The organism is Cylindrospermum stagnale PCC 7417 (assembly GCF_000317535.1).
In the GTDB taxonomy this organism is placed as follows: domain Bacteria; phylum Cyanobacteriota; class Cyanobacteriia; order Cyanobacteriales; family Nostocaceae; genus Cylindrospermum; species Cylindrospermum stagnale.
In genome coordinates this window covers 2696886-2754556 of record NC_019757.1, presented here as the reverse complement: position 1 = coordinate 2754556, position 57671 = coordinate 2696886, and the positions used below count along the sequence as shown (strand labels likewise).

Annotated in this window: 58 protein-coding genes and 2 pseudogenes (1 of these 60 only partly in view); 25 read left to right on the top strand and 35 right to left on the bottom strand. The window is 42.1% G+C overall.

Annotated features, from left to right (window positions below; all coding sequences use genetic code 11):
* The first annotated feature begins 535 nt into the window (after positions 1-535).
* The gene (locus CYLST_RS11185) at positions 536-967 is read left to right on the top strand and encodes a hypothetical protein (protein ID WP_015207835.1); all 432 of its coding nucleotides are present in this window, start codon (positions 536-538) and stop codon (positions 965-967) included.
* A gap of 45 nt (positions 968-1012) precedes the next feature.
* On the opposite strand, the pseudogene tnpA reads toward CYLST_RS11185, so the two are convergent.
* A pseudogene (gene tnpA, locus CYLST_RS11180) lies at positions 1013-1414 on the bottom strand (IS200/IS605 family transposase).
* Positions 1415-1555: 141 nt separating this feature from the next.
* Here tnpA and CYLST_RS36535 point away from each other — a divergent pair.
* Positions 1556-1891 (top strand): hypothetical protein, encoded by a 336-nt coding sequence (locus CYLST_RS36535; RefSeq protein WP_041233063.1) that lies wholly within the window; start codon positions 1556-1558, stop codon positions 1889-1891.
* A gap of 72 nt (positions 1892-1963) precedes the next feature.
* Here the strand turns inward: CYLST_RS36535 and CYLST_RS11170 are convergent, their stop codons facing one another.
* The gene (locus CYLST_RS11170) at positions 1964-3487 is read right to left on the bottom strand and encodes an FAD-dependent oxidoreductase (protein WP_041233583.1); all 1524 of its coding nucleotides are present in this window, start codon (positions 3485-3487) and stop codon (positions 1964-1966) included.
* 707 nt (positions 3488-4194) lie between these two features.
* Between CYLST_RS11170 and CYLST_RS11165 the strand changes: the two genes are divergently transcribed.
* The gene (locus CYLST_RS11165) at positions 4195-8559 is read left to right on the top strand and encodes a PAS domain S-box protein (RefSeq protein WP_015207833.1); all 4365 of its coding nucleotides are present in this window, start codon (positions 4195-4197) and stop codon (positions 8557-8559) included.
* Between the two features lie 13 nt (positions 8560-8572).
* Here the strand turns inward: CYLST_RS11165 and CYLST_RS11160 are convergent, their stop codons facing one another.
* From CYLST_RS11160 to CYLST_RS11140, 5 genes are all read right to left on the bottom strand, one after another.
* Positions 8573-8851 (bottom strand): hypothetical protein, encoded by a 279-nt coding sequence (locus CYLST_RS11160; RefSeq protein WP_015207832.1) that lies wholly within the window; start codon positions 8849-8851, stop codon positions 8573-8575.
* 14 nt (positions 8852-8865) lie between these two features.
* Positions 8866-9330 (bottom strand): VOC family protein, encoded by a 465-nt coding sequence (locus CYLST_RS11155; protein WP_015207831.1) that lies wholly within the window; start codon positions 9328-9330, stop codon positions 8866-8868.
* 224 nt (positions 9331-9554) lie between these two features.
* A complete protein-coding gene (locus tag CYLST_RS11150) occupies positions 9555-10574 on the bottom strand; it encodes an aldo/keto reductase (RefSeq protein ID WP_015207830.1) in 1020 nt (339 codons plus the stop codon).
* A gap of 32 nt (positions 10575-10606) precedes the next feature.
* The gene (gene petJ / locus CYLST_RS11145) at positions 10607-10942 is read right to left on the bottom strand and encodes a cytochrome c6 PetJ (RefSeq protein WP_015207829.1); all 336 of its coding nucleotides are present in this window, start codon (positions 10940-10942) and stop codon (positions 10607-10609) included.
* A 55-nt stretch (positions 10943-10997) separates the two neighbouring features.
* The gene (locus CYLST_RS11140) at positions 10998-11222 is read right to left on the bottom strand and encodes a hypothetical protein (protein ID WP_015207828.1); all 225 of its coding nucleotides are present in this window, start codon (positions 11220-11222) and stop codon (positions 10998-11000) included.
* A gap of 250 nt (positions 11223-11472) precedes the next feature.
* On the opposite strand from CYLST_RS11140, the gene CYLST_RS11135 reads away from it, so the two are divergent.
* Positions 11473-12273: a hypothetical protein gene (locus CYLST_RS11135; RefSeq protein ID WP_015207827.1), complete on the top strand. Its 801-nt coding sequence runs from the start codon at positions 11473-11475 to the stop codon at positions 12271-12273.
* Between the two features lie 253 nt (positions 12274-12526).
* Here the strand turns inward: CYLST_RS11135 and CYLST_RS11130 are convergent, their stop codons facing one another.
* Entirely contained in the window at positions 12527-12706 is a 180-nt protein-coding gene (locus CYLST_RS11130) for a YqaE/Pmp3 family membrane protein (protein WP_015207826.1), read from the bottom strand.
* Positions 12707-12833: 127 nt separating this feature from the next.
* Entirely contained in the window at positions 12834-13235 is a 402-nt protein-coding gene (locus CYLST_RS33310; RefSeq protein WP_015207825.1) for a phage holin family protein, read from the bottom strand.
* A gap of 468 nt (positions 13236-13703) precedes the next feature.
* Here CYLST_RS33310 and CYLST_RS11120 point away from each other — a divergent pair, with 468 nt between their 5' ends.
* The gene (locus CYLST_RS11120; RefSeq protein ID WP_015207824.1) at positions 13704-14429 is read left to right on the top strand and encodes a hypothetical protein; all 726 of its coding nucleotides are present in this window, start codon (positions 13704-13706) and stop codon (positions 14427-14429) included.
* Between the two features lie 364 nt (positions 14430-14793).
* Here the strand turns inward: CYLST_RS11120 and CYLST_RS11115 are convergent, their stop codons facing one another.
* Positions 14794-15123, bottom strand: a complete 330-nt coding sequence (locus tag CYLST_RS11115) for a 2Fe-2S iron-sulfur cluster-binding protein (protein WP_015207823.1) — start codon at positions 15121-15123, stop codon at positions 14794-14796.
* 180 nt (positions 15124-15303) lie between these two features.
* On the bottom strand, positions 15304-17463 hold the full coding sequence (locus tag CYLST_RS11110) for a Tex family protein (protein WP_015207822.1): 2160 nt from the start codon (positions 17461-17463) through the stop codon (positions 15304-15306).
* 242 nt (positions 17464-17705) lie between these two features.
* Here CYLST_RS11110 and CYLST_RS11105 point away from each other — a divergent pair, with 242 nt between their 5' ends.
* From CYLST_RS11105 to CYLST_RS11080, 7 genes and pseudogenes are all read left to right on the top strand, one after another.
* Positions 17706-17915 (top strand): hypothetical protein, encoded by a 210-nt coding sequence (locus CYLST_RS11105; RefSeq protein ID WP_015207821.1) that lies wholly within the window; start codon positions 17706-17708, stop codon positions 17913-17915.
* 174 nt (positions 17916-18089) lie between these two features.
* Entirely contained in the window at positions 18090-18653 is a 564-nt protein-coding gene (locus CYLST_RS35510; RefSeq protein WP_216595237.1) for an AAA family ATPase, read from the top strand.
* Between the two features lie 212 nt (positions 18654-18865).
* Positions 18866-19282, top strand: a pseudogene (locus tag CYLST_RS35505) (AAA family ATPase); the annotation flags it as partial.
* Entirely contained in the window at positions 19282-19479 is a 198-nt protein-coding gene (locus CYLST_RS11095; protein ID WP_015207820.1) for a hypothetical protein, read from the top strand. The pseudogene CYLST_RS35505 and the gene CYLST_RS11095, both read left to right, overlap by 1 nt.
* Before the next feature lie 58 nt (positions 19480-19537).
* Entirely contained in the window at positions 19538-21010 is a 1473-nt protein-coding gene (locus CYLST_RS11090) for a TldD/PmbA family protein (RefSeq protein ID WP_015207819.1), read from the top strand.
* A 27-nt stretch (positions 21011-21037) separates the two neighbouring features.
* Positions 21038-21217, top strand: coding sequence for a four helix bundle protein (locus tag CYLST_RS35850; protein WP_245587489.1), 180 nt, complete (start codon positions 21038-21040; stop codon positions 21215-21217).
* Between the two features lie 244 nt (positions 21218-21461).
* On the top strand, positions 21462-22802 hold the full coding sequence (locus CYLST_RS11080; RefSeq protein WP_015207818.1) for a TldD/PmbA family protein: 1341 nt from the start codon (positions 21462-21464) through the stop codon (positions 22800-22802).
* A gap of 55 nt (positions 22803-22857) precedes the next feature.
* Here CYLST_RS11080 and CYLST_RS11075 read toward each other — a convergent pair whose 3' ends face one another.
* From CYLST_RS11075 to CYLST_RS11040, 8 genes are all read right to left on the bottom strand, one after another.
* Entirely contained in the window at positions 22858-23298 is a 441-nt protein-coding gene (locus tag CYLST_RS11075; protein WP_015207817.1) for a pentapeptide repeat-containing protein, read from the bottom strand.
* 398 nt (positions 23299-23696) lie between these two features.
* Positions 23697-24689 (bottom strand): pentapeptide repeat-containing protein, encoded by a 993-nt coding sequence (locus CYLST_RS11070; RefSeq protein WP_015207816.1) that lies wholly within the window; start codon positions 24687-24689, stop codon positions 23697-23699.
* An 83-nt stretch (positions 24690-24772) separates the two neighbouring features.
* A complete protein-coding gene (locus tag CYLST_RS11065; RefSeq protein WP_041233582.1) occupies positions 24773-25639 on the bottom strand; it encodes a hypothetical protein in 867 nt (288 codons plus the stop codon).
* A 333-nt stretch (positions 25640-25972) separates the two neighbouring features.
* Entirely contained in the window at positions 25973-26980 is a 1008-nt protein-coding gene (locus CYLST_RS11060) for an aspartate carbamoyltransferase catalytic subunit (protein WP_015207814.1), read from the bottom strand.
* A 198-nt stretch (positions 26981-27178) separates the two neighbouring features.
* Positions 27179-27499, bottom strand: a complete 321-nt coding sequence (gene trxA / locus CYLST_RS11055; RefSeq protein WP_015207813.1) for a thioredoxin — start codon at positions 27497-27499, stop codon at positions 27179-27181.
* A gap of 342 nt (positions 27500-27841) precedes the next feature.
* Positions 27842-29191 (bottom strand): magnesium transporter, encoded by a 1350-nt coding sequence (gene mgtE, locus CYLST_RS11050; protein ID WP_015207812.1) that lies wholly within the window; start codon positions 29189-29191, stop codon positions 27842-27844.
* Between the two features lie 565 nt (positions 29192-29756).
* Positions 29757-30116, bottom strand: coding sequence for a hypothetical protein (locus CYLST_RS11045; protein ID WP_015207811.1), 360 nt, complete (start codon positions 30114-30116; stop codon positions 29757-29759).
* 101 nt (positions 30117-30217) lie between these two features.
* Positions 30218-30748, bottom strand: a complete 531-nt coding sequence (locus CYLST_RS11040) for a helix-turn-helix domain-containing protein (RefSeq protein WP_015207810.1) — start codon at positions 30746-30748, stop codon at positions 30218-30220.
* Between the two features lie 142 nt (positions 30749-30890).
* Between CYLST_RS11040 and CYLST_RS11035 the strand changes: the two genes are divergently transcribed.
* Complete coding sequence (locus CYLST_RS11035) at positions 30891-31184, top strand: hypothetical protein (RefSeq protein ID WP_015207809.1); 294 nt, start codon at positions 30891-30893, stop codon at positions 31182-31184.
* A 278-nt stretch (positions 31185-31462) separates the two neighbouring features.
* Here CYLST_RS11035 and CYLST_RS11030 read toward each other — a convergent pair whose 3' ends face one another.
* Entirely contained in the window at positions 31463-31951 is a 489-nt protein-coding gene (locus tag CYLST_RS11030; RefSeq protein ID WP_015207808.1) for a hypothetical protein, read from the bottom strand.
* Between the two features lie 164 nt (positions 31952-32115).
* On the opposite strand from CYLST_RS11030, the gene CYLST_RS11025 reads away from it, so the two are divergent.
* Positions 32116-34038, top strand: coding sequence for a protein kinase domain-containing protein (locus CYLST_RS11025; RefSeq protein ID WP_015207807.1), 1923 nt, complete (start codon positions 32116-32118; stop codon positions 34036-34038).
* Between the two features lie 165 nt (positions 34039-34203).
* Here the strand turns inward: CYLST_RS11025 and CYLST_RS11020 are convergent, their stop codons facing one another.
* The 4 genes from CYLST_RS11020 to ndhL form a co-directional block, all read right to left on the bottom strand.
* Positions 34204-34860 carry a hypothetical protein gene (locus CYLST_RS11020; protein WP_015207806.1) on the bottom strand — a complete coding sequence of 219 codons (657 nt, stop codon included), beginning with the start codon at positions 34858-34860 and terminating at the stop codon, positions 34204-34206.
* A gap of 237 nt (positions 34861-35097) precedes the next feature.
* Complete coding sequence (trpA, locus tag CYLST_RS11015) at positions 35098-35904, bottom strand: tryptophan synthase subunit alpha (RefSeq protein ID WP_015207805.1); 807 nt, start codon at positions 35902-35904, stop codon at positions 35098-35100.
* A 64-nt stretch (positions 35905-35968) separates the two neighbouring features.
* Positions 35969-36280, bottom strand: a complete 312-nt coding sequence (locus CYLST_RS11010; RefSeq protein WP_015207804.1) for a DUF3007 family protein — start codon at positions 36278-36280, stop codon at positions 35969-35971.
* Positions 36281-36305: 25 nt separating this feature from the next.
* Complete coding sequence (gene ndhL / locus CYLST_RS11005) at positions 36306-36530, bottom strand: NAD(P)H-quinone oxidoreductase subunit L (protein WP_085960594.1); 225 nt, start codon at positions 36528-36530, stop codon at positions 36306-36308.
* 1004 nt (positions 36531-37534) lie between these two features.
* On the opposite strand from ndhL, the gene CYLST_RS11000 reads away from it, so the two are divergent.
* Positions 37535-38857, top strand: a complete 1323-nt coding sequence (locus CYLST_RS11000) for a hypothetical protein (protein ID WP_015207802.1) — start codon at positions 37535-37537, stop codon at positions 38855-38857.
* Between the two features lie 34 nt (positions 38858-38891).
* Here CYLST_RS11000 and CYLST_RS10995 read toward each other — a convergent pair whose 3' ends face one another.
* Positions 38892-39815: a lysylphosphatidylglycerol synthase transmembrane domain-containing protein gene (locus CYLST_RS10995; protein ID WP_015207801.1), complete on the bottom strand. Its 924-nt coding sequence runs from the start codon at positions 39813-39815 to the stop codon at positions 38892-38894.
* 552 nt (positions 39816-40367) lie between these two features.
* Here CYLST_RS10995 and CYLST_RS10990 point away from each other — a divergent pair.
* Positions 40368-40934, top strand: a complete 567-nt coding sequence (locus CYLST_RS10990) for a DUF6658 family protein (RefSeq protein ID WP_015207800.1) — start codon at positions 40368-40370, stop codon at positions 40932-40934.
* Positions 40935-41008: 74 nt separating this feature from the next.
* Positions 41009-41614, top strand: coding sequence for a DUF6658 family protein (locus CYLST_RS10985; protein WP_015207799.1), 606 nt, complete (start codon positions 41009-41011; stop codon positions 41612-41614).
* Between the two features lie 60 nt (positions 41615-41674).
* On the opposite strand, the gene larC is transcribed toward CYLST_RS10985, so the two are convergent.
* Positions 41675-42955, bottom strand: coding sequence for a nickel pincer cofactor biosynthesis protein LarC (gene larC / locus CYLST_RS10980; protein ID WP_015207798.1), 1281 nt, complete (start codon positions 42953-42955; stop codon positions 41675-41677).
* Between the two features lie 124 nt (positions 42956-43079).
* On the opposite strand from larC, the gene CYLST_RS10975 reads away from it, so the two are divergent.
* Positions 43080-43721: an L-threonylcarbamoyladenylate synthase gene (locus CYLST_RS10975; protein ID WP_015207797.1), complete on the top strand. Its 642-nt coding sequence runs from the start codon at positions 43080-43082 to the stop codon at positions 43719-43721.
* A 41-nt stretch (positions 43722-43762) separates the two neighbouring features.
* On the opposite strand, the gene CYLST_RS34395 is transcribed toward CYLST_RS10975, so the two are convergent.
* A complete protein-coding gene (locus CYLST_RS34395; RefSeq protein ID WP_157162566.1) occupies positions 43763-44002 on the bottom strand; it encodes a hypothetical protein in 240 nt (79 codons plus the stop codon).
* Between the two features lie 74 nt (positions 44003-44076).
* Here CYLST_RS34395 and CYLST_RS10970 point away from each other — a divergent pair, with 74 nt between their 5' ends.
* Both CYLST_RS10970 and CYLST_RS10965 read left to right on the top strand, forming a co-directional pair.
* Positions 44077-45297 carry a HetZ-related protein gene (locus CYLST_RS10970; protein ID WP_015207796.1) on the top strand — a complete coding sequence of 407 codons (1221 nt, stop codon included), beginning with the start codon at positions 44077-44079 and terminating at the stop codon, positions 45295-45297.
* Positions 45298-45661: 364 nt separating this feature from the next.
* Entirely contained in the window at positions 45662-46138 is a 477-nt protein-coding gene (locus tag CYLST_RS10965; protein ID WP_015207795.1) for a PD-(D/E)XK nuclease superfamily protein, read from the top strand.
* On the opposite strand, the gene CYLST_RS10960 is transcribed toward CYLST_RS10965, so the two are convergent.
* Complete coding sequence (locus tag CYLST_RS10960; protein ID WP_015207794.1) at positions 46135-46968, bottom strand: DNA adenine methylase; 834 nt, start codon at positions 46966-46968, stop codon at positions 46135-46137. The two genes, CYLST_RS10965 and CYLST_RS10960, sit on opposite strands and share 4 nt — an antisense overlap.
* A gap of 157 nt (positions 46969-47125) precedes the next feature.
* Between CYLST_RS10960 and CYLST_RS10955 the strand changes: the two genes are divergently transcribed.
* The 3 genes from CYLST_RS10955 (at position 47126) to CYLST_RS10945 (ending at position 48731) form a co-directional block, all read left to right on the top strand.
* Complete coding sequence (locus tag CYLST_RS10955; RefSeq protein ID WP_015207793.1) at positions 47126-47332, top strand: DUF751 family protein; 207 nt, start codon at positions 47126-47128, stop codon at positions 47330-47332.
* A gap of 126 nt (positions 47333-47458) precedes the next feature.
* Positions 47459-47857 (top strand): 30S ribosome-binding factor RbfA, encoded by a 399-nt coding sequence (rbfA, locus tag CYLST_RS10950; RefSeq protein WP_015207792.1) that lies wholly within the window; start codon positions 47459-47461, stop codon positions 47855-47857.
* Between the two features lie 637 nt (positions 47858-48494).
* On the top strand, positions 48495-48731 hold the full coding sequence (locus CYLST_RS10945; protein WP_015207791.1) for a DUF4327 family protein: 237 nt from the start codon (positions 48495-48497) through the stop codon (positions 48729-48731).
* 342 nt (positions 48732-49073) lie between these two features.
* On the opposite strand, the gene CYLST_RS10940 is transcribed toward CYLST_RS10945, so the two are convergent.
* Positions 49074-49427 carry a hypothetical protein gene (locus CYLST_RS10940; protein ID WP_041233061.1) on the bottom strand — a complete coding sequence of 118 codons (354 nt, stop codon included), beginning with the start codon at positions 49425-49427 and terminating at the stop codon, positions 49074-49076.
* A 449-nt stretch (positions 49428-49876) separates the two neighbouring features.
* On the opposite strand from CYLST_RS10940, the gene cdf31 reads away from it, so the two are divergent.
* Positions 49877-50782, top strand: a complete 906-nt coding sequence (cdf31, locus tag CYLST_RS10935; protein WP_015207789.1) for a CDF family zinc efflux transporter Cdf31 — start codon at positions 49877-49879, stop codon at positions 50780-50782.
* Positions 50783-50834: 52 nt separating this feature from the next.
* Here cdf31 and CYLST_RS10930 read toward each other — a convergent pair whose 3' ends face one another.
* From CYLST_RS10930 to CYLST_RS10905, 6 genes are all read right to left on the bottom strand, one after another.
* Entirely contained in the window at positions 50835-51239 is a 405-nt protein-coding gene (locus tag CYLST_RS10930; RefSeq protein WP_041233581.1) for a response regulator, read from the bottom strand.
* A 493-nt stretch (positions 51240-51732) separates the two neighbouring features.
* A complete protein-coding gene (gene guaA, locus CYLST_RS10925) occupies positions 51733-53355 on the bottom strand; it encodes a glutamine-hydrolyzing GMP synthase (protein ID WP_015207787.1) in 1623 nt (540 codons plus the stop codon).
* Between the two features lie 227 nt (positions 53356-53582).
* A complete protein-coding gene (cbiD, locus tag CYLST_RS10920; protein ID WP_015207786.1) occupies positions 53583-54698 on the bottom strand; it encodes a cobalt-precorrin-5B (C(1))-methyltransferase CbiD in 1116 nt (371 codons plus the stop codon).
* Positions 54699-54794: 96 nt separating this feature from the next.
* Positions 54795-55091: a DUF7734 family protein gene (locus tag CYLST_RS10915; RefSeq protein WP_015207785.1), complete on the bottom strand. Its 297-nt coding sequence runs from the start codon at positions 55089-55091 to the stop codon at positions 54795-54797.
* Positions 55092-55113: 22 nt separating this feature from the next.
* A complete protein-coding gene (locus tag CYLST_RS10910) occupies positions 55114-55707 on the bottom strand; it encodes a DUF3177 family protein (RefSeq protein WP_015207784.1) in 594 nt (197 codons plus the stop codon).
* 396 nt (positions 55708-56103) lie between these two features.
* Positions 56104-56349 carry a Calvin cycle protein CP12 gene (locus CYLST_RS10905; protein ID WP_015207783.1) on the bottom strand — a complete coding sequence of 82 codons (246 nt, stop codon included), beginning with the start codon at positions 56347-56349 and terminating at the stop codon, positions 56104-56106.
* Positions 56350-57077: 728 nt separating this feature from the next.
* On the opposite strand from CYLST_RS10905, the gene CYLST_RS10900 reads away from it, so the two are divergent.
* A protein-coding gene (locus CYLST_RS10900) for an FIST signal transduction protein (RefSeq protein WP_015207782.1) crosses the window boundary here: on the top strand, positions 57078-57671 show its 5' end (the start). It continues 639 nt past the right edge of the window; 594 of the gene's 1233 nt are visible here — the first part of the coding sequence; its start codon is at positions 57078-57080; its stop codon lies off the right edge, out of view.

Below are 57671 nucleotides of genomic sequence, written 5' to 3'. Positions count from 1 at the left end.
TCCTGTGGGGTTTGATCTGACTCTCTATTAATTTGTAGTATAAATATAGATAATTAAACAGCGTAGCAAGTTGCCATGAACCATTCTGCCTAACTTTCTGGAACAAGCAAGAAGTAGCAATTTTTCTTAGAGGAAAGGCGATCCGGTCACTGCGACTGTGATCGCCTTTGTTCTTGACAGGTCAAATCGCACCCAGCACAAATGCACAGCGTTCGAGAAGGTTGATTGCTTCAGATGTGGCGTTTACCCTTTTTACAGTGCGTAAGTTCTATGTATGTTTAGATGCTTTCACACTTGTTACTTAGGTAATACTATGTATTTTTCAAGATAATTCAGTATTATTTACAATTTACCATCATGTATTCATCAAATTATACTTAAAATTAATTGCGCTAACAACTAAATTCAAAACAGCTACGGTGTAGCAATAGTTTAAAGCCTGCTTTTGGCTAAGAAAAGCGAAAGTGCGAGCTTTCAACCTCTAGTTTACGTAAAGAGTTATTTAGTTTAAAACAACATCTAAATAGGAGCAATCATGGATCCCAGAAGTATAAAACCGACTGGTAAGTTTTTGCCTGAAGTGACTAAAGAGAGAGCGGCTCTTGGCAGTAACATTTTTTACCTTAAACTGAGTGTAAATGGGGATGACATAGGATGGCTAGGTGCAGATACTGACGAGTGGTGTGTTGTCTCAGATAGGCCGATAGGTATAACCCCCTATTTCCACATTCATGACGGCCGGACATATTATCATAATCAAGCCGGGTGGTGGCTGTCTGTACGTAGAGGTTCTGTTGGTTTCTATAAAAACTGGAACGACGCAACCTCTTGGCGGATAGAAGGTAAGGCCTTCATCTCTGAACATAACGGTCAGGCATTATCGATATATGTTCTGAATGAAATGTATCAGTATATATATGCCTGGGATGAATATATAAGATTAGATGTAGAATGGCAAGAACAATAGGCTATCCCGTACTTTTGATGATAAGTGCCGTGGTGTGGGTCTATATTATCCGTGGTGTGGGTCTTCAATATAACGCCTAACTGCTTCGCTGCTAACATTCCCATCTGTACTCACAAAATAACTACTTGTCTAAATTGACGGTAGTTTTTTTAGTTGCGGAAACTCTTTACGCAACTAATAGCTAGAACGACCTTTAAATGCCTTAATTACAAGGTGTGCGGTATCCGTTGGTTTAACGCTAACAAATAAGTGTATATGGTCTGGGGCTACTTCTAAAGCTAAAATATCCCATTCTTTGTCTATAGCCAGTTCTGCAAAAATCTGGCGGGTTCTTGTGGCTATCTCACCTGTTAAAACTTTCTTTCTGCGCTTCGGTATCCACACAAAATGATAGTTAACTAAGAATTTGACGTGGTTGTGGGTTTTGTAGTCTTCTTGTGTCAGCATAAATTTCTGTTGTTTTCTCCCTAGCTACATTTCAAACCAAAAGCACCAGATTACCTCAAAGGTTCAAAGCTTTTTCAAGTCCCTTATCCAAACTCTGGGGGACAAAAACCAACTTTTGTTGATGGTCAACTTAGATTTTCTTTGGGGCTGACAGTTAAAAGATGGTTTGGCGTTTCCGAATTTTTCCTGCCAATGCCATCAAATATTGATTACTCCAAGGTTAAAGAGTTTACTATTCTTCCTAAAAATGGGGCTTTTTATCTTGAGATGTCTTACGAGACAGAACAACAAAGACACGACAGAGATATTAATGCGGCGAAAAATCTTAAAAATGAAGGCTTGCGTGTATTGGCGTTGGGGACCAGCGTTATTGCTCCTGAAGGCTATGTAAGACCAAAACAGTATGGGCGTAGGTCTACTACTGTGGCGGCTGTGGTTGTTGAAGGGAGAAGCCCACACTCTACCCGCTTCGGGTGAGTGTGTGGTAGTTCACAAGGTACCGCCAACCCGGCTTAAAAAAGGGGAGGCGCAATTTTCCTAATTCATTGACTACTTATCTGCTGGTTCAAGAGGGTTAATCGCTGGGCCGTTGAGTACCTTTCCTTGGGTATCAAACCGCGAACCATGACAGGGGCAATCCCAGGTTTTTTCGGAAGAATTCCAGGCGACGATGCATTTGAGGTGGGTACAGACTGCGGAATGCTGATGTAGGGTGTTGTTTTCGTCTCGGTAGGCGGCGACTTTTGTCAAACCACGCCGGACTATGGCACCTGTACCGGGGGCGATCTTTTCGACGGAATCCACTTCTCCTGGTGTTAGCCAATCTAAGTACTGGAGGGCAACGTTGAGATTTTCAGAGATGAATTCACTGGCTGCATTGGCACTAACTTTGATTCTTGATGGGTCGTAGAGTTGTGCCCAGGGGTTTTTTCGTCCCAAAATCGTATCAGTTAAGATCATACCTGCGATCGTGCCGTGGGTCATTCCCAAGCCTGTATCTCCGGTGATGATATAGACATTTTCTGTGTCTTTACCGATGTAGGCTATACCATCATCAGCATTCATTACCTGTCCCGACCAGCGATATAAAATCTCTTCTGCCATTGGGAAACGTTCTCGCGTCCATGTCTCAAGTCTGGCATACCGGGCATCAGCATCGTTAGCTTGTCCGGTTTTGTGGTCTTCACCGCCCACAATTAGGACATCATATTGATTGTCAATGTTTTGCGATCGCACATAATGGTAAGGGTCGAGGGTATCCCAATAAAGTGCTTGAGGAATGGAATCGTGAGGTATTTTTGCACCAATAGCAAAAGTCATGTATGGGGCTTGCTTTAAGTGCATAGTCGCCAAGTTACTAATGGGGGAGTTGGTGGCGACAACTACAGCATTAGCGGTGACGAGATGACCGTTACTTGTCTCGACGCGGGGAGGCGTACCAGGGGCAATTTTTTCTACGTGGGTGTTTGTGTAAATTTTACCGCCCTGGCGTTGAATTGCTTCAGCTAATCCCCGGAGATACTTGAGCGGGTCAAATTGCCCTTGTTGGGGAAAACGCAAACACAATCCTGTGTCAAAGTCTTTTAGGGGTGATCTATTCGCCAGTTCGACTTCGGTTAGTCCAGCCCGGTGCGCTGCTGCTAGTTCTCGCTTGATTTCATCTGTAGATTTCAGGTCTGGGGGAAAAAGATAGCCGGAAAGTCGCTTGAAGTCACAGTCAATTTGTTCGGTTTTAGCGATCGCTTCAATTGTCTCAATCGCTGTTTTATGACTTTGAGCAATCAGTTTTGCACCGGTTTCTCCATGCATTTCCTCCAGTTCGTAATAGCGATAACTCAAGACATTTGAGAGGTGTGCTGTTGTCCGCGCTGTTTGTCCCCCACCAATTGCCCCATCGTCCAGCACCACCACTGACTTACCTGCACGGCTTAACATATAGGCGGTTGACATCCCCGCCATCCCCGCGCCGACGATGCACACATCTGCCTGGATGTTTTCGGTGAGAACTGGTTGATCGGGCACTTGTGCCGTTGTCATCCAAAGAGAAATCGTTTTTCCTGAGTCGTTTTGCATATTCATATTTTTGTAGCGTCCCAAGCCTAAATTTTTTTTGGCGATCGCAAGAGCCGCTTTTTTTCCCTACTAAATTCTCTCTAGCAGGTTCTGCGAATCTATATGGCAACTGATTTCTGTGCTATCTTAAACCGGATTTATTCAGTAATATATCTGCATGGCGATAGAACTCAAAAATCTACTTAAATAGAGATGAGATTGGCGGATTTTTGCAGAACTCCAAAAAATAAATTAGCCAATTTCTGCATTCAACACAACTTCTTCCCTCCTTGTCTTCCTTATCCCTCTGTGATGGGATGTTTTTTTATTTGGAAGTTCCTTGTTGCTGCTAGACGAGACTGGAAGCACGACTGTCTCAGGGGTAATTAGGGAAAAAGTCTCTTATTTATCTTCTCAATTACCAATCACCAATCACCAATTACCAATTACCGTGTATTTACGGTTATTCAACTCTTGCTTAAATTCGAGCAGGCGCCGGGGAAATGATCATAACCAATACAGTCGGTAATTCAGAAATCTGCACAAAGATAGATTTTTTCGCCGCCAGAATTCCATACTCCATATCCCGCTTTTTGAAAATATGCACTTAGGTAGATGTAAACTCAGCCAAAGATAAGGTATTCTTAGATACTATTATCTAAGTAATATCCCGTTCCCATACTGAGGATTACAGTAATTGCAGTATAAATACGGAAGTATGAACCTCAATGTTAAATGTCAACCGCTTGTGGCTGCAAGACCTAGATAAATACCCTAGAAATTTATGGGTAGCGCGAGTTACTAGCACGATAGCTATCTTGGTCGGCAGCTTGGTACTAGTTAGCTGGTGTTTCGATATCGCAGTTCTCAAGAGTGGCTTCCCTGGCAGTGCCGCAACAATGAAGGTGAATACAGCACTCTGCTTGTTACTGTCTGGGATCTCACTGTGGCTATTGCAGAGAGGATTGAAACAGAACAGGAATTCTCCTGATCCGGGCGTCGCTGGTTCCCGGTTTCCTTCTGTTCGCTACTTGAGACTTTCGAGGCTGTGTGCGATCGCTGTGACGATGATTAGCGGACTCACAATTATTGAATATGCCTTTGGCTGGAATATCGGTATTGACGAAATGCTGTTCCGTGATTCGCCGATTGTGGAGACAACATCACAGCCGGGGCGAATGGGGTTGAACACAGCCATAAACTTTACCCTGATTGGCGTAGCTCTGTATGTGTTGGGTGAAAAAAAAAGCCGGATTAGCTATTGGTATGCTCAGTTTTTGGTGCTGATAGCCGCTTTTATTTCCTTACAGGCGCTGATTGGCTATGCCTACAAAGTGAAAACTATCTACGGGATACACCACTACATCACATCAATGGCGTTACACACAGTGCTTTCTTTTTTAGTGCTGTGTATTGGTGTTCTGTGGGTGCGTCCAGACCAGGGATTGATGCGGGTGGTAATGAGCGATACCTACGGGGGCTTGCTGGCTCGTCGTTTGTTGCTTCCAGTCATTGGAGTGCCTTTTGTCATTGGGTGGTTAATACTTAAAGGTCAACAAGCTTCCATGTACGATGCGGCGTTTGCAATCTCACTGTTTGCCATTGTCATAATTGTGTTTTTTGTCTTTTTGGTTTGGCAATGTGCAACGGTGATTGAACGCCTCAGCCGCCAACGCGATCGCGCCCAAGAAGCATTGAGAATAAATGAAGAGAAACTGCGTAGCTTAGTCGATGCTAACATCATCGGCATTGTATTCGCCGACGTGGATGGCGGAGTCAAGCAGGCAAACGACGAATTTCTGGGAATGATCGGTTACACGCGGCAGGAGATGCTAGCAGGTAAGATCCGCTTGAACGAGATTACGCCCCCGGAGTTTCAACCTTTAGAAGAGAAAGGCATCACCCAAGCAAAGGCGAACGGTGTTTGTGTACCTTATGAGAAAGAATTTATTCACAAAGATGGTTATAGCGTCCCGGTTTTAGTTGGTTACACACTGGTGGGAGAAAAGCGTCAGGAGGCTGTTGGTTTCATTCTCAACTTGAGCGATCGCCAGCGAGCAGCAGCAGAGCAACAAAAATTTGTGTCGCTGATCGAAAATAGCGCTGACTTTATTGGGATCGCTTCCCTTGAGGGTCGATCTCTCTATCTCAACGACGCGGGGCAAAAGCTAGTTGGGGTGACGAGTTTGGCAGATATAAAGCAAATAATGGTATCAGATTACATATTGCCTGATGACAAAGCCTATTTTCAAGAACATATTGTACCCGCTGTCATCGCTCAAGGAAATTGGCAGGGAGAATTCCGTTTTCGGAACTTTCAGACGGGTGAACCGATACCAGTCAATTTCCACGCCTTCACGATCAAAGATAAAAAGACAGGTCAACCAACTGCTTTGGCAACTGTGACTCGCAACATCAGCGCTCAAAAGCAGGCAGAGGAAAAAATACTCAAACTCAATCAAGACCTACAGCGCCGTGTGGATGAGTTACAAACTTTGCTGGAAGTGATTCCCATCGGCATTGGCATTGCGGAAGATCCTGAGTGCCAAACTATCAAGGTTAACCCATCTTTTGCCAAGCAGTTGCAAATCTTGCCAGAGACCAATGCCTCCCTTAGCGCTCCTGAAGAACAAAAGCCGACGAACTTTAAAGTTTACCACGAGGGTAGGGAACTGTTGCCAGAAGAACTGCCCATGCAGTACTCTGCCGCTCATGGTGTGGAAGTTATAGATTTTGATGTGGAAGTTGTCCATGAAGATGGCAGAATTGTCAATTTATTGGAGTCTGTCGCCCCCCTGTTTGACGAGGAGGGTCAAACCAGAGGTTGCATCGGTGCTTTTTTGGATATTACAGTCCGCAAACAAGTAGAGTTAGTTCTCCGAAATCATCAAAAATGGCTGGAAGATGTACTCAACCTGATGCCGATGCCGCTACTATTTATCGAACCAGGAACGGCGCGGGTAACGTTTGCCAATCGAGCCGCTGATGAATTTGCTGGAGGTGAATTTCCCAAAGGTAAATTATGCGACAACTTCGATGGGCTACTCCAAGGCATTCCTCACGAAATGATGCCTGGAGTGCGGGTTGCTCGTGGGGAAAGGCTGGATGGGTTGGAGATGGACTGGCATACCTGCGTCGGTATTCGCTCTGTACTTCTATTTGCTGATACTCTGCCAGCGATGCATGGTTATCCGGCAACTTGTGTGTTGGTGTTCCAAGATGTTACCAATCTCAAGCGGGTAGAAAAAGCGCTGACCTTGGGCAACAACAGGCTCCAGTTACTTTTTGACACGGTTAATAATCTCCTCTCAAGCCAGCAACCAGTGGCATTGATTGATAGTGTCTTCCAAAAACTTGCAGAGCAGATTGGTTTGGATGTTTATTTTAACTATTTGATTGAGGATAACGCTCACCGAATGCAGCTAGCTTCTTACAGCGGCATTTCACGGGAACTAGCAACAGAAATTGAGTGGCTGGAGTTTGGTCAAGCGGTGTGTGGGACTGTAGCTCAGGAGCAGCGGCCAATGGCTGTAGAGAACGTGCAGCAATCAACTGACCCAAAAGTAGAATTAATTCGCTCTCTCGGGATTACGGCTTATTATTGTTATCCGTTGATTGCCCAAGGGCGGGTTTTAGGGACTCTTTCTTTTGGCAGCCGCTCTCTGTGTCAGTTTAGCGAAAATCAAAAAGGGATGATGCAGGCAGTTTGCGACCAAATTGCGATCGCCATCGAACGCGCTAGTTTAATTGCTTCGTTGCAGCAGCAAACTGAGCAGCTGCGTCAAGCTAACCGGATGAAGGATGAGTTTTTGGCGATTTTATCCCATGAATTGCGATCGCCTCTCAACGCCATTCTCGGCTGGGCTCAATTGCTGCGTACACGCAAGTTTGGCGAAACTCAAACGGCTAAAGGGCTGGAGACGATCGAGCGCAATGCGAGGATGCAAACTCAGCTAATTGAAGACCTGCTGGATATCTCGCGGATGATTAGAGGCCAACTGCGGCTAAATGTCCGGACTTGTGATTTGGTGCCGATAATTGAATCAGCAATTGAGACTGTTAACCTAGCCGCTCAAGCCAAGGAAATCGATTTGCGATTGCTCGTCTCGAAGCCGCAGACGCCACAGAATCCAGACTTGGCGGGGGCAAATAGCGAATTGGCGTCGCCACAATCCCAAATCTGTGTATCTTCAAATGGTGTTTTCCTTAGAGAAGCCGAGGATGCAAATTCCCAATTCTTACTTACCGCTGATGCCGAGCGCTTGCAGCAGATCATCTGGAACCTGCTATCCAATGCGATCAAATTTACACCCCTTGGTGGCAAAGTAGAAATCAGGCTTTCACAAATCACTGCTCATAGTCGAGAGCTAATGGGTAATAGAAATAAACAACTACTTCCCAACTACGTTCAGATCGAAGTGATTGACGCAGGCATTGGGATCAGCCGTGAATTTCTGCCTTACGTTTTCGATCGCTTTCGGCAAGCTGATAGTTCCATCACTAGGGCACATGGGGGATTGGGATTAGGATTAGCGATCGTCCGTCATTTAGTAGAATTGCATGGTGGTACAGTCCAGGTAGACAGTCTGGGAGAGGGACAAGGAGCGACTTTTACAGTCAAGCTGCCATTGCTATTACCCACCAGACAAGCGATTTGGAAATCAGAAAGCCGGAAAAAAGCCGATTTCGCCCCTAGAGATGAGTGTACTTCCCTCGTCGGCGTGCGCGTGCTAGTTGTAGACGACGAAGCCGATAGCCGTGAATTTATCACTACGGTACTTGAACATTGTCAAGCAGACGTTCAGGTAGTGGCGTCAGTCCAAGAGGCATTGCAAGTAATTTCCCAGTGGAAGCCAGATGTTTTAGTCAGCGACATTGGTATGCCTGAGGAAGATGGCTACTCTCTCATCCGCAAATTGCGATCGCTATCTCCAGAACAAGGTGGCAAAATTCCCGCCGCCGCCTTAACAGCCTATGCTAGACCAGAAGACCGAATGCGGGCTATACAAGCAGGTTATCAGTTACATTTACCAAAACCCATTGAGCCGGCTGAGTTAGCCGCAGTAGTTGCCAGCCTCGTTAGTCGCAGCTGAAAAAATCCCAAAATTACAACTTTGCCGGCATCAGGCTAGCACGTTTGGCGCTGCTATCCCAAACTATCCAGCTAAGAGAATCATCTAAATCAACAGCACTATTTGCCACTTTAAAATAGAACTTATCCCCACCTTTAATTTCAATCGCAAAATCAGCATTTTGGGCATAAACGACTTTAAAACCCTTATCTCGCAAGCAATACATCGCCCAAGCTTTCAATGATTGCCTATATGGTTCATGGGGAATTGGCGGGTTGGTAATTACATCTTCGATCACTTTAAATATTTGCATTGGTTTCGTTAATTTTATGGGTTAGCAGGATCACAACGAATTTCCACCATCAAGCCATCAGGATCGTAGAAATACACACCTCTACCAGTAGGACGGGTAACTGGCCCATGTGCGATGACAATTTTATTCTCCCTAATAACGGCGACAGCTTGCTCAAATAACTGCGGATCAATATCAAAAGCTAAATGATAAGCTCTAGTAAAACTCTTCTCTGGATTTGGATCTGGTGGTAGCAATTCCGGCGTCCAAAATAAGTCCAAAATCATACCATCCGGAGTGATAAAATTTGCTACTTTCCCAGCGGCTACAAGTTCAATTAGGGTTGCAGGTACTTCTTCGCCAACGAGTTCATGCAACCCCAAAATAGTACCGTAAAAATACCGCGAAGCTTGCATATCATGGACATTTAAGGCAATGTGATGCACCCGACAAAGACTTCCAGGCGCAATGGTAATAGTGGGTTTATTGTCAGAAATCATGATTTAAATCACATATGTAATGCTAATAACTAGCCGACTTTGGCAGGCTTTGTTCTGGTAGTTCCGCGATTTTAATCGTTAGAGGATGTTTTAAAAGTATCAAAATTGATCGAGATCCCCCCAACCCCCCTTGGAAAGTCCCCCTTTTTAAGGGGGATTTAGGGGGATCTACGAGTGTTATATTTATCACCAAAGACGTTGAAAACATCCTCTTAGGGAATTTCTCATTTTCGATATTCGTCGCCACAGTCACCAATTACCTGATATAAATCCCGTGATTGACGAGATACAGCATCTATCAAATTTACATCTTCAGCATCTAAACTGAAACTAAATACCTTAGCATTATCTTCTAAATGTTCAGATAAACCAAGTCTTGCACCGACAATTACACCCCCCACACTAGGCTTTTCTAAAACGTAACGCACTGCCACATTAGAAATACTTACACCATGCTTATCAGCGATTTTTTTTAGGGTAGAAAGTAACTCTTGAAATAACTGCCACCCCCCCCAGTTATCAACCATATTTTTATATTTTTTCAAGCTGACAGTGCCTAAATCAAATGCTCGTAGTTCGGTTTTACCCAGATACTTTTCTGATAACAAACCACCGCAAACTGAGCCATAAGTAAAAAGTTTTATATCATGTTGTTGACAAAACTGGATCATGTTCACTTCTGGACGGCGATCAACCAGCGAAAACTGTACTTGATTAGAAACAATTTTGATACCTGCTTCAGTGATAATTTTTAAATGTTCCGTATCAAAATTAGTCAAAGCCAAATGCTTAATTTTGCCCTCAGTTTGCAATTCTGCCATATATCTGAGAGCATCAAGGTAGTTTGGATCTCGATATTCCCACCAGTGGAACTGCATCAAATCTAAAGATTCTACATCCATCCGTCTCAGGGAAATATTGATATTTTCCTCGACCAACTTTTTCGTCATTTTTCCAGGACGAGGAACCCATTTGGTAAAAGCTTGAATATTAGCTAAAGCCTCTTTACCACGGGTAGCAATAAATTGACGGCGAAACTCACCAATCAAGTCTTCGGCTGGTCCATAATGGTCTGCTAAATCCCAAGTAGTAAAACCTGCATCCACATATTTGAACATTGCGTGAATAGCAGCCGTAGGGTTAATGCGTCCGTGTGCGCCAGACACTTGCCACATCCCATTTAAAATCCGGCAAATATTTAAATCTGGGGTGAATTGGAGACGACTTTCTGCTGTTAATACCATTTTTGATTTTTGATTTTTAGGTTTTGAATTATTTAACGCCAACCTGTTTCCGCTTGTTCAAGCACATAAGCAGCAACATCTGCAATTTCCTGACTGCTCAAACGGTCTTTATAAGCCGACATATTACTTTTACCATTAGTGACAATCGCTGAAATTGCCTCTAGAGAATCCATCCCATACTTTTTCAGAGCATTCTTTTTCAGGTTTTTACCCCGCCGAATGATGTTACCACCGTTGATATGACACCCAGCACAATGAACACCAAATATTTGTGCGCCATTAGTTGTGTCTAGCGCCTTAGCAGACAAAGTAAAAGTACCTGTCCACAACAAAAACGTGACTAATACCAATATTAAAAGATTTTTCACTCAGCGCCTCCTAAATTTGACTGGGATGTTTGCCAAAATAAATGCCAAAATAAATCTACAGGGATTCAAAGTCTGATGTAAATCCGGCAAACTTTGCACAATCTTCCTGAAAAGTTTCAGCGTCGCTGACATCCTCAATTTTATATGCCATAATTCGCGTCTCGTCCGGCATTTTTTTAGAAGCAATCAATTCAACTTGGTACTTTTGCACCATCGTCTTAAACTCAGCACCGTAGCGCTTCCAAGCTTCCCCAGAACAAGTGATATTTACCCGCCACATATCATAACTCCCAACTATTAACAGTAGATTATCATCCCACAAATAGGTAACACAGTACAAATCACCTGATGGAAGTTAAAATTTATCTTTCTTATCTTGGCGTACTTGGCGCCTTGGCGGTTAATTTAAAAAAATCACGAGAGTTGTCTATCTAAAGGAAGTGGCAAGCCAAATAATACTACGCCATAATACAGATGTGGCATCATGATTAGAAGTTTTATCCGAATTAGTTAAATCCAAAGAGTTGAACATGGCTAACAATATCAAAGACAAAATTCAAGCTGACCTACAACAAGCTAAAGCTACTGGTCAGTTAAGAACTGAGCATATTCGCGAAATTGTTAAATCCGCAGTCACTCAGGTAGCAGCTGAATTTAAAGAAGGTTCTAGCGAACTGCGTAACCTAGTAAAAGATGCAGTTTCTGCGGTGATTGAAAACCTTCAAGAAAAAGGTGGCGAGATCAAAGAAGAAGTGACAGCTTCCATTGAAGGAGCGCTGGAAGGTGTTAATAGTAAAAGACACGAAGCTATTGTAAAAACTCAGGGAGAACTGAAGAGATTACAGTCGCAATTAGATGGTGAAGAACAACGACTCCAGCAAGAAGTTGATGGAATGTTAGCAGAGATTGAAGAAACGGGTAAAGACAAAACTGCTAATACTAAAACTGCAATAGACTCGGCGATTAATGCCATTAAAGACAGTGAAGAAGTAGCTCTGTTAAAGAAACGCTACGCACAACTACAAGCACAGCTAGCCATTGTTAAAGCTAACTTAGCCGCACGCTATGGTGGACGCTCTGGAGAAGTCAAAGATTATCTAGACGAGGCACAAAACTGGTATAATCAAGCACGTCCCCAAGCAGAAGCCTTGGCTACACAGGTAGAAGAAAAGCGATCGCATCTCGAAGACAAACTAGGTGCTGCTGGTACAGCTTTAGCCAAAAAAGAGCGCCAGTTAAAGCAAACCTTGAGAGAATTGCTCTTAACAACGGCTGATTTATTCAAAGACAAAGAGCCTGCTGATAAAGAGAAAGAAACTGCTAATAAATAGCCTACGGTTAAAGCAATACGATTCGGTGAGATTTTTCTCCCTTTACCCATCCTAAAATAAGGTGGTAAAAAAAATTTATACCCTCCCTAAAAAAAGGGGGGTATCTTTTGGACTGTTATAGAGCTAGGGTTGTAATTAATCATCCGGTTTTTATTGATAATTAATCTTGAATCTCACGTGAAGGCTTAAACTATAGCTCTCAAAATCAGTAATGGGTAATATATTGATCTACGATAATTACCCATTACCAAAATTAGTAACTACCAACCTGCTCTTCATGCTTGGTGATTACCCAAAGTGCATGAATACTACCGGGAAGCCAACCTAGCAAAGTGAGCAAGACATTAATTACCAAAGTTGGACCAACACCAACTGTCAGAAAAACTCCTAATGGAGGTATCAACAAACCAAGAACTAAGCGGAGTATTTTCATGATTTTGCGGTAAATTTGGGATTTTGTGTAATGAGATTTTCCGGGAGAAATAACCGAATTGTTTCAATTGGGAGATTTCATTTGCTGTAGAGACGCGATTTTGTTGGCGTTTCTACTCCACTGATACTTATCTAGAAGGTAACTCACCTTGGTTGTTGATATTTCCGCTGCTGTTTAAAGCAGGGTGTCTTTCGGCCAAGTATTTGTTAATGAAGGTGTTAGCAAAAGATAAAATCACTGGACCGGCAAGAAAAGCGATTATTCCCCGAACTGCAAACCCAGGAACGAGAACTGATGCTAACCAGAAACAGAAACCGTTGACGACGAGCGAGAACGCTCCTAATGAGACAAAGTTAAGCGGTAGAGAAAGTGCAGAAAGCACTGGTCTAACTGAGCCGTTAATTAGTCCAATTACTAACGCAGCAATCAAAGCTGCGGGAAAGTTAGCAATATCAACGCCTGGAACGACTATATCAACAATTAGCAGGCTCAAAGCTGTAGCAATCGCGGTTAAAAAAGTTACCCACATTGTTCTTACCTTAGTACCAGAAATCGATAGAGTGAAAGTGCTTCTACTATCTTTAACTAAATGCTAGGTTAAAACCTCTCTTGCTAGATAGATTTTGACTATACAATTTGGCTGATACTTCATAAAATTGAGTAAAATATCCTAAAAATCAGCATTTTTTAGTAGTTAAATTACAAGAAAGCTTGTAGTCAGGACTTTAGTCCTAAAAATCCTTGAGTCGTTCGCGTATCGTGACCTAGGAAGCAATAAATTGCTCACTACAAACAAAACTTTCATTTGATATTTATTTATTCAGTAATTATAGCGTTTTTTTTGCACAATTCCCAAACTTTGGAGTGCATTCTTGACATATTTATACTGATGTAGTATTATCGTATTACAAAATTAAGGAGGTAAGTTCAATGATGTTCGCTAATTCATTAACCAACACCACTTCATATACACCAATGCATTTAGACATTTTCAGGTATGAGCGAACATCGTTTGAGCGAAATTGTGATTGAACGTCCCCGAACCGGGATGAGAATTAGTTCCACCAGTTTAAATGGCTTTAAGAAAAATCTTCACAAACTGACTGTAGAAGCGAGTGAAGATGGATTATTAAGTCCATACATCATCAAAGTTAGAAACGGTTCTAAGCGTCTTTCTGATCATCTCGCACCACTGCGTCGGTTTCTAAAATCAAAAGTTGGAGAACCGTGGAATCAGGTTTATAGCGAACTATGCCAACGTTTAGATCCTAGCACAATGGCAGGTCGGCACGTTATCGGTCATCTATGGCATTATGTTGAACAGCATGTAGAACTAATCGATGATATTCCTTATCGCAAACCCTATCTAGGTTATCGATCTCGTCAGTTGATTAGCTATCGAGATCAGTTCTATATTCATCCTGAAACTGGAATTCTCTGTTTAGCGAAAAGTGTACCTCGAAAGCAGAAGACTTCACCCCCAACTGATGTAGTAATGATTGATAAATATCATCAATACTGCAAAATAAACGAAATTTGGTATCTCGTCACCTTTGAGGATTTTCCCCCACCACCTACTAAGGATGTTACTGATATTATCAGAGGCTTGATTGACCGAGATAGCGCAATGTGTGTGGGAGGTCGGAGAATTTACGCTGTCAGCAAACAACAGTGCAATAAAAAGCAAATTCGATTCATTTTGAATCAACTTGTCCAACGATAAAATTTTTCACCTCGTGCAAATTGCCTGAGGTGAATTCATTTCAACCATGAATAATTGCAAAATCCGAAAACTTATAGATTTAGGACTTACGCACCGTACAAATTTACCCACTTTTTAGGCTGTTTTGATGCCTCTCTTTACTCATCCTACCTGTAGTGTGCGTTCCCTAACGCACAATCTATAGGACTTTCAATGAATAAAACAGATGGACATCTCTAATACCGTTTTTTTATGAAAATGCGCTTTCTTCCTGACTGTAGAGACGTTCCATGGAACGTCTCTACGGGATTTATTTGATGCAACCTCACATAAAATTGGTATAACACATTTTTTTGTCAATGCGTAAATCCTAAGATTATAAAAATCACCCTTCAGGTTTACAGTAAAGGGATGATTTATACAAAACCTGCTCTTGATGAGTTTCTAAAGTGCAATCAGACAAAGGGTAAGTCACACAGGTAACAACATAGCCTGCTTGTATTTCCTGGGGACGGAGAAATTTTTGTTCACTTTGATCAACTTCACCGCTGATGAGTTTAGCGACACAAGCAGAACATTCTCCTTGTTTACACCCAGACGGTATCCGGAAACCAGATGCTTCTGCTATGTCGAGAATATATTGATCATCTGGTACTAGAAGCGTAAGATCTAATCCTAGGGACTGATTGATGAGTCGAACTTGATAAACTGTCATCTGCTATTTCTCAGTTAAATTATGATCTACTTGAAAATATTAGACATAGCTGTGAAAATTAAATATGCATTATATATAACCCTTGTAGGGACGTTGCATGCAACGTCCCTACATTCTTTGCCAAAATAGGTCTAATGTGCAGCTTGTAGTTAGCACGAACTAGGAACTTTAATTTAAAAGTTATTGCTTAACTGCTTTCATCGACAAACTAATCCGCTTCAATTTCTCGTTGATTTCTAGCACCCGCACTTTCACAACTTGTCCTACTTTAACTATTTTCTTCGGATCATCCACAAATCTATCAGCAAGTTGGGAGATATGCACCAAACCATCTTGATGTACGCCGATATCGACAAAAGCACCAAAGTTAGCGACATTGCTAATCATTCCTTCTAGTTCCATTCCCACTTGCAAATCTCTAATTTCTTTAATTCCTTCTTTGAAGGTGGCATACTTAAATTCAGCACGGGGATCTCTTCCTGGTTTTTCCAATTCGCTGAGGATGTCCCGCAGCGTGGGTTCACCGACAGTATCAGTAACGTATTTCTTCAGGTTGGTTTTATTGAGTTTTTCGGCAATTTGCGTTACCTGATTTAAGGTTACACTCAAATCAGCGGCGATCGCTTCCACCACCGAGTAACTTTCTGGATGCACCGCTGTATTATCTAAGGGATTTTCACCACCGCGTATCCGCAAAAACCCCGCCGCTTGTTCAAACGCCTTTGGCCCCAACTTCGCCACCTTCAACAGTTGACGGCGATTTTTAAAGGCTCCATGCTGATTGCGATAGGCGACAATATTGTTAGCTACTGTTGGCGTAATTCCCGAAACAAAGGTGAGAAGTTCCTTTGAGGCGGTGTTTAAATCGACGCCGACATAGTTAACGCAGCTTTCTACAGTTTCGTCCAACTTCTTTTTCAGCAACTTCTGATCAACATCGTGCTGGTATTGTCCCACACCAATCGATTTGGGGTCAATTTTCACCAGTTCCGCTAAAGGATCTTGTAAACGTCTACCAATACTAATGGCGCCGCGCACGGTAATATCTAAATCAGGAAACTCTTCTAGTGCAACTTTACTCGCAGAATATATCGATGCACCAGACTCATTTACCATTACCTTAATCGGTTTTCGGTCGATTATTTGCAGCACTTCTAAAACAAATTCATCTGTCTCGCGGGAAGCTGTACCGTTACCAATAGCAATTAACTCAACTTGGTATTTTTCAATTAAATTTTTGAGGGTTTGTCCAGCTTTCTGACGTTGTTCAGCAGCTTGATGAGGAAACACCGCTTGATATTCTAAGAATTTACCCGTTTGATCTAATACTGCAACTTTGCAACCAGTTCTAAAACCGGGATCTATTGCTAGGGTTGGTTTCATTCCCGCCGGTGCAGATAGCAGCAACTCTCGCAGATTTGTTTCAAATGTTTTGATTGACTCAATATCTGCGTAGGTTTTCTTTTGGGAAATTACTTCTCCAATTAGGGAAGTTTTCATCAAACGGTTAAATGCATCCTTCAGCATTGCTTGATAAAAATCGCGAATTGTCCGGACTTTGGTTTTAATTTCTTGCGCTTCCAAATAAGAAAGTACTACATCTTCATCAAAAGCAATTTCAAAATTTAATACTTTTTCCGTTTCTCCCCGACACAACGCTAGCATATTGTGCGGTGCGATATTTTTCACCCGAATCTGATAGTTACGGTACATCTCAAATTTGGTTGTACCTTCGGGATGATCATCTTTAATTCGGGAGACAAAAACCCCTTCTTCTAGGAGATAGTCACGCAAATATGCACGTGATTCAGCTTTTTCAGCCGCTTCTTCCGCTAAGATATCACTTGCACCTTTCAACGCCTCTTCTGCTGTTTTTACGCCTTGAGTTTCGGAAATATACTTCGCTGCTTCTTCTTCTAGTGAGGCTGTTGCAGCATTTTTCACATTTAGCGATTTGATAAATGCTGCTAGGGGTTCTAATCCTTTCTCTCTAGCGATAGTGGCGCGGGTGCGGCGTTTTTGGCGATAGGGTAGGTATAAATCCTCAAGCTCAGTTTTTTGTAAACAGGCGGTGATTTTGGCTTTGAGTTCATCGCTGAGTTTACCTTGTTCTGCGATCGCATTTAAAATCACCGATTTGCGTTCTTCCAGTTCCGTTAAGTAACTATACCTATCAGCTAAATCGCGCAGTTGCACCTCATTCATCTCATCGGTGCGCTCTTTGCGGTAACGTGCAATAAAGGGAATCGTCGCACCCTCCGCTAAAAGTTCCAGCGCGTTTTGCACCTGATGGGGTTTGATATCTAGTTCAGTTGCTAGTAGTTGAGGAATGTTCAGCATCGAGTATATACGTTAAAAATGCTACGTCTAAAAGTTATATGCTAGATCATTACTGCCAGCATGAGCATAGATTGTTAAGCTAATTTACCAGATGCTTGCCTAATGCGAGGATATTTCCACCTCCACTTCAAATTAAGTATTGTAACTAAAACCTACTTAGGTGTAGAATTAACCCCAGTTCCCAAAACAGTTTCGCGCTACATATCTCGAAACGTGAGGCTTTTAGTTCAGAGGTTAGTAAAATGCCTTCATTTTTTTTAATTCCCCTGTTTACTTGTTTAGTAACTGGCTACTTTTTCAAGAAAAGCAACGATGAAATTGCCTACATCGCAGGTGTATTTGCAGCTATCAGCTTCATTATCAGCTTAGTCTTAGCGCCTTGGCAGATTCAGTTTGCGTTGTTAATTTTCATTCTCGCCAGTACTAACAAATTACTCCGCAAAACTCAGTAAAAATCATCTTTAAGTTAGAGGAAAAAACACCAATTCATGTTTCCTCTAGCTTAGGTGATTTGAGTAAAATTATACCAAAGATTTTGGCTTCAGCATCGCGCAGATTAACCAAACTCTTTAATATTTATTGTAAACTTCATTTAGGCATCTACCTTTTTGAAGGAAAATATTATTATGCCTAACAAACTAAATCATTTGCACATCAAAAATTTCCGCTCCCTTGCGGATGTTTTCATTAAAACAGACACGCTCAATATTCTCTTTGGCCCTAATGGAGCCGGAAAATCAACATTTTTAGATACAATCTGGTTTATTAGAGATTGTGCAATCAGAGGTGTTGATTTAGCTTCTTCATTTAGAGATCATGGAATTGGTATACTTTGGGATGGAGCAAGTGAAACAGACAATATATTAATTGAAATAGAAGATGAATCCACTAAATATGAAGTAACATTTGGCTTTTCTTCCGGTAGAATTAAATCTTTTGTTGGCGAGAAACTAACTAATAAGATCAATAATAATTTACTAATCAATAGAACAATAGGTAGTGACAAAGCTACATTTTATCGTCTTGGCATAGCTAAAGACGAATCTATTATCAATCTCAGAGAACCAGAAAAACTGGCGCTTACCAGTTATGTAGGCTTTGGAACAGGTGATCCAACAGCATTAGAGTTAGACAAATTCCTGCGTTTGGCGCGTTTTTATCATTTAAGGGGATGTCCTTATTCAGGCTGAGACGATACGGCTCAGAATCAGAACCTGGAGATATATTACAAGATGGATGTGAAAATTTATGGTCAGTTTTGCGGAATCTACATGATAGACAAGCCGTTGATGAGAGATATAAAACAATTATAAATTTTATGCGCTAAAGTTTTCCCGCTTTCGATGGGTTATATTTTGAGCAAACTGGACGTAACACAGTCTACGCAAATTTTTTAGATAAAAGACGCCGTAAACCAATCCAAGCTTCAGGAGTATCTGATGGACATCTTCAAATGCTCATTAATCTCACAGCTTTATTTTCTGAAAAACCAAATGGCTATTCATTAATTTTGCTGGATGAACCGGAAATATCCCTACATCCTTGGGCATTAGCAATTTTTGCCAAAGCAGTGAAACTTGCTACGAAAAAATGGAATAAACAAGTCTTCATTTCCACTCATTCCCCAGTCCTCATTAGTCAATTTGAACCAAAAAACATCTTGGCTGCCGAGCTTGATGCCGATGGGCAAACTATTATGAAACGAGTTAGTGAAATCCCAGAAATTCAAGATTTACTAGAAGATTATGCTACAGGTTCTTTATATATGGCTGAAATGATAGCCCCTCAGAGTAAGTCTGCTTCTGAGGCTTCAAATTAATGAATGGAGAAAATAAAACTAGCAACCAGCCATGCTATTTTTTTGAATTTGGATTGATTGTTACAGGTGAAATTGAAGAACAGCATCCAGAAGTTTTAGAACCATTTACGGCTGAACAGTATCGGTTTCACGATGGAATATTGAGTGCAATAACGCGACAACAGTTAGATGATGGTGAGGAAACCCCTACTGCCTAACTAGCGATCGCTAATTTAATCGATTTGTTAGACTGAACACATGCAGACGAGGCTCCCCATGCTTACAAATACGCTACTTCTCTCAAATCAACTCCCCACACTACAATATTCCTCCACCCCAGAGCGATTCGATGAAACCTGGGAAGCTCCCCTAGCTACCCTTTTAGGACTAGGACGCGCCGCTGGTGCCGATTTTATTGAATATTTCTTAGAGCATCGCAACTATATCAGTTGTCTCGCAGAAGACGACTCCATCACCAGCATTTCACCCAGTCTAGCCACAGGTGCAGGAGTCAGAGTATTTCGCGGTAAAGCCGACTGCTACGTAAGCACCAATGACCTTTCATTCTCTGGCTTAAAAGCAGCCTTAGAAAAAGGTCTGTCCATCCTGGGATTGCAACTACCCGCACCTAGCTCTTTCATCCCCGAAATCAACCTAGAATTACTCAGAGACTACGCCACAAAAAGAGGCAAAGATGGCTGGCTACCCCTGTGTAGTTCCATTCGAGAAATGGGAGAAGTCCTCCTTGATGGTACCGCCACCCTCAATAAAAAAGCTAGCCACGTACAATCACGCCGCGCTAGTTATTTCCGAGATTGGCAAGAAGTTTTAGTCGCCGCTAGTGATGGCACCTTTGCTCGTGACATTCGCCTCACCCAGTCCGTAGGATTTAACATCCTCTGCGCTGATGGTGCCAATCGTACCTCCATTGGTGCACGTGATGGTAACACCAGTGATGCCAACTTCCTGAGAACCTGGGATTATCAACAAGCCGCCGAGCAAATAGCCGAATCCGCTGGTAAAATGCTCTATGCAGATTACGTAGAATCAGGCACTTATCCCATCATTATGGCCAATCACTTTGGCGGCGTAATCTTCCACGAAGCCTGCGGACACCTGTTAGAAACTACCCAAATTGAACGTAATACCACACCCTTTGCTGACAAAAAAGGCGAAAAAATTGCCCACGAAAGTCTGACAGCTTGGGATGAAGGACGCGCTGAAAATGCCTTCGGTACCATTGATATGGATGACGAAGGTATGCCAGGTCAAAGAACTTTATTAATTGAAAAAGGCGTTCTCAAAAACTTCTTAGCAGATAGAACTGGTTCTGTACGCACAGGACACCCCAGAACTGGCAGTGGACGCCGCCAGAATTATACTTTTGCCGCAGCTAGCCGGATGCGAAATACTTATATTGACTCTGGCGAATACACCAACGAAGATTTATTTGCCTCTGTTGATAAAGGGATTTATTGTAAAAAAATGGGTGGCGGTAGTGTTGGCGCTACAGGTCAATTTAACTTTAGTGTTGATGAAGCTTATTTGATTGAAAATGGCAAACTCACTAAACCATTAAAAGGCGCTATTCTCATCGGTGAAGCTAAAGAAATTATGAACAAAATTTCCATGTGTTCCCAAGATTTGGAACTTGCACCCGGTTTTTGTGGCTCAGTCAGCGGCAGCATTTACACCACAGTCGGACAACCACACATTAAGGTTGATTCTATTACCGTTGGCGGACGCTAGAGAATTTTAGATTTTAGATTTTGGATTGTGAATGAGCAGCAATTTAAAACTAGAACCAAGCAGCTTGCATTGCGAGTAATTCGTCTAGTAGAAGCACTCCCACAGACTAGAACTGCTGATCTAATTGGCAAACAGTTGTTACGTTCAGCTACTTCTGTTGGTGCTATTATCGAGCAGCTTGTCGAGCCAAGTCTACAGATGATTTGATTGCCAAACTTGGTATCGTTGAAGAAGCAGCAGATGAAACTCTTTATTAGCTGGAACTTCTGGTTGAATCAGGATTAATGGACGCCAATAAACTGAAAACTTTGATGGAAGAAACTTCCGAAATTCTAGCTATGAAAGTTGCATCAATAAAACTGCTGCGAGATCAACACAAATCCAAAATTTAAAATCTAACCTTGCCTCTTGACTAAACCCAAAATTCAAAATCTAAAATCCAAAATTGATTATGCCGAAAATCGAAGAAATTGCAACTTACGCTCAAGAAAATGCTGATAAACTTGGTATCAAGAAATTTGATATTTATGGTTCAGCAGTAGATGAAACTAGCGTCCAGGTTGACCAAGGTGAGCCAAAACAAGTCAAAGCCTCAAATCGCTCTGGTGTTACTGTGCGGGTTTGGAATGAGGAGAATACAATGGGTGTCACCAGCACCACAGATGTAGACCCCAAAGGATTGGAATTAGCTTTAAAAACTGCTTACGAAGCTAGTTTTTTTGGTGTTAAGGAAAATGTCCCTGATTTTAGTCCAGAAGCAACAATTCCTATCCCCAATACACCCCACAACAAAGCACCCCAAGCAGCAGCTTCTGAACTGATAGAAAAATTATTAGTAGCAGAAAAAGAACTTTTAGCCGCTCATCCCGCCATTAAAGGAGTGCCTTATAATGGTTTGGCACAAAGAGATATTGACAGATTTTATCTCAATAGTGATGGCGCTATCAGAACCGAATCTCACTCTTTAGCATCGGTTTATCTGTACAGCAAAACTGAGGAAGAAGGTAAAAAACCTCGCAGTGCAGGCGCTTTCAGAATCAACCAAAAATTAGATACTCTAGATATTAATGGTTGCATTAAAGAAACCGCCGAAAAAACTATCAGCCACTTGAACTATGAAAAAGTTACAACTGGTAAGTATCGAGTTGTTTTCTCTCCGGAAGCTTTCTTAAGTCTGCTGGGTGCTTTTTCTAATTTGTTTAATGCTCAAAGCATTTTGGATAATCAAAGCTTATCTACCCCTGATGATTTAGGTAAACAAATTGCTTCCCCCCTACTTTCAGTTTTTGATGATGCATTGCACCCAGCGAATGTTGGTGCTGAAAGTTTTGATGGTGAAGGCACTCCTACCCGTCAGGTTTCACTGATAGAAAATGGTGTTTTAAAAAGCTTTCTCCACAGTGCGGGAACTGCTAAAAGGTTGAATGCTCAACCAACAGGTAATGCCAGTATCGGTGCTAAAGTCAGCGTTGGACCAAATTTTTATCACGTTTTCGCTGCTGGATTTCCTGAGCAGGAATTTAGCTTAGACACTGCGGAAGATGTGATTTTAATTGATGATTTACAAGCTCTTCACGCTGGAGTAAAAGCTTTGCAAGGTTCGTTTTCTCTGCCGTTTGATGGTTGGTTAATCAATAAAGGTGTCAAGACAAGTATTGAGTCGGCAACTGTTGCCGGCGATTTCTTGGAAGTTTTGAACTCAATTATTTATGTAGAAAAAGAGGTTGAGTTAACTCCAGGAGGAGTTTGTCCCAGAATCTGGGTTAATGAACTTTCGATTACTGGTGAGTAAAGGTCAATAAATAGGAGTTAGGAGTTTTCATTCTTAAACTCTTAACTTCTAACCTTTATTCTTCTCCTCCCATTCCGTTCATGTCATCAACGCCATCAGCGCCGCTTAAATTAGTACCAATCATGACAGCACCCTCGACTTGAGCATTAAATAATTTCGCATCGCTCAAATCAGCATTAGTAAGATTAGCATTATTGAAGCTAGTATCACTGGCAAACGCTTCTGTTAAATTAGCAGATTTCAAATTAGCACCAGTTAAATCTGCGCCTTCTAAGTTAGCGCCTTCTAAATTAGCACCTATCAAATTTGCGTTCCTCAAATCAACACCTATGAGGTGAGCGCCTTCGAGATTAGCCCCTGACAAATTACACCCGAAACATTCTCTAGTTTCTAACAAGTGTCTGACGAGATTGGGGTTTTCAGCCTTGACGGCAACGGGAGCAGCTAGAGATAATGTGCTGAGTAAAGCTGCCGCGGTCAAAAATATAGGTCTCATACTTTTTTAGCCTCACAACTTTTAGAACTTATTGCTCAACTCCTATGATCCCATCGTCTCAAATTCCCTGTATTTTGTCCTCATGCGAGCGGAAGACTTCACCGGTGAGAAAATTAGATTCAGTATTCATACCTGAGCTAGAGCGAAAACGCTAAAATGATATGCTGCTCAGAAATTTTCTTGGGCTAGTCTAAATGAGTTACGAACAAAAAGATCCCCAACTTCTTCAAGAAGTCGGGGATCTGAGTCTCTCGGTGGAAAGCAAATCAAATAGAATTGCTATAGCAGTGAAACCTATACAAAAATGGGGATATAAGTCAATACGGTTCAGTTAAGAAAATTGTAGTTGGGCAGTACCTACCATCATAAAAATAGTGGGTATTGCCCATGCTATCTTTTTAGTTGTTAATTGTTCCATCAGGCATTACCGCGCCACGCAAATCTACACCTGTCAGATTTGCACTACTAATTTCTGCTCTGATCAAATTTGCTTTACTTAAATTAGCACCAGTCAAGTCTGTTCTAGCAAGATAGGCATCAACCAAGTCTGTTTCAGTTAGGTTAGCCTCGCGCAGGTTAGCCCGACTCAAATCAACTCTATTCAGTCTCGCAAAACTCAGGTTTGCTCGATTTAACTTGGCTCTAGTCAGTTTAGCATCTGCCATAATTGCACCACGCAAGTTAACACCTGTAAGTTCGGCATCAATCAGATTTGACCGTTCTAGTCTAGCATTCATCAGGTTAGCACCTTTCAAATTAGCACGAATCATATTAGTGTCGCTCAGAGATGCGTTATCCAAAATTGCTTCACTCAGGTTGGCATCACTCAAATCGGCATAACGTAGCGTTGCCTCACTCAAGTTAGCACCACTCAAATCAACTTTAGCTAAGTCTACACCAGTTAAATCAGCCCCCCGCAAGTCAGCCTTATGTAGGTTAGCTCCCCGTAGACTAGCAGAGTACATTCTCTTTTCTTCTCGCAGGTTAGCACCACGCAGGCAAGCACCTGTTAGATTAGCACCCGCCAAATCTGCTCCACGCAAGTCTGCATCCATCAAGTTAGTATCTAGCATCTCCGCCAAAGTTAAATTGGCATTACGCAAATCAGCACCCTGCAAAGATGCACCATGTAAATCAGCATCATGCAAGTTGGCACTGATTAAACTCGCCTGATTTAGATTCGCACCACTTAGCTTTGTACGAATTAGATTTGCCCTATTCAAGATTGCCCGATTTAGATAGCTAAAAATTAGGATAGCATTTTGTAAATCTGCCTTATTCAAGGCTATACCGATTAAGTCTGCACCAAAAAAATTTGCCCCATTTAAGTTGGCGTCGATAAATTTTGTTTCTCCATCTGCATATCGCTTAATAACTTCATTGGCATCCATAGTTTTCCTGTTTCAATTACCGCAATATTTCCAAATTTTTCCTTGCTCAACAATTGCCAAAAATTACCATCCATCATTGTTGGTTAGAGCGCATCTTTCGTAGGGGGTATTATAAATTGACAGGTATTATTGCTATTGTCATCACTTTTTAATGCGGTTTGAGCATTAGGATTAACTATTGTTAGAGTTTTTTGAGATGAGTCGCTGTTAAAGGGTTGATATTTGTTGGCATTAGATAACATATCAGCATATAAACTTCGCATGGATTGGATGATGGCACTGGCTGCTTGAGTATTTTCATCCAGGTTGTCTAGAGATATAACAGTACTATTTAGTTTAGATTCAAGCTCTTTGATAGTTGGACAAGTATTAAATAATTTCCGCAGTAAATCATCAAGTTTTTCTGCTCTCAGTTTGAGCCAGTCTTCTTCATTGAAATTAAAGTTATTGTCAAGGGCAGAAAATAAAAGTATTTTAGCCCTAAGTGGGTTAGTATATTTCATTATATTTTGCCGTAAATCAAACTGATTATATCGATAATTGGTGTGACTGTTTGAAGATTGCTCTATAGGATTTGATGGGCTTTGTCTAGGATGAGAAAATACAGGTTCTTGTTGATTAGGCGGATTTACTAATATTCCTGTTGTTTCCTCATTTGGTATATATAGCTTCTTCAACTCATGATAAATTACACGGGCAATTAGGGTGTATTCAGCTTGTTTATTAAGTGTTTTTACAACTTTAGATAAAGCATCATTTAACTTATCTATAGTTGGGTTTAACCTGAATAATTCTTGAACTAATTCTTGTAATTTAAACCTGTCTAGCGTATCTTGATCGTTCTCCCAAATACCTTTACAAGCAGAGTATACTAATTTTTTAATCCGTTTTGAGTTTTCATGTTGTTCTAAATATTTAGTTACTTCATCGAGGCTAGATAGAGTTTTCATCGGTAAATCTCCGGCATAGGTGTCAGATAAAAATAAACTCTGGACTGGGATTTTTCTCTCCATCTGTCCCTTCTAGTTATAAATATTTGCGGGGTTTAAATATGCGATCGCGCAAATTCAGGCAAACAAAACTTTTCTGGGCGGTAATTGATAGTTGCCACGCAGAAGGCATGGCCACTCCGCAGAACTACCCCCAGATTTTATCACTACGGCGTTGCCCAAAGGGGTAGTAGATGCGTTTAATCAGGCTGGAAGACGGACGGTGTTTACTTCATCTAGTATGCCCTGATAGAGCTATGAGCATCTACATCATCTGAGAAAATTGTTGAATCCTTAAACCTTGCCGCTACCGATGAAATACAATAGGGCCATACGAACCGCTACACCGCTGGTAACTTGCGCTTGAATCAAACTAAATTCTGGGTCATCCATTAAATCTGAGCTAATTTCTACACCCCGATTAACTGGGCCTGGATGCAAAACTTTGACGTTAGGTTTACACAGTTTGAGCTTTGGGCGTGTAATGCCAAATAACTGATGATATTCTCGCAAACTTGGCAGTAAATGAGCGGTCATGCGTTCTTTTTGCAAGCGTAAAGTCATGACAAAATCGGCATCCTGCAAAGCTGGTTCTAGCTGCCAATGAAGAAATAACCGTTCTTGAGTGGCTTTTTTATCTCCCTCTTCAGAGAGATACTCAGCGAATAGTTTAGGTAAAAGGGTTGGTGGTGCTGCCAGATGCACTTCGGCACCACCGGCAATTAAACTCCAAATATTTGATCGCGCTACGCGAGAATGGAGTATATCCCCGACAATGGCAATTTTTTTACCTTGTAACAGTTCTATTCGCGGCTGTGCTGGGTCAAGTAAGGTACAAATGGTAAATAAGTCAAGTAGTCCTTGGGATGGATGCTCATGTTGACCATCGCCGGCATTGAGAACGCTGACTTTTTCACCTAGACGATCCATTTCTTGAGCGATCGCATATGGCACTCCTGCCTCGCGATGGCGAATCACCATAATATCAGTTCCCATCGCCAAATAGGTCTTCGCCGTGTCGAGAATTGTCTCTCCCTTCGTCATCGAAGAGCTAGCAGCGGCAAAGTTCAGCGTATCCGCACTTAAGCGTTTAGCAGCAATTTCAAAACTGCTGCGAGTGCGGGTTGAGGGTTCAAAAAATAAATTCGCCACTACCTGTCCCTGGAGGGTTGGCACTTTCTTCGTCCGCCGTGAAAGCACCTCTAGAAAAGAGGCAGCAGTTTGCAATACAGCGTCATATTCAGCAGTCGTGAAGTCAGCGAGGGACAGAATGTGATGACGATTCCAGGTGGTAGTAGGCATAAATTGCTATCAGTTCTCCGCTTAGACACGCGTGCGATGGGCTACGCCCCGCCGTAAGTGATCGCATCTCTACAGCTTTTTAATTTACTTTGCAGAAAAAATAATAGCACTTGTCTTCTATCAAATTAACACCTGTGAAGGGTAATAGTAGACAGATGGCAGGAAAAAATGTTTCAAGTTGCCTAATTTCGCTATAACTTAAACATGCTTCTCAACAGCAGTCACAAAATTTTCGTATGGTACGACGCCAACTATATTTTCTACCACTTCTCCATCCTTGAAAATTAGTACCGCTGGAATGCTTTTGACTCCATATTTTCTGGCGGCTATTTTGTTTTTATCGATATCAATTTTCAGGACTTTAACGCGACCTTGATATGCGTCAGCAAGTTGTTCTATCAAAGGAGTAATTTTGCGGCAAGGGCCACACCAAGGAGCAGTAAAATCAACGACAAATATTGGTTCTGATTCTAGAAGTACATCGAATTCGCTGTCTTCAATCTGGGATACTGTAGTCATGGTTATTCCGGTAATAAAAATTAGTAATCTTATTAGCTAGCGCTTGATATTAAGCTAAAAAGTGGATCTTTGTCAAGTTCTGGCAACTTGAAGAGAGCAATTGCACTTTGTCGAGAGCTAGAGTGATGTAGAGGGAAATTAACTGGCAGATGTGAATCAAAGGTGGGGTGATAGTTGCTAGTTATCTAGTTGGGATTTGCCATCTTTTTAGAGATCCAGAAAATACAGAATTAGCTAGAGATGCGTAAGTTCTGACAAAAATATTATGTGTTGTGGAAATTAATCTATGAATAATATCTCAAACAGATTACGCATCTATCAAGCCTTTGGAAGTGGTTTTGATTAAGGTTTTAAATGGAAAACTTTCAAAGCCAAAGAAATCAGAGTCAGGAAGGTTAAAAACCCGATTGAATCGAGCATAGTTGTTAATAACGGCCCACTAACCAAGGCAGGATCAAGCTTGAGTCGCTTTAACCCCATTGGGAGTAAAGTGCCGAGTGTGACGGCAACAATTGTATTAGTTACCATCACCATTCCAGCAACTAAAGCCACCCATCTCTCTTGAGGGCGGGCCCAAATCAGGGAAAGCAGGATCATGGTTATGCCTAAAGCTAGGGCGGTACCTGCACCGGCTAAAAGTTCTTTGCGGAGAATTTTTAGCGTGTCTTTAGGTGTGACTTCGCCCACACCCAAGCCGCGAATTGTGACTGTTAAAGCTTGAATGCCCACAGTGCCACCAGTATTAGAAAAAATTGGCATGATCACGGCGAGAACTGGCACGGCGGCAATTACAGATTGGAATGGGGCGATCGCACTGGCTGCACCAATATAAAGCCCCATAATCCCCAGCAACCAAGGTAAACGGTTGATAATTGTGGCTAGGGGCGAGGATAAAGCCCCTTCGTCACCACTTACACCCGCCAGTTTTTGGATATCTTCTGTAGCTTCTTCTTCCAAAATATCGACTACATCATCAATGGTGATAATGCCGACTAATCGATCTTCCCGATCAACTACGGGGATAGCGATTAAGTCATAGCGTTTCATGATTTGGGCAACTTCTTCCTGGGAGGCTTCGGTTTTTACCTTGATGACGCGATCGCTAGCAATATCTCTAATTAAAACTTCGGGAAAGGTAAATAACAACTGACGCAAAGAAACAACGCTTACCAAGGTGCGGTTATCATCAGTGACGTAGGCATAATAAATTGTCTCCTTGTCTTCGTCTTGACGCCGGATTTTACTTAAGGCTTCGCCCACAGTCAATCCTTCCCGCAGCCGCACATATTCGGTTGTCATCACCCGCCCAGCGGTGCCTTCTGGATAGCCGAGAATTGTGGCTGTAGCTTGCCTTTGTTCGGGACTCAGTTCTTTTAATAAGCGTTTGATAACTCCAGCCGGGAGTTCGTCAAACAATTCTGCCCGTTCATCAGGACTCATTTCTTCCACAAGATGCACTACTTGGGCATCATGCAGGGAGTTGATCAGTTCTTCCTGGACGTCTGTTGGCAAATATTCAAATACATCGATTGCTTGCCCTTTGTTGAGTAGCCGAAATGCGATCGCCCGCTGTTGTTCAGGCAATTCTGAAATGTACTCCCCCACATCCACCGGTTGTAAATGATTTAAATCGCATTTCAGCTGATTCAGATCGGCAATGTCTAATGAATTGCGAACGTCTTGCATGAGCATGATAAATGCCTCCTAAGGTCTCCCCCTCGCTGGGAGACTGTCTCGCCAGCTTAGAGGAGGTTGGTACTGCCATCTGGTGGACTTCTGTCCATACAATCTTAAAAACTCAATATTGATATCTAAATTAAGGCATCACTGACTCATCATCCTAACGCGGAATGGTTTTATCCGATAGGTGGTGAGTCATAACGTGCTTAAGTAGTAATTTTCTACACACTTAAGCATTCTTTGCCCAGATTTAGGTTTGCTTAGTGTTGATTCTACTACTCATATATCCTATGTCAAGCCAATAAGCGATTTTATTGGCAAACTTTACAGAGTCAAAATATTTACATTACAAGAAATATGTTTAGTCTTAGGGCGTAGAGAAAATATGTATTTATACTTAAAGTATTGACCCCACAATATCAGGCAATTAAAAGCGAGAGGGGATATATCTGTTAATTATAGGTTTGGGTTTGGTGCTGAAGACTTCACTTTCATCTTATCGTAGCGGCTTCAATGGCGCAGGGGTGAAAAAGGCGATATTTTAAAACAAGTCATATATACAATGAAAGCTGCTTTTTTAAAAAGGTATATCATCATTATCAGATGTATCATCCGGCTGTATACTCATTAAGATTTTACCGAAAAAACTAAGAAGTTCTTTTAATACTTCTCTTGACTCTATAATCATCTTCCATGTATAACTGAATTCATTATCCTCATAAATCACTAAATAGCTTTCAACGTTACTCACATAATATTCATTCAAGCCATTCAGACATTTCTTAGTTATATCCTCCGTTGTATAATCATAATATTCTGGATTCTCTCGGTCATTTAAATAAACATCACCTACGGTTTTACCTTCAACTTCTAATACATTCCAGTATTTAGGATCAAGTGACTCTAAGAAAAGTTTTTCTCTACCAGGTATTACCAAGAATTTTCCTGCTGTGTTCTCACCCCAACAGTGACCTATATGTACATAATAAAAAAACTTGAGTAAATATGGTTCTAAAATATCTTTATTAATAGAAATAATTAATCCCTGTATAGTCCTTGAATAAATAATTGATAGCGTTTATCTGCTGTTCCAGGATTTTTAAGTCTATAACCTACACAATTTCCTCCCCCATTCATCTTAAACTTTTGGTCAAAACCAAGCTGCTCTAGTATACTGACTGCTAAGGACATCAAATCTTCTTCAATTTCTGTAAAGAATTCGCTATTTGACGGAACTAAAGAAGATATGCTGTCATGAATTTGATTTTTAGATTGGTTACTAATTTCAGTTGTGAGTTCAGAAGAATAATCTCTTACCCATTCCGGTTTATGCTGGAGGAATAAAGCCTTTAATTGGTCTTTTAAAGGTTTATCACCTGGAAATTCATTCTTAATACCAAAATTTTTATATAGATTAGAAATATGCTTGCGTACAGTTCCTTCATCAAGTGTTTTTAACTCAGCAATTTTAGCATTAGTATGTCCATCCAATACCAACTGCAACACCTCTACTCTTTTAGGTGCTTTTTTTATCTTTTCTAGAGCTTCTTGAAACTGCTGCTTATTCATAACTTTTATAATTATAATACCGCATTTAGCTCAATCTGCGTACTCCGCGTATTCCGCGTACTCTTTTTTATTATACAGGTGTCTATTGAGCTGCGTAGCTGCGTAATGAGCATGATATTCATAGCAGCGTTTTAGTGAACCTATGAAAGATAATTCTAGTTTTGTTCAATTAGTAATCCCTGGGATGGAAGAATTCTGTACCCAGCAGGAAACACTCTCAGAAAATACTGAGATGACTTTACAAGCCATCAAGGATGTATCAACTAAGATTCCAGAAAATCAGATTAACGAACACCAGTTAGAAATTCCAGGGATGGAAGAATTTCTTGCTAAACAGAAAACACAGTCAGAGACAACTGACTTAAAAGACTACAGCGACTCAATTACAAAAAGTGATCGCACTCCCTGCCGCATATTGGCAGATTTTGCTGCTTAAAGAAAATGCGATGCGATCGCCTCTTAGCCCAGTACGATTCAGTTAAGACTAGCACTCTTTGTGAAAATCATTTTTATAACGAACCGCAGAGGCGCAGAGGACACAGAGAAAGAGGATAAAGAGAAGGAAAAAATTGCTTAACTGAACTGTATTACCTCTTAGCCCACCTTCGTGGGCTATCCCTACGGGACGCTACGCGAACGTTCTGGTAGCCAAGCCACTGCGTTGCGCGGCTTTCCCTCGTTGAAGCAAGTGGCGCGATTTTAATCGTTAGGGCTTCACCCCTCTGGTAAACCGACAAAAACCTGCTCAACTAACTCCTTAGTTTTATCTTCCAAGCGCTGCCAATCGACATCACCAAATTCATCGATTAAACTGGTATCAATACTTACTTCAACATTTTCTGGGCTGTAATTAATAAAACACACTTGATAACACAGATCCCACAAATCTATACTTACGTACTGCTGTTGACGTTGCAAACTCAAATGATATCCTGGATGGGGCATGGGCAAACCGGCAAGAGTCGCTCGGATTTCCTCTGCTTGTTCTGGCGTTGCCGAATCCATGTCTTGCAACAACTGATTTACCAATGCTTTCGTTTCTTCGGTGGTGCTAGCAGGCCAAATCAGTACATCTTGGTAAGTTCCTTTCCAGGAAGATGCATCGAGTTGCTTGCGAAGATTATCGATAACGCGAATGAAAGCAGGTTGCATGAGGAGTTCAGCCTGTTGCCATGCGTCAGAATTTGTTATTTTAGGTGGCATTGGTAGTAAACAGGGAGTCTGAAAGACAAATTAACGATTGGCTTTGATTAAGAAACTGCGTTTTTAGTCTAAATCTTTTCTCAAGATAGCGGATTTCATGGAAGAAAATTTGGAGATATTTATTACCATCGGGAAAAATAGGTGTTAAACCTGGGAAGGGAATTATGATAGGCAAACTGCTAGACCATCGTTACCAAGTCATTCGCGTCCTGGCCACAGGCGGATTTGGTCAAACCTACATTGCCCAAGATACCAGGCGGCCAGGCAATCCCATCTGCGTTGTCAAGCACCTCAAACCCGCCAGTTCTGACCCGAGAATTTTTGACACCGCCAAGCGTCTGTTCCAAAATGAAGCCGATACCTTAGAAAAGCTGGGCAACCATGACCAGATACCCCGGCTTTTGGCTTACTTTGACGAAAACCAAGAATTTTTCTTAGTCCAAGAGTTTATTGACGGATATACCTTGAGTGAAGAACTCATACCTGGTCAGCGCTGGAGTGAAAGCCAAGTAATCCATCTGTTGCTGGAAATTCTGGGCATCTTGGAATTTGTCCACCAGCAAGGCGTAATTCACCGCGACATCAAGCCAGATAATATTATTCGTCGTTCGTCTGATTATAGATTAGTTTTAGTAGACTTTGGGTCAGTTAAACAATTGCGTACTCATCTGGTGGCGGTTGGCGCACCACCCACAGCCACAGTAGCTATTGGCACTCCTGGCTATATGCCTACAGAACAAGGACAAGGTAAACCCCGCCCCAACAGTGATATCTATTCTCTCGGTATTATCGCCATTCAAGCGCTAACTGGTATACCCGCCAGCCAATTACAAGAAGACCCCGATACTGGCGAATTTATTTGGCAGCATTTAATTTCTGTCAATCCCCAATTGGCAGCAGTCTTAACCAAGATGGTGCGTTATCACTTCAAAGACCGCTATCAAAACGTTACAGAAACACTGCAAGCCTGTAGAGATTTGGTTGATCCCAACTCTCCACCTGTCACACCTCTAGAACTACCTAAAAAACCTAGTAATCTTCCAACTAAACCCGCCCCATCGCCAGTATTGGGACAGCAAAAAACCCTCGCTGTTGCTCCCGCCAATTCTGCTCCTGCTATCTCCAAACCTACCCGTAAAGACCCTAATAGACCCGACCCTTTGCCTCTGTTAATTGCCATATTATTGGCAGGTGGTGCAGCAGCTTTGGCAGCTAATGTCTATCCCAAGTTGCAAAATTTAACTGCTAATTTAACGGGGAATGATGTCGCTACAGCAAAAAACTGCTCGGTTGTAGTGGAGGGGAATTCTAATGTCCGTTCTGAACCGAGTGCGATCAATTCTGGCACGATTGTTAAAACCATTACTAAGGACACCAAATTTGAGGTGACTGGCAGACGGACAAAACGGGGTTGGGTGGAGGTTAAACTTAACTCTGGACGTTTGGCTTGGGCAAACTCAGATGTCATTACCAATAACAATCAATGGGTTTCTTGCCTACGTGACAAAGATATTGGTGTTCAGACTGTAGATGATAGTTCCTTGATTGCGACTAGATCAGTGCCTAAACCGCAACCAAAATCTAGCGTAGTCATTCCCACACCAGAAATATCAGAAAACTCAACTTCTGACTCTGGAAATTCTGAGGCAGCAAAACCTGCTGATAACAGTGCTCAGATTGTACAACAAGCGAGGCAAAAGTATGAATCAGGAGATTTGCTAGGTGCGATCGCCACCCTTAGGTCGATTCCAGCAAATGCTGCTTCTGGCATCAAAGAAACAGCTAAGATAATTGATCAGTGGCAGCAAGATTGGGCAAAAGCAGAAGCTCTCTCGAATGAAATCAATACGGCAATAGATCAAGGTCAATGGGATAAAGTTTTAGCTTATAGAGACAATCCTGAAAAGTTGCCCAATATTAAATACTGGCGAGATAAATTAGACCCTTTATTTAAACAAGCCGCCGAAAATTTAGCCAAACAGGTAATTCCCAAGAAAGACAACCAAGTTAATCAAAATCCACCCCAACAGGAATCTGTCAACACTGACAAACCCGCTACTATAGAAACTCCCAACGGTGGTTTATAGTTTAAGCGCTGCGTTTAAACATCTGCTGGCAATAATTCTTAATATTCAAAAAACCGCCCGCTGAAGACTGCTGACAGTTACTGCTGAATTCGACTATGGTTGAGGCAATTCCCGATGAATTGGGAAGCCTACAGTGTACCGAATGTCACTGTAGGTAGTTCACTGTTAATGGATTTCGTCGTATTCTGGGGTTTCAACTCGCCTTGCTTCTGCACGCGAGGGCAAAAACTCAGCCCGACGTACAGGAGCTAAGGGTGGTGTTGGTCCGTGGTAGGGGTGAATCACTTGGACAGTGCGGGAAGACCGTTGCCGGGGTGAAAACAAAGCTAAGACCCCAGCGACAACAATACCACCACCAATAGTCAGAGTTGCGCCACCCACTGCCCAAACTATGGGTGAACGCCACCAAAGATTATCATTTTGCGGCTGTAATGCTGCTGGTGCTATTCTTTGTTGGTTATTCTGCTGGTTATTATTATTCCACACCGCCTGGGTGAGATATTGGAGTTGGTTCTGCTGTTGTTGAATTTGCGCCTTCATCTGTTCATTCTCAGATTTCAAGCGCTCGTTCTGGATATTCAGTTTTTCTGTCTCCACACTCTGGTTAGGATTGGGAGCAACTGGTTGTGGATTGGGATATGCTGGTTGCCCACCATAAGGAGGGTATTGCATTGGCTGCATTACCTGGGGTGCCATTACCGGGGAGGGCATTTGGGGAATAGCGAAGTTAGATTGTAGGGGAGTATTTGTCCCTTTCAACAGTACGAGAGCCGCCAGCCCAGCTACAGCGACCCCGCCGATAAATGCCATACTCTCACTCATCGCCTTTGCTCCTCAATTGTGACTGACTCACTCTCACACACATAGAATTTCTCGCCTACTTCACTTCGACATAATACCCAAACTATAAGCGACCTGATCAGCTAGTTTATTTTACAGCCTAATATATGCTGTTAATATTCAATACCATATCGGTCAAATTGTCCACATAGAGATGACAAAAAACTACACCGTTATACTTTTTTAATCTACTTTCTCCCAGTCTTCAAGAGGGAGTATTTATACTTCGGTTGTTGTGATGGCTGATTTGAGACTTTGGCAAAATTCAGCGATCGCATTCAGCCCTTGTTCTGGTGTGCCTTCTGCCAGCCGTTTGACAAAAGCACTACCGACAATTGCCGCATCTGCACCCCAATCCCTAACCTGACGTGCTTGCTCAACTTGGGAAATGCCAAAGCCGACACCGATGGGCTTATCAGTAACACCACGAATTTGTTTGATTAAATCTGGCACTCGCGCTTCCAGTTGCGATCGCATCCCCGTGACACCCGTCACACTTACCAAATAGATAAAACCCAGAGAAGAATGTGCGATCGCTTCTATCCGTTGGGCAGAACTCGTAGGAGCCACTAACAATGTCACGTCAATCCCCCTCTCACTCGCTGGTTTCAGCAAGCCTGCCGCCTCCTCTAAGGGCAAATCAGGCACTACCAGCCCTGCTACCCCAGCAGCCGCAATTTGCTGGAGAAACTTTTCTACCCCTCGGTGCAAAATTGGGTTGTAATAAGTAAATAAGCTGATCGGCGCTTTTAAACTGGGAGTAGTCTCTTGCAGCATGGACAGCACATTATCCAATGAGGTACCCCGTTGCAGAGCGCGGGTAGCCGCTGCTTGAATCACCGGGCCATCTGCCAACGGATCAGAGTAGGGTACACCCAGTTCAATAATATCTGCTCCAGAGCGATCCAAAATTTGCAAAGCTTTCGCTGTTGTTTCTAAATCTGGATCACCAGCAGTAATAAACGGAATCAGAGCACACTCATGATTCCGCCGAAGATTTTCAAAGCACGCGGAAATAGCAGTCATTAATCAGTAGTCAGTGGTCAGTGGTCAGTAGTCAATCGTAACAAACAACAGACCAACGATAACTTTAAACCTGAGTTTGTTCTTCCTGTTCAATCTCAGCTTGAATTTTTGCTAATTCTTCAGGACTAAGTTCATCCAGCCGCTTTTGGAAAAAAGCTTGTTCATACTCTTCTCGTTGTTGATGGTAGGTCATTTTTTTCCCCCCCGCTCGAAAAAGATATGTAGCTAACCAACCAACTAAGCCAGCGATTAGCAAGACTTGGCTCCAGATCCCAGCCTTGGATGCATCTAATCCTACTAGCTGCAATCCTAGATATCCCAAGCCACCAGCCACAAAAATGCCAATACCAATGCCAATTGCGTCAATGCGTCGCATGAGAGTTATGACCTACCAATCTTAATTAAACGATTTGTCGCCGCTGGGGTCGAATATTCACAAACGGCGATAGCAGCAACAAACCCGGAAAGAAGAAGAACACCAAAAAGTACATGAAGGCACGCTCCACAGAGCTAGCCACATACCACCGTAGCTTCAGGTATAGCAGGACAGCAATTGGTACTGCTAACAGATAAGCTCCAGCTAAAGTCAGATACAGTAGGGCTACAACCATAATTCTTTGTGGGATTTGATTCGACTATTTGGTGCATATGTTTCCCATCATAGGCTGAACGCCTAGACTGAGGGAAGTATCATCTAAAGCTTTTAAGGTTCAAGCGCCGGAATTATGATCAATTTTGGCATGGTCTTGGTAAAAAATCTAAAGTTATGCTATGATGGTGTAGCCACAGCAAACGTGTTTGTGCAGCCAAACTAGACAACACTTTTAAAATCTAGTTGCACAAAAGACGCAATTAGTGCTGGAATAGATGAGGAGGTATTTACTGCCTCTCAACGGTAAGCGACCCTTTGGGGGTGTGGCGGAATGGTAGACGCTACGGACTTAGATAACTGAGCCTTGATAGAGAAATCTTTCAAGTGGAAGCTCTCAAACTCAGGGAAACCTAAATCTGGTAACAGACATGGCAATCCTGAGCCAAGCCCAGAAATTTAGAATTTGAGATTTTATTTTGGACTTCAACCCAAAATTTAAAATCCAAAATCCAAAATTCAGGGAAGGTGCAGAGACCCGACGGGAGCTACCCTAACGTAAAGTCGAGGGTAAAGGGAGAGTCCAATTTTCAAAGCCTCAAGCTTTTAGAGCGACTAGGCAGCAGTGAAAACTGCGGGAAAATGAAAATCCGTTGACCGTAAAAGGTCGTGTGGGTTCAAGTCCCTCCACCCCCATCAAGCAACTAAAAATCTAAATAGACCCGCCTAGCAAGTATGGGCGGGTCTACTTGTATATTTGTCGGATTGTCTCGGCTAAATCAATTACCTCATGATGCGATGGCGCGGAGCGCACCTAGAGTAGCCAATCGCAGTACGCGTTGGAGGTGAACGCGAGCAATTTTTAGTTTCAGTAATTTTTTTTAATGAATAATTAAATATTAGTATTCTATGCTGTATGCTTATTAAACTTCGCTCAGAGCAAAATAAATACTTAATTATAAGTATAAATTAATGTTAATACTTTCCAGGTTAATCGGATAACAATAAAATCATAAAATTTAGTTAGTCTTGAGGATTGGCATGACCGATAATAGTTTACCAAGTAATCAAAGACATCAGGATATTGTTAAATCTGACTCTCAACAGATAAATAAACAAACTGCACAAGAAAGGATTTATAGCTTCTTTGGAAAAATTGTCAAACAATGGACGCCAGAAGAAGTTTTGCAGGAATTTAACCGTTTATTTATAGATTGTCTTGATTTAGAGAATGCTGATTCTGTGACAGGAATATATGCACTTTTTTTGGAAGATAAAGAACAGGATTTTCGCAATACAATTAAGCGGTGTTGCTACATAATAGTAAATAACTGGGATACAAAGCGAAAAACTAAATATATCCAAGAATTAGTTGCTTTATTTGCTAATTACAAGGTATCCCAAACGACCAGTAATTTTCCAAGGATAAACATTTACAAAAGTTGGCTAAACAACTTTGTCAACAGCCATGACTTTGAAGAACTAAAAATATTTTCTTCCAGATATGAAGTACAAACTCAAGGTAATTGGTCGAGACGATACACTGCGTATTTATTAGTTGCTCAATCATTTAATAAAAACAATCCGACAGAGCAAAAAGAAGCTGCCAGAAAGCTCTCTAAACAGATGAAAGACAAATTTAAGTTTGATCTGGCAATGTACATTGCTCGTTCTCAATTTGTCAGTTTCAGCACAACAAACTACAAAAATCCCAGTATCTTGGGAGATAATGTTTTGCGTTTAATCAAGATGATTATTGTCAAAAATGGTGCATTTAGTTATGATAATATTGCTAATATTTTTATCAACCAAACTAAAGATCAAACTTTAGGAGAGTTTAAAGAAAATATCCTAAAATATTTATTTTATTCTCTAGAAACTCAAGAATTTGTAGAGATATTAAGGCATGATTTAGCAGAGAAATTATCTTTTTGGAAGGTTGAACACAATGGTGAGATCATCACTAAAGAATTTTTGCTGAGTATTTGTAACCGAGTGATTAATTGCTTAACAACAGAAAATGGTAAGCAGCCATCGGCATTATTCATTTTATTGCTGTCACAGGGTCATGCTTTAACATTGGTAATTGTACTACTGAAAATTATTCTGATTTGTAAAAATTCGCGGACACATTTAGAAATTTGTATTGCTCACTTAATTACTTATTATGAAAAATATCCGGTGGAACAATGTAAATGGTTAATTCATTTTATGGAAATTTTTAATATTGCGTTTTCAATTTATGCAGAAGATGTGGAATACAGCTTAATTAAAATGAAACAAGATGAAGAAAACTCTGAGCCTCAGTTGAATCTCGATGCTTATCGTGTGTTTTCCCAGTTGAAATTAGATGCACAATCATAAAATAAGTGTAGACTTGAAAGGGAAAACCCCACACTCAGGAATTAGCAAGGCGTTCATCAAGCCAAGCTAAAGCTGCACCAGCGGTTTCAGCTACAATACTAATTAGACGATACAGGGCGATCGCACTAATGACTAAAGCAGCGTCCAAGCGGTTTTGCAAAAGTGCGATCGCAGTTGCTTCAAATACACCTAACCCACCAGGGGCACCGGGAACAATTAACCCTAGCAACCAAGCAAAACTAAAAGCCCCTAGCAACAAAGGCATTTGACTGATATGCAACGGACTTAGGGCAAATATAGTTAAGATAAACCCAGAGCCACGCAGTCCCAAAAAAACCAATTCTCCTAACAAAGGTCGCAGGGGATAGCGTTCAATAGTTAAACTAATACTTGACTGAGTATTAGTATCAGACTTTTTTCTCTTCAAGCGGTACAAAAAGCGAATGACTGGGTTTAAAAACCAAGGATGAACCCCACAAAGTACTACAGCTAGACTCACAAATTGTAGGCTTTGCAAAGCAATATTGGTATTAGCTATCGCAACTTGTGTAGCGAATAAGTCAATGATAATTAAAGCAGCTGCTGCCATGAGTAGTGGTTCTAGTAATACGCTTAAAGTAGCTGCACCAGCAGAAACATTATTCTTTTTTGCGGCGACAATTCGCCCATAATAATGCCAGATGTTCCCTGGCAAATACTTGGCAATGTTGGTTTTTAGATAAACTTGGATAAACTGAGAAGATGGTACAGGTTGATTTAAGTCTCGCAGAATCCAAGTCCATACCCAACCTGCCCAAGTATGTGCCAGTAGAGTTACACCTGTAGCGATCGCTAAAATTGTCCATCCGACATCATCAATACGGATAGCAGTCACCTCAAGCCAGTGATCTTTTATGGCTTTACCTAAAAAAAATAGCGTCCCGCCCAAAATTAGCCAGCGTAAAATTTGCTTCATCATTTTGGTAGTTTAACAGTTAGAACAGCTTGGGATAAACACATTAAATCTTATGGTATATCAGCTACATGTTTCAAATATTTTCAACAAACATACTTGAGGTGTTAGACGAATATGTGTAGCTGTTTTTACAAATTTTCTATATTTATTGAGCAATGAAAAAGTTTTGTCTCAACGCCGATATTCTCAAATTTTTTGACATCTGGCTATTTTTATGCGGCTATTCAGACATTACATTTACGCATTTAATATCTTTCTTTAGGCTGATAGTAGTCAGCATCAATTGATCCAATCTGGCAAATATGCTAACAACATCCTCGGACTCAGTAACCTAATCAAAAGCTCTTGATATTAAATAATATCTCTCTATAGTTAGATACAAATAGCAGTTTATTCCTCAGTATAATGTGACCTACGCTAGAGGTAAAGGATATTTTTTTTTCCTATTCTAGAAAGGGGTTGTTCAAGAGATAGACAAACAAAACAAGCGCTCAAACCAGCTTGACCAATTATCAAGCAAAATAATTAGCTTGTTTTAAGTTGAAAGGAGGAATTGTGAAAGCTCTGATAGGTTTCTTAAAAAAACTGCAACTGCGCCAAATTTTAACGGTCTTTTTGGCTGGGTTTTTGTTGATAGCTAGCACTGCTTGCAGTGGGGCAAATACTCAAGGCGCAAATCCAGAAAATCCTGCTGTGCAAGCTGGTGGTGCAAACAATCCTTATAAGGGCGGTGGCGACAAATATACAAATTTACGAATGTCCACTGATCCAAAAGTTACCACTGAAACAGCCAAGCAGGAACGCGATCAAGCCAGCTTACAGTCAAGCTCACAATTATTGATTGCTAGCAATAACGAATCAGAAATACTTTACCCCGGTGCTGAAACCCCAAGAGGTAGAGTTAACAAAGAAGCAGAATTGCCAATCATCACGCAAAAAGACTTCCAACAGGCTAAACCCGGTGGTTTAATTCAACGAACACCAGATTTAGGAACTCGCATCCAAAAACGGATTGAAACTGTGAAGGAGTCGGTTGAAGATGCTTCTAGCTTTTTAAAAGAAAAGGCAGACGAAGCCAGCGCTAGACCTGAATTACAAAAGAATCCAGCAGTAGGTAAATAAAAATCTTGTTTTGTTACCAAGATTGCAGATTGGTTAACACTTAATTTAGTCATGTAAACCCAAGGAGTAGGACTATGAATAAAGTAATTACTTGGCTGAAAAACCTTCGCCCCCTGAAAGTTTTGACAGTATTTTTGGCAGGAACATTTCTAGTTTTGGCACAAGCTTGTAATCGTCCAGGAATAGCTGCACAGCCACCACAGCCTTCTTCCCAACCGCCTAATGCTGTACGATACGATCCCACAAAAAGTTATGATCTCTCTACTCCCTACGAAGGGGGAATGAACAACTTTAGTGATGTAGATCCGAGAGCAAAAGCTGCCGAGAAAGCTGCAAAAGCTAGAGCTGAAGATTTGAGAGAAAATGCTCAGAGAAATGTCGAGCAGAAGGGGATTGACTCTACTGAACAATATGTCCGAAATTATCGGGAAGGCACACCTTTTGGTGAAAGGGTGAAGAACTTGGGTGAAGATGTCGGCAGTTCAGCTGAAGAAGTGCGGGAAGGCGTCTCTAGGGGGACTCAGCGAGGAATTGAAAACCTCCAAGAAAACACCCAAAATGCTGCAAAGAACTTGACAAAGAGTTTTCAACGTGGGGCTGAGGATACTAAGACAAATGCTCAGAGGGCAGCTGAGGATGCAACCGAAGCTGTGAAGAGGACTTTTAGAGAAGCTGATTGAAATTAATCAGTCACTTGAGGACAGGCGAGACGCCTGTCCTAATTTTTTTAGGTGGGATCGCTAGTTTTGATGTGCTAAGTACCAACCCTGTAGCGCCAGCCTTTGAATTTCGCGCCAGGGAATATTATGTTTTCGCGCTAAGTCTGCACAATCTTCATATTCTGGCTGCACATTTGCAATAACTTTTTCTGGTGTTTGCCCAATCCATGCTACTTTGATACGCACTTTGCCATATTCAGTTTCGATGTGTTGAATTTCTCGTTGTAAGATGGCGCGTTGTTGAGTGGTTCGCCGAATTCCCAAAGTAGTAGTTTCGCGGAATAAAATCGCTTCACAATTTGGTAGGTTTTCGGGATGACAAATCACAGTCAGCAATATCCCCGGACGGGACTTTTTCATGCCGATGGGCTGGGTAAACACATCCACCGCACCAGCGGCAAATAAGGCATCGAATAGATAGCCAACTGCCTGGGGATTTAAGTCATCAATTTGGGTCTCTAGTACAGAAATAGTTTCTAAACTTGGGCTGGTATCGCCAAAATCGGTGATATTTGACTGTAAAGTTGTGCTTTCTCCCAGCCAGAGGCGTAGTATATTGGGGATGGGTAAATCGAGGGAACCTGCTCCTAGTCCTACCTGCTGGATGGTGATTGGGGGTGGTGGACCAAAGTCTCTTGCCAGGGTAGTGGCGATCGCAGCGCCTGTCGGTGTCACCAGTTCTCGTTCTATGCCGTTGCTATAAACAGGACAACCGCGCATTTCCCATAATTTCAATACCGCTGGTACTGGCACCGCCATCTGACCATGGGCGGCGCGAACAGTGCCGCCACCAGTCGGGAAAGCCGAGCAGTATAGTAGAGGCAATCCTGCGGCATCGCTGTCGATGCCCAACCAATCCAACCCTAGGCAAGTGCCGACAATATCCGCGATCGCATCTACGGCACCCACCTCATGGAAATGAACTTTTTCTGGTTCAATGCCATGTACTGCCCCTTCAGCAACTGCTAGCTGTCGGAATACAAACATACTCCAAGCTTCTGCCCGTGATGGCAACGCAGCTTTGAGAATCATCTCCTCTATTTCTGGTAAGTGGCGTCCATGATGGTGACTGTGTTCATGATCGTGGTGGTGATGATGGTGTACTAAATCCACATGGACTTTAGTCGCCTGCTGGGTTTGACGCAGGACTTGTTCTACCCGCAATTTGTATTCCTGTTCAATTCCCAACCGATCGAGTTTTTCAACTAAATACTCGATGGGAACGCCCAGACTTACCAAGGCTCCCAGGCACATATCACCAGAGATCCCTGTTGGACATTGAAGATAAGCGACTTTGCTCATATATATGAATTAGTAAGAATTGGTAATTGAAGATGGGGCATTGGGCATTAATAATTATCCCAGTCCCCATTTTTTAGATCTTCCTGGCAAGTCAAACCCCCAAAAATCAACATAAATATCTTTTATGGCAAAAATTTTCGCAGTTCATCCTGATAATCCTCAAAATCGGCGAATAGAGGAAATAAAGTCGGCGCTCTTCAGTGGCGCTATCATGCTCTATCCTACTGATACAGTTTATGCAATTGGTTGTGATTTGAATGCCAAGTCGGCAGTGGAAAGAGTGCGGCAAATTAAGCAGCTAGCAAATGATAAACCACTGACATTTTTATGTCCCTCGCTTTCAAATGTGGCGACTTATGCCTTCGTAAGTGATACAGCCTATCGGATTATGAAGCGGCTCATACCAGGCCCCTACACGTTTTTGCTACCTGCCACCAAGCTAGTGCCACGACTGGTGCAAAGTCCTAAACGGAAAACGACGGGAATTCGAGTGCCAAATCATCATGTGTGTTTGGCATTACTGGCAGCCTTAGGAAATCCGATTATTTCGACTTCGGCACATCTGCCACCAGATGATGGAGTTGAGCCAGAATCTATTCTGTCACAGGCAGAGCTATTTGACCGGTTGGAAAATTTGGTAGACATAATTATAGACACTGGTGAAGAACCCACATATCAGGTGTCTACCATTTTAGACTTGACGGCAGACGAACCAGTTATTACACGGAGAGGTTTAGGTTGGGAAGCAGCAGCAGCTTGGGTATAAGAATCAAACTTCACAGGCGCAACCCGCATTTTCGGAAAATATTATAAACTTGCTCCAGTTTTAAAATTGTCATACTCAGAGGCACTGAGAACGCGGATAAAGGGATGGCAACAAATCTCGGCATGGCAAGGGTTTGGATTAGTTTTAGCAACCCCTGTGCCATCGGGGATGCGGTTGCTTATGCAAAAAGCGACACATTGACGTCCCTTTAGCTTGATTAAATTTCCTACAGTCTTATATGTGAGCAATACACGCGGCGAGTCTTGATGGATGACAACCAAAAGATTCTCCAGCTAAGACTGGCTTGCTGTGTCTGCGTTTTAGTTAAGGTGCAATACCACTTCCAGGAAAAGTCATGAAAGCCAACCTCGCCAATCTGCCAAATTCGACACCTGCTTTTGACCTTCATGTTACGACTGAAGAATTGTCAGCCAGCAATACGGATAGCTTGATTCAACTGCTATCTGAAGAAATGCAGTCTCAAGTGAAAGCTAGACACGGGTGTGTGCTAGCTGCCGCCAAGCGGATAACTAAAGAAGTAGAACGTATTTGCGATAAAAGCTCCCGCATTCAAACCTCTGGGCAAATCAAGTCTTGGCAACTTACTTTGGCAAGACATCGTTTGCAAAAGTGCCTGCGTTACTACCAGCTGGGTTCAAAACAAGGGCGCGTGGAATTACATAGTAGTTTGGGCGCTATTGTTTATCGTCACGTTACCGTTGCTGGCTCAGAGTTGGGTTTTGAGGCTCGTTACAACCTGATTGAAGATTTTCTGCAAGCTTTTTATATCGAAGCTATCAAAGCTTTCCGTCGGGAAAACGAATTACCAGAAGATTTTACGCCGCGCACTCAGTTGCAATTAGCGGAATATATGGCGTTTACAGAGCAATATGCCAAGCGCCGGATCAATTTGCCTGGTGGAGCTAATCAGCAATTGATTATTCTCCGCGCTCAAGGTTTTGCTCGTCGTCAGCCCCAGGAAACGACTGTGGATATTGAAATGGCGGTGGATTCTGCTAAGAGTGAAGAAGCAGAATCTTATCAGCGCAGTGTGGCGGTGCAACAGATTAGATCGCAAATGGTTGCTAAAGCTAATTTCGATCCATCTGAAGAGTCGGAACGCGATCGCGTGATTGCTGAATTGATGAAATATTTGGAGTCTCAAGGTCAATCTGACTGTATGGATTACCTATCGCTGAAACTCCAAGACCTCTCTGCACCGGAAATTGACCAAATTCTCGGTCTAACTAGCCGTCAGCGCGACTATCTGCAACAACGTTTTAAATACCACGTCGAAAAGTTTGCTAAACAACACCAATGGCAGTTGGTGCATCAATGGTTAGGTGCCGGTTTAGAACACAAGCTGGGTCTGTCTTCCCAGCAGTGGGATACCTTTTGGGGTCAACTTACAGAACAGCAACAGCAAATCTACCAGTTGAAAACTGCACGTCAGAGTGATCAGGCGATCGCTAAAGCCATCCAATGCACCCCCAAACAACTGCAAAAGCGCTGGACACAAATGTTAGAACTAGCATGGGCTATCCGCAACGGTCATACTGAAGCTCAGACAGGTTGAAGAATCGGCAAAATTACTAAATGTATCTGAGTTTTATCCCGTGTACACACCAGTTGTTACCAAGAAAAATCTCCTCTACTTCTCCCCGCACTCACGGGAGAATTAGAGGTAAATGTGGGGAATATAATCTGGGATTTGCCCCCATTCGAGGATTCATCTTCTCAGGTAATTTGCTCTTCAATAGAGCAGTAAACCGTTCTTTGTCCTAAATAGTAATACATTTGTATTTAATTAGTACTGCCGTACCATAAAAATTTATTTTCTCCTGTAGCCAAAACCAAAAATTCATCTTCAGCGATTGACTCTTTATTACCAGTTCTGTGGAATCCTAGAATCAGCAGGACTTTTAGCAGAGGGTTTTAGGATGACTACGACTCAAGGCGGACGGGCAAATAAGTCTGGAAAGATTTTAGAAAGCAATATAGAGGCAATCTTAAAAGGACATAATTATTTTCAAGTAGGGAACCATATCCAAAAAGAATTTTTATTAAATGCTGCTTTATTACCAAAACGCTATGGAAAAGAAGTTTATATTGGCACGGGAATTTATCATACTGAACTGAAGGTTGACTTTTACGTTCTTGGCTCACCTGGAATATCATCTGGTTTTATTGTCGAGTGCAAATGGCAAGAAAGTGGTGGTTCAGTTGATGAAAAGTTTCCTTACTTGAATATGAACATCCAGTCTTCTTACCCTGCGCCAACTATCGTAGTTATGGGAGGTGAAGGTATGAGAGAAGGCGCAAGTAACTGGCTGAAAGCAAGAGTTAACGATAACCCCAATTTGTTAGCAGTCCTTAGCTTAGATAGGTTCATTGCTTGGACACACAAAAATCTTTAGTCAGATGTGATTAATAGTTCGTAAATCATGCCACGATTTTTTACGTTTGAATTAATTGTTCTCGCTGCTTTGATTTTGTAGAGCTTAAAATTAATATCTGTATAAATTTTTCTAATTAATTCAGAATCAGAGTTACATACCATAACTTTGACGCCACGACTTGCCAGTTCTATACAAATATCTCTCAAACGTTCTTGGTCTTTTTCATGAAAAGAATTCCGACTGTAAGCGGTGAAATAGCTAGTGCTACTTATAGGATGATAAGGTGGGTCAAAAAATACAAAATCATCACTGCTAGTCGCACGATTTAGCACTTGGGTAAAGTCTGCTTGTTGAATCTCCACCCTAGAGAGTGCTATGGATGCAGCTCGCAGTAATTCCTCATTACAAATTCCAGGATTTTTATATCTGCCTAAAGGAACATTAAACTTACCTTGAGAATTGACGCGATAAAGACCGTTGAAACAGGTTTTATTCAGATAAATAAACCGTGCCGCTTTCTCTAAATCACTGCCTTCAGGATAAGAGCGCACATCATAGTAATAATTTTTATTATGTTGCTTTTTATGCTCTTGCAATAGAGCAATTAAATCATCAACAGAATCTCTAACGCAACGATAAGTAGTAATCAATTCAGCATTAATATCAGTTAAAACTGCTGCTGATGGTTGCAGATGAAAAAAAACAGCACCCCCACCTAAAAATGGCTCATAGTAAGTCTTGTAACCTTCGGGAAAATAGTTCTCATATTGCTGAATTAACCTACCTTTACCCCCAGCCCACTTCAAGAATGGACGCGGGCAAGTTTCTTTGGGGATTTGAATTACCATTTACTTCTGATTGAACTGAAACCCAGCTACTAACTAAATAACTAACGAACCATATTTTATATTACTTGAGATATTTTCCATCCGCATAGATTACAATTAAATATATAAAGCACATCCAAACAAACGTATATTCTATAACAAGGCAGTCTAAATTCAAATGTTTGACGGATTTTGGGATAACGTCTTTCGCTACCCCCGCTACTTCATCACCACCCTGTTAGGCATTTTGCTCAACACGTTTGAGCCATTACTGCCATTTTTGAAGCGACCTGTCACCTTGGTTGCGGTTTTGGGTTTATTGGCGGGTGGTCTGTTTTTTGTTACACTCACCCTCCGGGCAATGTTGGGCTTGAGTACAATCTAGAATAGGGCTACATCGGGGATTTAGCTCTAGGGACTGTTGCTGTTGGCTTCATTAGCCTCAAGTATTGTCCTCCCCAACTTGCATCTATATCATGTCGTACAACCTCTGTGAGGAGGCGTAATTAATATGGCTACAGATCGCCGCGTTTCCCGCGTTGCTGAATTGATCAAACGGGAAGTTAGCCAAATGCTACTCAACGGCATTAAGGATGACCGTGTGGGTACAGGAATGGTAAGTGTTACGGATGTCAATGTTTCTGGCGACCTGCAACACGCCAAAATCTTCGTCAGTATTTATGGTACTGAGGAAGCTAAGGCAGAAACAATGGCGGGTTTAAAGTCCGCGACGGGTTACGTCCGCAGTGAAATTGGTGCGCGGGTAAGACTACGTCGCACCCCAGAAGTGATATTTATCGAAGATTGCTCTATAGAACGGGGTAATAAGGTGCTGGCTTTATTGAGCCAACTCAAGGATCAGCGTCCGCCTGAAAGCACAGACCAAGTTGAGGAAGAAGTTCCAGAATAGGTCATTTCCGAACAGTTAATCTCTAGAAATCTGCCAAACACTTGACAGACGTGATTAACTCGCGTCTGTTTCAATTTAACTATACCTACCTCAAGGAACTGTATTTCTACTCTTTAGAGTAACGGTAATAAAAGTAACTAAACAATTAGAATATTGCTTAAAAAATTGTTAACAGATAGGGCAATACAAGGCTTGTTGGTGTAGTTTAGCCCTAATGCAAAGCATTAGTTTATACCCTAACACTCGCTAAATATAGCTGGCTTATTTTTTTATGGACAAATGTCACTATCCCTAAAGGAGACTCTACGGTGATTATTTCGGATTCGCGATCGCCAAATCATCGCTAAAAGCAGTAAATTCCAGAGTTTTACACCTATTGAATGCAAGTCACACAGCCTTGGGAGCAGGTTAAGTTAACTACTTTGGCATTATTATATTAAGCGGAGTTGTGGCTAATGTCAGGGAATTTTGACAAACTTAACATTTCTTTAAATTTTTTGAGGATGTGTAGCGTCAAAATGTTAATAGTTCCGTATAGCAAACTACAAAACCCTAGCCACAAGTCTAATGCTTGCCATGTTTGTTCCAAGACGAATATGGGGAACACTATCTACATATAAATTTGTGAGTCAAAACCATGAGTGTGAATACGGTGCCTTCTATCAATTACTACTCTCTAGACGTAATCCAGGACGAAGCACGTCGCCTGGTGGAAAAGGGAATGGTTAGCAGACAACAACCAATATATACACTCTGTCAATACATCCCAGCGAGAGAGTGGGTTTGCGTTGAATGTGAATTAGAGAAATGTGACTTTTTATTACGCGATCGCATTGGCGACTTGATTGGTCGTGAAGAGTGGGACAACGACTAATCAATGTTTGATTTCAGTTTTTGGATTGGGAGTTTATTTTCGATGTATAGATTTGACAATAAATGATTAGATGCCAAATCTAAGGGATAGTCTCTGGTTTTGATGAGTCTTTCCCGATCCAGAAATTTCCATTTCCCATAACACAGAAGAATTAGAGTCTGATTTATAGAATTTTTCAAGTAAGCGAACGCATCGGGAACAGTTGCTGTTTATAGCCGATGTCAAATCTTGTGTATTATCTGTAAAATCCTTAACCGGGGCAGTTACCCAGCCTAAACTGCTCCGGTAATTTTTATGAGGCTGTGGAGCTAAAAAATTTGCTCTTTCCCCAGTGGGAATAACTTAGCCCACTTGATCCAAATACTGGTTAATGTCGTCAATCACGCGGGTGAGTTCTGCTTCTGTAGTCAAGCGGATACCGACATTGCGGACGGTTAGCAGAACTTTGGCTGCAAAGGGGGTGGGCCAGATATTCGGATTGCAGAACACTTCTAAAAAGATATCGCCAGTGTAACGATATTCCAGAGGAGGTTGGGGAGTGACTTTACCGCCGCTGGGTGTGGGTTTAGCGGCGACAGCTTTCAACCGCTCCATCAATTGATCTGTGGCTGCTTTTAATTCCCGTGCGGCTTGGGGTGAAAAACTAAAAGTCACAGAACCTTCATTTAGGTTCAGTGTCATAGGAGTAGAAGACATAGAGCTTTTTGGTTAAAACTTCTTGATAATTACCTATGTTACCGGAAGAGGTGGTGCGACTGTTGCCAAAAGCAGTCAACCCCTTCCCTATGGGACGCCAAAGGCGAACGGGGAATTAAAAATTAAAAGTGATACTCCTTGTTATTGGTCATTTGTATTCACTACAGAGGATTGACAATGTACAACTGACGATAATGATGATGAGATTTATTTATAATCAGTGATTTCTTAATGCTAAAAATATGCTGTTATCAGCAAAGCAATTATCAACGTTTATCAAGCTTGTAGCTACTGTTAGTTATAAATAATCTCAATAAATTGGTAGTAAAATTAGTAGCTATAGAGAGACTTAACTCTTACTGTGTCAGACTTTGATACATTTTATTTGTGTTTATTGGTGCTTGGAGTTTTACAGTAGTAGTCATAGAACTTGATGTGATAAATTCTCTATGATTTACGATAACCGCGCCGAAGTGCGAAAGGTTTTAATTATTACCCTACTGCTAAACCTGTTTGTCATGGGATTAAAAGCATTTGTGGGTTACTCAACAGGTTCTCTCAGCTTACTAGCTGACGCCTTGCATAGTGTGACGGATAGCGCCAACAATATTTTAGGATTGATTGCCAGTAGGTTTTCTTCACCACACCCTGATCGCGAACATCCCTATGGACACAACAAATTTGAAGCTGTGGGTGCCTTGGGAATTTCCGCTTTTTTAGGAATTGCCTGCTTTGAAATTCTGCAAGGCGCTGTGGAGAAAATTATCAAAGGTGGTGAACCGGTGAAAATATCAGCACCAGAATTGTGGTTATTGCTGATTGTGCTGGGGGTGAATATTTTTGTAACGTTTTACGAACGTAGCGTGGGTAAGCGCGTAGGTAGCCCAATTTTGATTGCTGACGCCACGCACACCATGAGTGATGTTTGGGTGACGATCGCTGTAATTGGGGGTTTGATTGGTATTTGGTGGCTAAATTTTCAATGGTTGGATGTGGCGTTAGCTTTTCCTGTGGCTTTGTTAGTGTTTTGGAGTGGCTGGTCAGTTTTAAAAGAGAATTTGCCTTGGCTGGTGGATGAAATGGCGATCGCACCAGAAGCGATTCATGCGATCGCAGTTTCTGTCCCAGGGGTGATTAACTGTCATGACATTGCCTCTCGTGGTGTTTTAGGTCGACAAGTCTTCATGGAAATGCATTTAATAGTAGATGCACCAGATGTTGAAACCGCCCACCACATCACCGAAGAAGTAGAAAGCCGATTAGAACAACGCTTCAATCCTGTGCGGATTTTAATTCACGTTGAACCACCGGCATACAAATCTGAGCGAATTAGCTTTGAGTCTGGAGCTAATTAGGCGGTTTTTACAAGGTAAAAGGGAAAAATATCCTTAATACTGCATATAAGTATTAACCACGACAAAACGCCACCAAATTAGCGACAATCGTCACTAGTTCCCCTGGATCAACGGGTTTAGCTACATGAGTCTGAAACCCAGCTTCTAGGGCGCGGATCCGATCCTCGCTATCGCCATAAGCGGTTAAGGCCACGGCGGGGACTCGTCCACCTTTATCTGCTTTTAGCGATCGCACCTTGCGGATCAAGGCATAGCCATCTTCACCAGGCATAGCAATGTCGCAGATAAAGGCATCGGGTTGCAATTTGGGTAGCATCTCCAATGCTGCTGGTGCTGATGTAACTGCCGTGACAGTGGCGCCATCTGCTTCCAACACAGTAGAGATATAAAAGCGGCTATCTTCATCATCATCAACTACGAGGATGCGTAACCCATTCAGCGGGAGAGGCTCTTCCATAATTTCTCCATTGGCGTCGGGAATAAAGAGAAGTATGTTTAAATGAGCTTCTAGTGCTGTTCCCATTCACCACACCATTGGTAATTTTACTGTACTAACGTCTTTTTTCTCTACCATTGGATGATTTTACTTAGCTAGTGGCAAAAGCTGGCATTCATCATACTTGGCTGCTGAAAATTAGATAAATAAGGTATTTTTTCGTCATTTATCGTCCTATTTTTCAACAAAAAACAATATAAATCAAAAAAATGTAACCTTACAGCCAAAACTGGATTAGGTTAATCCCGAATATTGACTATCAACCAATAGGGCAACCGCTAACCGTTTTAGGGAATACAAAAAATAAATTATCCAGTAATCTTAGACTTATAGGGACACAGCAATGCCGTGTCCCCACCGATTGGATATTTTTTTTAATTGGAAGTCCCTTAACCGATTTATAAATAGGTGGGCATTGCCCACCCTACTTAATTACTCAGCACTCAGAACTAACTTACTCCCACTCGATGGTTCCAGGCGGCTTGGAAGTGATGTCATAAACCACACGGTTAACGCCTTTTACCTCATTGACAATTCGGGTGGAAATCGCTTCCAAGACGTCATAAGGCACACGCGCCCAATCGGCAGTCATGCCATCTTCGCTAGTCACAATCCGCAAGACAATCGGGTAAGCGTAGGTACGTTGATCGCCCATAACGCCAACACTGCGAATTGGCAGCAATACAGCAAAGGCTTGCCAAAAGTCGTGGTATAAGCCACGTTGGTTAATTTCTTGCCGCACAATCAAATCGGCATCGCGTAAAATGTTCAATCTTTCGGCGGTGACTTCACCTAAGATGCGAATTGCCAAACCAGGCCCTGGGAAAGGTTGCCGTTGGACAATTTCTTCTGGTAAACCGATAGAACGCCCAACTTTGCGGACTTCATCTTTAAATAGTTTCCGCAGGGGTTCCACCAGTTTAAATCGCAGGTCTTTGGGTAAACCACCAACGTTGTGATGACTCTTGATTTTTACTGCTACCCGTTCACCAGTTTGGGGATCAACGTTGGTATCAGCCGATTCGATGACATCTGGATAAAGGGTGCCTTGAGCTAAATAGTCAAAGTGACCAAGTTCTTTAGATGTTTCTTCAAATACACGGATGAATTCGTGTCCAATGCGGCGGCGTTTTTCTTCGGGATCTGTAATTCCCTCAATCCTAGCTAGGAAGCGATCGCGCGCATTCACATATTCTACCGGAATGTGAAATTGCTCTTGGAACAGTTTCACCAAGCGTTCTGGCTCTAATTTACGCATAAAGCCTTGATCGATAAACACACAAGTTAGTTGCTCACCGATTGCTTTATAGAGTAAAAATGCCAGAGTTGAAGAATCTACACCGCCAGAAAGTGCCAATAGCACCCGCTTATCGCCAACTCTGGCACGAATTTCGCGAATTGATTCTTCGACAAAAGCGGCTGTTGTCCAGGTGGGTTCGCACTCGCAGATATGGTAAACAAAGTTGCGGATTAATGCCAGTCCACCAATGGAATGCACCACTTCTGGATGGAACTGCACACCGTAAAGTTTTTTGTCGTGGTCAGCAATGGCAGCACAGGGGGTATTTTCTGTATGTGCCAGCAGTTCAAATCCTGGTGGCATTTGCGTGACTGAGTCTCCATGACTCATCCACATCGTCGTGCCATCTTCGACATTAGTCAGCAAGTCTGTGGGGTCATCTATATATAATGATGCTTTGCCGTACTCACCCCGCTCGGCTTTGGCCACTTCCCCACCAAGTTGGTTGACCATTAGCTGCATACCGTAGCACACGCCGAGGATGGGTACTCCCAAATTCCAGATTTCTGGGTCACAATGGGGAGCGCGATCGCCATAAACTGAATTTGGGCCACCAGAGAAAATGATTCCCTTAGGATTTAGTTGGCGCAAATGTTCAGCTGTCGTGCGATAGGACAAGACTTCGGAGTATACTTGAGTTTCGCGGATGCGACGGGCGATTAGTTCAGAATATTGAGAGCCGAAGTCCAGAATCACAATGATTTGGCGATTCAGCCGCCCCCAATCTTCTGATGTTTGAGGCGCAAGTTCAGTTAGTAGAGTCACCGCTGTATTCATGATGGCGAAAGTGTGTCTGTGAAAATAAATTGTCGCTCTGTAGTCTAAATTGTTACCATTTCTCTGCCTGGTCAGACTCGTAATGGTAAATTGATCCCCTACAAACGCGAGGTTATGTGCGTTTGTTTAGCTTGTGTATCAGGTATTGTATTAAAAAATAAGCTCAACCTAGAATAACTACTGAAAAAAAATATTTATTTGGTTTGTTTATGATTATTCATCATAAATTAACATAATTTTCCCGTTAACATCCAACCAGTTTTACTCTTGATGATAATTTGGCGATCGCGATCAAAGAGAACAGAGCCACAGACTGTTGCGGCTGTGCCCCGCTCACTATGGCTTTGGATATATTCTTGGGAGCGGGAATCAATAGCTGCGGCGATCGCACTATAAACTTGATTTACCCAATCACTGCCTGTTGAGGCGTCAAGCGATCGCAAATATTTTAGTGCCGCTTCAGCGGTGGGACTGTCAAAAATAGCTTGGATATCTGGAGAATTTAAACCAACCAAAGCACAGTGCGCTGCCAGAATCTCCCGACGGCCATCAGCAAGGTGGTGATGAGTGTGAAAAATTCCCCCCGCTAGTTTCATCAGCTTCCCGTGATAGCCAAACAATAAAATTTCTTTAACGCCCAGAAGATCCGCCTCTACTAACATTGGCCCTAGCCAGTTGGCAGTTTTTACCAATTGCTCTCCATTGATACCTAGTTTTCGCGCCAAATCTAAGCCGTTTTCGCCAATACAGAAGACTAAAGTTTCAAAACGGCTGGCTTTGTCTTGCAACTCGGCACGAAAAGCTGTTAGCTGATCTGGTGTACTCAAGGGTTGAGAAATACCTGTGGTACCCAACAGTGAAAGTCCTTCCACCACGCCAAAAGCAGCGTTTGAAGTCCGAACAGCTAGCGATCGCCCTTTTGGTAAAATAATTGTCACTGTAATTTTTTCTCCTGGTGCTAGCAGCCGGCGTAAATTCTCTAGCAACAGTTTGTGAGCATAAGCATAAATCGCCGCTTCTCCCTCACCATTCAGTTGTTTGCCAATTCCTTCTCCCCCTTGAATAATTACTGTCTCTCCCTCTCCCTCTCGCCATTCCACCATCGCCCAAATTGGTGTATTTCTAGTCAAATCGAGATTATCACCCGGATCAGAGCGAGTAATTGCCAAAGCCATCTTTTCAGATAGCCCTGCTACCTGTTCAATCGATATTTCTGCCAATTGGGCTGGTGCAATCAAATCAACCAACACTACTGTCAGGGGTTGATGATGGCGCAACCAATGCAAAGCTGCAACAGCAGCGGCACAGGCAAAGACAGGGAGCGTGTATCCGGAACGAGACATGGTAATTGGTAATTGGTAATTGGTAATTGGTAATTGGGAAAAATCCGAGCCAAATTAATTAATTTCTTTCCTAGTACCCAGTACCAAATCCCCTTTTTAGACACCCATCTCTGATAGCAAAGCTTGCATAGCTTCCCAAGAGATTCCTTGTTGGATATAACAGGGTGCTTCAGGATTGTAAGGGCTAGCTATGCGATCAATACTGAGAATTTTCACCTCATCTGGTAAGACTGGCACATCTGGATCAAATGCCGTTGGGCGCATTAAAGAGCTAGAAAAGCCTTTGAAAATAGCAATTTTATCTGGCTCATTGTCAATTTCTATCGTTACCAATAGAACTTCTTGAGAGCATTTAACAGTATATTGCTCCAGCCGCTTGCTAATAGAATTCATATTTTGAATTTTTAATTAGAAGTTACTGTTGTGCTGCTGAACGTCCTTTTTTGCCTAGCTTAATCAAAATAAAGTAACTTAAGTAAACTACATAAATTACTAAACTAATGATGGCGAGAAAGCCCAAAAAGGCAGGCTTACTATTCGCATGAAAATATTCTTTAAACAGTAACGGGGCTTGAAACCAGACTTGACAATCGGGAGTTTTGAGTGCATTTGCAGAAAAAGCACAACCTAAAAAAGGTGCAAAGGCTATTGTGCCCAAAATACAATAAACAGTCATAGCCCAGCGCCAAGAAGTGAAAGCCAATTTCAAAGTGCCAGTAGATTGATATTCAATTTCATCGTTTAAATCCACCCAGAACCACAGGGAAATAGGGATTAATATACGAGCCATTAACCCGGAGATAAAACTTACCCCAAACCCGCCAATCATCAAGTAAATTGTGATTGCCAACAGACTTGAGACTCGCCAGTAAATCGTTAACAAGCGTTGTATGCTATCCACTTTTTGTACAAACGCCCAAACCAGTAGAATTAGGGGAATAATTACTGTAAATAATATCGCCAGTCGGTAGTCAATCCAGACCAAAGGGCGAAACCAAGGCTGTTCCATAGTTCTTGTCAGACGATAAATAAAAAACTTATCTGTTAATTAACAGTTTAATCAAATTGAAAAGTCAAGACAGCTAGCTTGCCTAAAAAAGCAAGCAACTCAAAAATCTTCAACAAATATTTTGCACCTACCTCTAGCGGCATCAGGAAGAGATTTAGTAGTCTCCCGATTTGCTATAGCCTCACCACACCGAGATCAACCCCAGTTTTTTAGGGTCTAGAGGTTATTGCTGAGGGTCAAAACCCCGGAAGTAACCCCCTAAATTTTACCAACCCCGGAGATCATCCGAGGGGAAAGTGAGATTTATGCAGAAGTGGCGTGAAGGTGCAAGATATTCAGTCAAGAGCTACTAGTTGCTTGCTCACCGGATGAAATTAATATTCACTTACTCAATTGTTAGTCATCGTAAACCCGACACTCAATTGCATCGGGGTTGTCATCACAGTACTGTTCTAAAGAGTTTTTTTGCTTGCTTTGACGCTGGTGGGAGGCTTCAGCTTGCAGTTCTTCGACTGCATCCCAAGCCGCAGCGCACTCTGCCGAGTTGCTACCTGAAATATCACAGACAGTACGCGCCTGTTCCACTTCGTCTTGAATTTTTTCTTGGATGTCGCTGTTTGTTTTTTGTTGGATGTTGGTCATTGCTTTAGTCTCGTTGTGTGTTGTTAATACCAGTATAGAAAAATTTCAGGAATGGCAGCTTTTGACTTTATCGCTTACCATTTTAACCATTTAACTGATAAGTTCGGGTGTGAGCCTGATAATCCATAACTAATACAGCAAACTGCCTGAACTATACTGCATTCACCTTTTTGTTTTAAGATTTTGTGGCGTTGGTACTACAGAGAGATGATCATAAAACTTCGTGGTTCATTTGGAAACCCACCCAAGTTGTGTTTGACTTCATTTCGTCACATTTCCTGATAAACTTAAAGAACTAGCAATGACCCTTAAGGAGCGGTAAGACTCCTAGTGATGGGACGCTTGAGTTAAATGGTCGTTATTCTTCAGGTAAAAGAGAGTGTATGCCTACACGCTCTTCCGATGCCCTCACTATCAAAGTACATAGGAAAAAAGCGATATCACGCTCAGTGTGGGCGCTCCGTGCCATCGCGTAGCGTTTTTGTTAGGAGAAGAATAAAAATCACAAGCCACTATCATCCTTTTTAGGGCTGTGGTTGGGAGCAATTGGCATCGCCTTGATTGCTGAAAGTCCAGGGATAAGTAGGGTCTAGCAGCTTTAGATGCCTTCTAAAGAATCAATGAGCCGGTTTGCGCCATAAGTTGCCGTTTATTGGCTGGATACGCACCTATAAAGTACTACCAGGTCTAATAACTACTAGCCTAATAAGAGAAAGAGCCGAGAACTAATGGCAGACCAAATGCAGTGGGCAAACGCCCTGTCAACTCATCATTCTTTAGAAGCAGCTGTTGCAGATGTAGTGCAACAAGCTGTCTCATCTTTAACAGCACCTGCGGATATAGGGCTGATCTTCATTTCGTCTGCTTTTACGAGTGAGTATTCGCGACTCTTACCTTTGCTGGCTGATAAACTTTCAGTACCGATGCTAATTGGCTGTAGTGGTGGAGGTGTGATTGGTACGACAGTTAAGGGAGAACCCCAAGAAATAGAAGCAGAACCAGCCATCAGCCTGACATTAGCCCATCTTCCAGGGGTGAATGTTCAAGTCTTTCATGTTGTTAGTGAAGAGTTACCTGACTTGGATAGTCCGCCAGAGGCTTGGATTGATTTAATCGGTGTACCACCATCACCAGCCCCCCAGTTTATCTTGCTGTCCAGTTCTTTTTCTTCGGGGATCAAAGATTTATTGCAGGGGCTAGATTTTGCTTATCCTGGATCGGTGGTTCTGGGGGGACAGGCTAGTGGTGGGGGTATGGGTGGTCGGATTGCCCTATTTTGTAACGATGCCAGAGGCAGCCAGCACCAACGCCTATATCGCGAG

Bases quoted from the DNA above. Each gene is read 5' to 3' on its own strand.
- CYLST_RS11185 (WP_015207835.1), top strand. From the start codon at position 536: ATGGATCCCAGAAGTATAAAACCGACTGGTAAGTTTTTGCCTGAAGTG.
- CYLST_RS11170 (WP_041233583.1), bottom strand. From the start codon at position 3,487: ATGCAAAACGACTCAGGAAAAACGATTTCTCTTTGGATGACAACGGCA.
- CYLST_RS11165 (WP_015207833.1), top strand. From the start codon at position 4,195: ATGTTAAATGTCAACCGCTTGTGGCTGCAAGACCTAGATAAATACCCT.
- CYLST_RS11160 (WP_015207832.1), bottom strand. From the start codon at position 8,851: ATGCAAATATTTAAAGTGATCGAAGATGTAATTACCAACCCGCCAATT.
- CYLST_RS11155 (WP_015207831.1), bottom strand. From the start codon at position 9,330: ATGATTTCTGACAATAAACCCACTATTACCATTGCGCCTGGAAGTCTT.
- CYLST_RS11150 (WP_015207830.1), bottom strand. From the start codon at position 10,574: ATGGTATTAACAGCAGAAAGTCGTCTCCAATTCACCCCAGATTTAAAT.
- CYLST_RS11140 (WP_015207828.1), bottom strand. From the start codon at position 11,222: ATGTGGCGGGTAAATATCACTTGTTCTGGGGAAGCTTGGAAGCGCTAC.
- CYLST_RS11135 (WP_015207827.1), top strand. From the start codon at position 11,473: ATGGCTAACAATATCAAAGACAAAATTCAAGCTGACCTACAACAAGCT.
- CYLST_RS11130 (WP_015207826.1), bottom strand. From the start codon at position 12,706: ATGAAAATACTCCGCTTAGTTCTTGGTTTGTTGATACCTCCATTAGGA.
- CYLST_RS33310 (WP_015207825.1), bottom strand. From the start codon at position 13,235: ATGTGGGTAACTTTTTTAACCGCGATTGCTACAGCTTTGAGCCTGCTA.
- CYLST_RS11120 (WP_015207824.1), top strand. From the start codon at position 13,704: ATGAGCGAACATCGTTTGAGCGAAATTGTGATTGAACGTCCCCGAACC.
- CYLST_RS11115 (WP_015207823.1), bottom strand. From the start codon at position 15,123: ATGACAGTTTATCAAGTTCGACTCATCAATCAGTCCCTAGGATTAGAT.
- CYLST_RS11110 (WP_015207822.1), bottom strand. From the start codon at position 17,463: ATGCTGAACATTCCTCAACTACTAGCAACTGAACTAGATATCAAACCC.
- CYLST_RS11105 (WP_015207821.1), top strand. From the start codon at position 17,706: ATGCCTTCATTTTTTTTAATTCCCCTGTTTACTTGTTTAGTAACTGGC.
- CYLST_RS35510 (WP_216595237.1), top strand. From the start codon at position 18,090: ATGCCTAACAAACTAAATCATTTGCACATCAAAAATTTCCGCTCCCTT.
- CYLST_RS11095 (WP_015207820.1), top strand. From the start codon at position 19,282: ATGAATGGAGAAAATAAAACTAGCAACCAGCCATGCTATTTTTTTGAA.
- CYLST_RS11090 (WP_015207819.1), top strand. From the start codon at position 19,538: ATGCTTACAAATACGCTACTTCTCTCAAATCAACTCCCCACACTACAA.
- CYLST_RS11080 (WP_015207818.1), top strand. From the start codon at position 21,462: ATGCCGAAAATCGAAGAAATTGCAACTTACGCTCAAGAAAATGCTGAT.
- CYLST_RS11075 (WP_015207817.1), bottom strand. From the start codon at position 23,298: ATGAGACCTATATTTTTGACCGCGGCAGCTTTACTCAGCACATTATCT.
- CYLST_RS11070 (WP_015207816.1), bottom strand. From the start codon at position 24,689: ATGGATGCCAATGAAGTTATTAAGCGATATGCAGATGGAGAAACAAAA.
- CYLST_RS11065 (WP_041233582.1), bottom strand. From the start codon at position 25,639: ATGAAAACTCTATCTAGCCTCGATGAAGTAACTAAATATTTAGAACAA.
- CYLST_RS11060 (WP_015207814.1), bottom strand. From the start codon at position 26,980: ATGCCTACTACCACCTGGAATCGTCATCACATTCTGTCCCTCGCTGAC.
- trxA (WP_015207813.1), bottom strand. From the start codon at position 27,499: ATGACTACAGTATCCCAGATTGAAGACAGCGAATTCGATGTACTTCTA.
- mgtE (WP_015207812.1), bottom strand. From the start codon at position 29,191: ATGCTCATGCAAGACGTTCGCAATTCATTAGACATTGCCGATCTGAAT.
- CYLST_RS11040 (WP_015207810.1), bottom strand. From the start codon at position 30,748: ATGAATAAGCAGCAGTTTCAAGAAGCTCTAGAAAAGATAAAAAAAGCA.
- CYLST_RS11035 (WP_015207809.1), top strand. From the start codon at position 30,891: ATGAAAGATAATTCTAGTTTTGTTCAATTAGTAATCCCTGGGATGGAA.
- CYLST_RS11030 (WP_015207808.1), bottom strand. From the start codon at position 31,951: ATGCCACCTAAAATAACAAATTCTGACGCATGGCAACAGGCTGAACTC.
- CYLST_RS11025 (WP_015207807.1), top strand. From the start codon at position 32,116: ATGATAGGCAAACTGCTAGACCATCGTTACCAAGTCATTCGCGTCCTG.
- CYLST_RS11020 (WP_015207806.1), bottom strand. From the start codon at position 34,860: ATGAGTGAGAGTATGGCATTTATCGGCGGGGTCGCTGTAGCTGGGCTG.
- trpA (WP_015207805.1), bottom strand. From the start codon at position 35,904: ATGACTGCTATTTCCGCGTGCTTTGAAAATCTTCGGCGGAATCATGAG.
- CYLST_RS11010 (WP_015207804.1), bottom strand. From the start codon at position 36,280: ATGCGACGCATTGACGCAATTGGCATTGGTATTGGCATTTTTGTGGCT.
- CYLST_RS11000 (WP_015207802.1), top strand. From the start codon at position 37,535: ATGACCGATAATAGTTTACCAAGTAATCAAAGACATCAGGATATTGTT.
- CYLST_RS10995 (WP_015207801.1), bottom strand. From the start codon at position 39,815: ATGATGAAGCAAATTTTACGCTGGCTAATTTTGGGCGGGACGCTATTT.
- CYLST_RS10985 (WP_015207799.1), top strand. From the start codon at position 41,009: ATGAATAAAGTAATTACTTGGCTGAAAAACCTTCGCCCCCTGAAAGTT.
- larC (WP_015207798.1), bottom strand. From the start codon at position 42,955: ATGAGCAAAGTCGCTTATCTTCAATGTCCAACAGGGATCTCTGGTGAT.
- CYLST_RS10975 (WP_015207797.1), top strand. From the start codon at position 43,080: ATGGCAAAAATTTTCGCAGTTCATCCTGATAATCCTCAAAATCGGCGA.
- CYLST_RS10970 (WP_015207796.1), top strand. From the start codon at position 44,077: ATGAAAGCCAACCTCGCCAATCTGCCAAATTCGACACCTGCTTTTGAC.
- CYLST_RS10965 (WP_015207795.1), top strand. From the start codon at position 45,662: ATGACTACGACTCAAGGCGGACGGGCAAATAAGTCTGGAAAGATTTTA.
- CYLST_RS10960 (WP_015207794.1), bottom strand. From the start codon at position 46,968: ATGGTAATTCAAATCCCCAAAGAAACTTGCCCGCGTCCATTCTTGAAG.
- CYLST_RS10955 (WP_015207793.1), top strand. From the start codon at position 47,126: ATGTTTGACGGATTTTGGGATAACGTCTTTCGCTACCCCCGCTACTTC.
- rbfA (WP_015207792.1), top strand. From the start codon at position 47,459: ATGGCTACAGATCGCCGCGTTTCCCGCGTTGCTGAATTGATCAAACGG.
- CYLST_RS10945 (WP_015207791.1), top strand. From the start codon at position 48,495: ATGAGTGTGAATACGGTGCCTTCTATCAATTACTACTCTCTAGACGTA.
- CYLST_RS10940 (WP_041233061.1), bottom strand. From the start codon at position 49,427: ATGTCTTCTACTCCTATGACACTGAACCTAAATGAAGGTTCTGTGACT.
- cdf31 (WP_015207789.1), top strand. From the start codon at position 49,877: ATGATTTACGATAACCGCGCCGAAGTGCGAAAGGTTTTAATTATTACC.
- CYLST_RS10930 (WP_041233581.1), bottom strand. From the start codon at position 51,239: ATGGAAGAGCCTCTCCCGCTGAATGGGTTACGCATCCTCGTAGTTGAT.
- guaA (WP_015207787.1), bottom strand. From the start codon at position 53,355: ATGAATACAGCGGTGACTCTACTAACTGAACTTGCGCCTCAAACATCA.
- cbiD (WP_015207786.1), bottom strand. From the start codon at position 54,698: ATGTCTCGTTCCGGATACACGCTCCCTGTCTTTGCCTGTGCCGCTGCT.
- CYLST_RS10915 (WP_015207785.1), bottom strand. From the start codon at position 55,091: ATGAATTCTATTAGCAAGCGGCTGGAGCAATATACTGTTAAATGCTCT.
- CYLST_RS10910 (WP_015207784.1), bottom strand. From the start codon at position 55,707: ATGGAACAGCCTTGGTTTCGCCCTTTGGTCTGGATTGACTACCGACTG.
- CYLST_RS10905 (WP_015207783.1), bottom strand. From the start codon at position 56,349: ATGACCAACATCCAACAAAAAACAAACAGCGACATCCAAGAAAAAATT.